This window comes from Type-D symbiont of Plautia stali, from assembly GCF_001485335.1.
In the GTDB taxonomy this organism is placed as follows: Bacteria; Pseudomonadota; Gammaproteobacteria; order Enterobacterales; family Enterobacteriaceae; genus Pantoea; species Pantoea vagans_C.
Map to the genome: position 1 here is coordinate 1 of NZ_BBOC01000017.1, position 57,671 is coordinate 57,671.

The 57,671-nt window shown below is 54.8% G+C and carries 47 protein-coding genes, 4 tRNA genes and 3 pseudogenes (1 of these 54 running past the window's edge); 38 read left to right on the forward strand and 16 right to left on the reverse strand.

The annotated features are described in order from the left end of the window. The first annotated feature begins 248 nt into the window (after nt 1-248). Nucleotides 249-1,763, forward strand: a complete 1,515-nt coding sequence (locus PSSD_RS07535; RefSeq protein WP_039329178.1) for a M16 family metallopeptidase — start codon at nt 249-251, stop codon at nt 1,761-1,763. A 173-nt stretch (nt 1,764-1,936) separates the two neighbouring features. Here the strand turns inward: PSSD_RS07535 and PSSD_RS07540 are convergent, their stop codons facing one another. Both PSSD_RS07540 and kdgK read right to left on the reverse strand, forming a co-directional pair. Beyond that, a complete protein-coding gene (locus PSSD_RS07540; RefSeq protein ID WP_039329180.1) occupies nt 1,937-2,806 on the reverse strand; it encodes an alpha/beta hydrolase in 870 nt (289 codons plus the stop codon). 475 nt (nt 2,807-3,281) lie between these two features. Further along, nucleotides 3,282-4,217 carry a 2-dehydro-3-deoxygluconokinase gene (gene kdgK, locus PSSD_RS07545; protein WP_058970331.1) on the reverse strand — a complete coding sequence of 312 codons (936 nt, stop codon included), beginning with the start codon at nt 4,215-4,217 and terminating at the stop codon, nt 3,282-3,284. 284 nt (nt 4,218-4,501) lie between these two features. Between kdgK and pdeH the strand changes: the two genes are divergently transcribed. Next, complete coding sequence (gene pdeH, locus PSSD_RS07550; RefSeq protein ID WP_058970334.1) at nt 4,502-5,275, forward strand: cyclic-guanylate-specific phosphodiesterase; 774 nt, start codon at nt 4,502-4,504, stop codon at nt 5,273-5,275. A 62-nt stretch (nt 5,276-5,337) separates the two neighbouring features. Further along, nucleotides 5,338-7,428 (forward strand): AsmA family protein, encoded by a 2,091-nt coding sequence (locus tag PSSD_RS07555; RefSeq protein ID WP_058970336.1) that lies wholly within the window; start codon nt 5,338-5,340, stop codon nt 7,426-7,428. Here PSSD_RS07555 and ppiC read toward each other — a convergent pair. Beyond that, entirely contained in the window at nt 7,398-7,679 is a 282-nt protein-coding gene (gene ppiC, locus PSSD_RS07560; protein ID WP_034827827.1) for a peptidylprolyl isomerase PpiC, read from the reverse strand. The two genes, PSSD_RS07555 and ppiC, sit on opposite strands and share 31 nt — an antisense overlap. 181 nt (nt 7,680-7,860) lie before the next feature. On the opposite strand from ppiC, the gene rep reads away from it, so the two are divergent. Beyond that, nucleotides 7,861-9,882, forward strand: a complete 2,022-nt coding sequence (gene rep / locus PSSD_RS07565; protein ID WP_058970338.1) for a DNA helicase Rep — start codon at nt 7,861-7,863, stop codon at nt 9,880-9,882. A gap of 157 nt (nt 9,883-10,039) precedes the next feature. Here the strand turns inward: rep and gppA are convergent, their stop codons facing one another. Together gppA and rhlB are read right to left on the reverse strand one after the other, a co-directional pair. Next, the gene (gene gppA, locus PSSD_RS07570; RefSeq protein WP_039329189.1) at nt 10,040-11,524 is read right to left on the reverse strand and encodes a guanosine-5'-triphosphate,3'-diphosphate diphosphatase; all 1,485 of its coding nucleotides are present in this window, start codon (nt 11,522-11,524) and stop codon (nt 10,040-10,042) included. 7 nt (nt 11,525-11,531) lie between these two features. Continuing rightward, nucleotides 11,532-12,827 carry an ATP-dependent RNA helicase RhlB gene (gene rhlB, locus PSSD_RS07575; RefSeq protein WP_039329190.1) on the reverse strand — a complete coding sequence of 432 codons (1,296 nt, stop codon included), beginning with the start codon at nt 12,825-12,827 and terminating at the stop codon, nt 11,532-11,534. A 116-nt stretch (nt 12,828-12,943) separates the two neighbouring features. Here rhlB and trxA point away from each other — a divergent pair, with 116 nt between their 5' ends. The 18 genes and pseudogenes from trxA (at nt 12,944) to PSSD_RS07670 (ending at nt 28,521) form a co-directional block, all read left to right on the forward strand. Then, on the forward strand, nt 12,944-13,276 hold the full coding sequence (gene trxA / locus PSSD_RS07580) for a thioredoxin TrxA (protein ID WP_039329191.1): 333 nt from the start codon (nt 12,944-12,946) through the stop codon (nt 13,274-13,276). Between the two features lie 344 nt (nt 13,277-13,620). Then, nucleotides 13,621-14,879: pseudogene (rho, locus tag PSSD_RS07590) on the forward strand (transcription termination factor Rho). Nucleotides 14,880-15,157: 278 nt separating this feature from the next. Continuing rightward, nucleotides 15,158-16,234 carry a UDP-N-acetylglucosamine--undecaprenyl-phosphate N-acetylglucosaminephosphotransferase gene (gene wecA / locus PSSD_RS07595; protein WP_039329289.1) on the forward strand — a complete coding sequence of 359 codons (1,077 nt, stop codon included), beginning with the start codon at nt 15,158-15,160 and terminating at the stop codon, nt 16,232-16,234. 35 nt (nt 16,235-16,269) lie between these two features. Further along, entirely contained in the window at nt 16,270-17,319 is a 1,050-nt protein-coding gene (gene wzzE, locus PSSD_RS07600; RefSeq protein WP_039329194.1) for an ECA polysaccharide chain length modulation protein, read from the forward strand. A 10-nt stretch (nt 17,320-17,329) separates the two neighbouring features. Then, entirely contained in the window at nt 17,330-18,454 is a 1,125-nt protein-coding gene (wecB, locus tag PSSD_RS07605) for a non-hydrolyzing UDP-N-acetylglucosamine 2-epimerase (RefSeq protein WP_039329195.1), read from the forward strand. 2 nt (nt 18,455-18,456) lie between these two features. Then, complete coding sequence (wecC, locus tag PSSD_RS07610) at nt 18,457-19,716, forward strand: UDP-N-acetyl-D-mannosamine dehydrogenase (RefSeq protein ID WP_058970340.1); 1,260 nt, start codon at nt 18,457-18,459, stop codon at nt 19,714-19,716. Continuing rightward, nucleotides 19,713-20,787 (forward strand): annotated as a pseudogene (gene rffG, locus PSSD_RS07615) (dTDP-glucose 4,6-dehydratase). The gene wecC and the pseudogene rffG overlap by 4 nt, the downstream one beginning before the upstream one ends. Before the next feature lie 23 nt (nt 20,788-20,810). Further along, nucleotides 20,811-21,692, forward strand: a complete 882-nt coding sequence (gene rfbA / locus PSSD_RS07620; protein ID WP_039329201.1) for a glucose-1-phosphate thymidylyltransferase RfbA — start codon at nt 20,811-20,813, stop codon at nt 21,690-21,692. After that, nucleotides 21,670-22,368 (forward strand): dTDP-4-amino-4,6-dideoxy-D-galactose acyltransferase, encoded by a 699-nt coding sequence (gene rffC, locus PSSD_RS07625; protein ID WP_058970342.1) that lies wholly within the window; start codon nt 21,670-21,672, stop codon nt 22,366-22,368. The genes rfbA and rffC overlap by 23 nt, the downstream gene beginning before the upstream one ends. Further along, nucleotides 22,365-23,495 (forward strand): dTDP-4-amino-4,6-dideoxygalactose transaminase, encoded by a 1,131-nt coding sequence (gene rffA / locus PSSD_RS07630; protein ID WP_058970344.1) that lies wholly within the window; start codon nt 22,365-22,367, stop codon nt 23,493-23,495. Before rffC ends, rffA begins: the two co-directional genes overlap by 4 nt. Continuing rightward, nucleotides 23,495-24,747: pseudogene (wzxE, locus tag PSSD_RS07635) on the forward strand (lipid III flippase WzxE). Before rffA ends, wzxE begins: the two are co-directional and overlap by 1 nt. Then, the gene (gene wecF / locus PSSD_RS07640) at nt 24,744-25,814 is read left to right on the forward strand and encodes a TDP-N-acetylfucosamine:lipid II N-acetylfucosaminyltransferase (protein ID WP_039329210.1); all 1,071 of its coding nucleotides are present in this window, start codon (nt 24,744-24,746) and stop codon (nt 25,812-25,814) included. The pseudogene wzxE and the gene wecF overlap by 4 nt, the downstream one beginning before the upstream one ends. After that, nucleotides 25,811-27,154 carry an ECA oligosaccharide polymerase gene (wzyE, locus tag PSSD_RS07645; protein WP_039329212.1) on the forward strand — a complete coding sequence of 448 codons (1,344 nt, stop codon included), beginning with the start codon at nt 25,811-25,813 and terminating at the stop codon, nt 27,152-27,154. Before wecF ends, wzyE begins: the two co-directional genes overlap by 4 nt. 18 nt (nt 27,155-27,172) lie before the next feature. Then, nucleotides 27,173-27,907, forward strand: coding sequence for a lipopolysaccharide N-acetylmannosaminouronosyltransferase (wecG, locus tag PSSD_RS07650; protein WP_039329215.1), 735 nt, complete (start codon nt 27,173-27,175; stop codon nt 27,905-27,907). A 158-nt stretch (nt 27,908-28,065) separates the two neighbouring features. Further along, nucleotides 28,066-28,142, forward strand: a tRNA-Arg gene (locus PSSD_RS07655). An 88-nt stretch (nt 28,143-28,230) separates the two neighbouring features. After that, a tRNA-His gene (locus PSSD_RS07660) sits at nt 28,231-28,306 on the forward strand. A gap of 15 nt (nt 28,307-28,321) precedes the next feature. After that, a tRNA-Leu gene (locus PSSD_RS07665) sits at nt 28,322-28,408 on the forward strand. Between the two features lie 36 nt (nt 28,409-28,444). Next, nucleotides 28,445-28,521, forward strand: a tRNA-Pro gene (locus PSSD_RS07670). 77 nt (nt 28,522-28,598) lie between these two features. Here PSSD_RS07670 and PSSD_RS28350 read toward each other — a convergent pair. The 5 genes from PSSD_RS28350 to hemC form a co-directional block, all read right to left on the reverse strand. Then, a complete protein-coding gene (locus PSSD_RS28350; protein WP_267886290.1) occupies nt 28,599-28,733 on the reverse strand; it encodes a hypothetical protein in 135 nt (44 codons plus the stop codon). A gap of 499 nt (nt 28,734-29,232) precedes the next feature. Next, nucleotides 29,233-30,429, reverse strand: coding sequence for a protoheme IX biogenesis protein HemY (gene hemY, locus PSSD_RS07675; protein ID WP_039329217.1), 1,197 nt, complete (start codon nt 30,427-30,429; stop codon nt 29,233-29,235). Between the two features lie 2 nt (nt 30,430-30,431). Next, entirely contained in the window at nt 30,432-31,562 is a 1,131-nt protein-coding gene (gene hemX, locus PSSD_RS07680) for a uroporphyrinogen-III C-methyltransferase (RefSeq protein ID WP_039329219.1), read from the reverse strand. Nucleotides 31,563-31,585: 23 nt separating this feature from the next. After that, nucleotides 31,586-32,326 (reverse strand): uroporphyrinogen-III synthase, encoded by a 741-nt coding sequence (gene hemD, locus PSSD_RS07685; RefSeq protein WP_058970346.1) that lies wholly within the window; start codon nt 32,324-32,326, stop codon nt 31,586-31,588. After that, the gene (gene hemC, locus PSSD_RS07690) at nt 32,323-33,264 is read right to left on the reverse strand and encodes a hydroxymethylbilane synthase (RefSeq protein WP_058970375.1); all 942 of its coding nucleotides are present in this window, start codon (nt 33,262-33,264) and stop codon (nt 32,323-32,325) included. The genes hemD and hemC overlap by 4 nt, the downstream gene beginning before the upstream one ends. A 312-nt stretch (nt 33,265-33,576) precedes the next feature. Here hemC and PSSD_RS07695 point away from each other — a divergent pair, with 312 nt between their 5' ends. The 9 genes from PSSD_RS07695 to PSSD_RS07735 all read left to right on the forward strand — a co-directional run bounded on the left by PSSD_RS07695 (nt 33,577) and on the right by PSSD_RS07735 (nt 44,405). Then, a complete protein-coding gene (locus PSSD_RS07695) occupies nt 33,577-36,138 on the forward strand; it encodes a class I adenylate cyclase (RefSeq protein WP_058970348.1) in 2,562 nt (853 codons plus the stop codon). A gap of 135 nt (nt 36,139-36,273) precedes the next feature. After that, a complete protein-coding gene (gene lptM / locus PSSD_RS07700) occupies nt 36,274-36,477 on the forward strand; it encodes an LPS translocon maturation chaperone LptM (RefSeq protein ID WP_039329226.1) in 204 nt (67 codons plus the stop codon). 29 nt (nt 36,478-36,506) lie between these two features. Then, the gene (dapF, locus tag PSSD_RS07705) at nt 36,507-37,331 is read left to right on the forward strand and encodes a diaminopimelate epimerase (protein WP_039329293.1); all 825 of its coding nucleotides are present in this window, start codon (nt 36,507-36,509) and stop codon (nt 37,329-37,331) included. After that, the gene (locus tag PSSD_RS07710) at nt 37,328-38,032 is read left to right on the forward strand and encodes a DUF484 domain-containing protein (protein WP_039329228.1); all 705 of its coding nucleotides are present in this window, start codon (nt 37,328-37,330) and stop codon (nt 38,030-38,032) included. The genes dapF and PSSD_RS07710 overlap by 4 nt, the downstream gene beginning before the upstream one ends. Then, the gene (gene xerC / locus PSSD_RS07715; protein ID WP_039329229.1) at nt 38,029-38,940 is read left to right on the forward strand and encodes a tyrosine recombinase XerC; all 912 of its coding nucleotides are present in this window, start codon (nt 38,029-38,031) and stop codon (nt 38,938-38,940) included. Before PSSD_RS07710 ends, xerC begins: the two co-directional genes overlap by 4 nt. Continuing rightward, the gene (gene yigB, locus PSSD_RS07720; RefSeq protein ID WP_039329231.1) at nt 38,937-39,653 is read left to right on the forward strand and encodes a 5-amino-6-(5-phospho-D-ribitylamino)uracil phosphatase YigB; all 717 of its coding nucleotides are present in this window, start codon (nt 38,937-38,939) and stop codon (nt 39,651-39,653) included. The genes xerC and yigB overlap by 4 nt, the downstream gene beginning before the upstream one ends. Nucleotides 39,654-39,821: 168 nt before the next feature. Then, entirely contained in the window at nt 39,822-41,984 is a 2,163-nt protein-coding gene (gene uvrD / locus PSSD_RS07725) for a DNA helicase II (RefSeq protein WP_039329233.1), read from the forward strand. 320 nt (nt 41,985-42,304) lie between these two features. Beyond that, nucleotides 42,305-43,258, forward strand: a complete 954-nt coding sequence (corA, locus tag PSSD_RS07730) for a magnesium/cobalt transporter CorA (protein WP_039329235.1) — start codon at nt 42,305-42,307, stop codon at nt 43,256-43,258. A 94-nt stretch (nt 43,259-43,352) separates the two neighbouring features. After that, nucleotides 43,353-44,405: an AbrB family transcriptional regulator gene (locus PSSD_RS07735; RefSeq protein WP_039329236.1), complete on the forward strand. Its 1,053-nt coding sequence runs from the start codon at nt 43,353-43,355 to the stop codon at nt 44,403-44,405. On the opposite strand, the gene rarD is transcribed toward PSSD_RS07735, so the two are convergent. Continuing rightward, nucleotides 44,376-45,275 (reverse strand): EamA family transporter RarD, encoded by a 900-nt coding sequence (gene rarD / locus PSSD_RS07740; protein WP_039329238.1) that lies wholly within the window; start codon nt 45,273-45,275, stop codon nt 44,376-44,378. The two genes, PSSD_RS07735 and rarD, sit on opposite strands and share 30 nt — an antisense overlap. A 21-nt stretch (nt 45,276-45,296) precedes the next feature. Continuing rightward, complete coding sequence (locus PSSD_RS07745) at nt 45,297-45,767, reverse strand: thioesterase family protein (protein ID WP_058970350.1); 471 nt, start codon at nt 45,765-45,767, stop codon at nt 45,297-45,299. A 166-nt stretch (nt 45,768-45,933) separates the two neighbouring features. Here PSSD_RS07745 and pldA point away from each other — a divergent pair, with 166 nt between their 5' ends. The 3 genes from pldA to rhtC are packed head-to-tail and all read left to right on the forward strand — an operon-like array spanning nt 45,934 to nt 49,294. After that, nucleotides 45,934-46,812 carry a phospholipase A gene (gene pldA, locus PSSD_RS07750; protein WP_039329242.1) on the forward strand — a complete coding sequence of 293 codons (879 nt, stop codon included), beginning with the start codon at nt 45,934-45,936 and terminating at the stop codon, nt 46,810-46,812. 22 nt (nt 46,813-46,834) lie between these two features. Then, nucleotides 46,835-48,658, forward strand: coding sequence for an ATP-dependent DNA helicase RecQ (gene recQ / locus PSSD_RS07755; RefSeq protein WP_039329244.1), 1,824 nt, complete (start codon nt 46,835-46,837; stop codon nt 48,656-48,658). A gap of 12 nt (nt 48,659-48,670) precedes the next feature. Next, nucleotides 48,671-49,294 (forward strand): threonine export protein RhtC, encoded by a 624-nt coding sequence (rhtC, locus tag PSSD_RS07760; RefSeq protein WP_039329245.1) that lies wholly within the window; start codon nt 48,671-48,673, stop codon nt 49,292-49,294. Between the two features lie 166 nt (nt 49,295-49,460). Here the strand turns inward: rhtC and rhtB are convergent, their stop codons facing one another. Continuing rightward, complete coding sequence (rhtB, locus tag PSSD_RS07765) at nt 49,461-50,084, reverse strand: homoserine/homoserine lactone efflux protein (RefSeq protein WP_039329247.1); 624 nt, start codon at nt 50,082-50,084, stop codon at nt 49,461-49,463. Between the two features lie 104 nt (nt 50,085-50,188). On the opposite strand from rhtB, the gene pldB reads away from it, so the two are divergent. Beyond that, on the forward strand, nt 50,189-51,181 hold the full coding sequence (gene pldB, locus PSSD_RS07770; RefSeq protein ID WP_058970352.1) for a lysophospholipase L2: 993 nt from the start codon (nt 50,189-50,191) through the stop codon (nt 51,179-51,181). 32 nt (nt 51,182-51,213) lie between these two features. After that, nucleotides 51,214-52,014, forward strand: coding sequence for a sugar/pyridoxal phosphate phosphatase YigL (gene yigL, locus PSSD_RS07775; protein ID WP_039329250.1), 801 nt, complete (start codon nt 51,214-51,216; stop codon nt 52,012-52,014). Between the two features lie 29 nt (nt 52,015-52,043). Here yigL and glpT read toward each other — a convergent pair whose 3' ends face one another. Next, nucleotides 52,044-53,384 carry a glycerol-3-phosphate transporter gene (glpT, locus tag PSSD_RS07780; protein ID WP_058970353.1) on the reverse strand — a complete coding sequence of 447 codons (1,341 nt, stop codon included), beginning with the start codon at nt 53,382-53,384 and terminating at the stop codon, nt 52,044-52,046. Between the two features lie 344 nt (nt 53,385-53,728). Between glpT and PSSD_RS07785 the strand changes: the two genes are divergently transcribed. Then, the gene (locus PSSD_RS07785) at nt 53,729-54,589 is read left to right on the forward strand and encodes a carboxylate/amino acid/amine transporter (protein WP_058970356.1); all 861 of its coding nucleotides are present in this window, start codon (nt 53,729-53,731) and stop codon (nt 54,587-54,589) included. A 70-nt stretch (nt 54,590-54,659) separates the two neighbouring features. On the opposite strand, the gene PSSD_RS07790 is transcribed toward PSSD_RS07785, so the two are convergent. Both PSSD_RS07790 and metR read right to left on the reverse strand, forming a co-directional pair. Next, nucleotides 54,660-55,142, reverse strand: a complete 483-nt coding sequence (locus PSSD_RS07790) for a YehS family protein (RefSeq protein ID WP_058970358.1) — start codon at nt 55,140-55,142, stop codon at nt 54,660-54,662. Nucleotides 55,143-55,234: 92 nt separating this feature from the next. Beyond that, nucleotides 55,235-56,167, reverse strand: coding sequence for an HTH-type transcriptional regulator MetR (gene metR / locus PSSD_RS07795; RefSeq protein WP_039329256.1), 933 nt, complete (start codon nt 56,165-56,167; stop codon nt 55,235-55,237). 205 nt (nt 56,168-56,372) lie between these two features. Here metR and metE point away from each other — a divergent pair, with 205 nt between their 5' ends. Further along, nucleotides 56,373-57,671, forward strand: the 5' portion of a protein-coding gene (gene metE / locus PSSD_RS07800; RefSeq protein ID WP_058970360.1) for a 5-methyltetrahydropteroyltriglutamate--homocysteine S-methyltransferase. The gene runs 972 nt beyond the window's last position; only the first 1,299 of its 2,271 coding nucleotides appear in the window; its start codon is at nt 56,373-56,375; its stop codon lies off the right edge, out of view.

Sequence of the window (57,671 nt, forward strand, 5' to 3'; positions counted from 1 at the left end):
AATTGAGGCTATTCATTGTAAGTGATTTTAAATAAATATATTTTAGGTGGGAATGATTCGCAGCAGAGATTAGCGTCAGATAACCATAATCAAATCAGAGTAAGTTCTTCATTCACTTCAATTCCCTGACTCGCTTTGCAGGGTAAAGTCTTACGGAAATCACATAGGAATGGAGCCGATTTCTTGCAAAATGTTGTAGCTTAAACAGATTACAACGTGAGCGTTGATCTGTTTGAGTAGGGGTTCACATGCAGGGCACCAGAATTCGGCTTTTGGTTGGCGGATTGATCCTTGCGGCATCCGGCTTTGGCGCACACGCTGAAACACTCCAGCCCGATCCCGCCTGGCAGGAAGGTAAACTGGACAATGGTTTTAGCTGGCAGCTTCTGACAACACCACAGCGTCCGAGCGATCGCATTGAGTTGCGCCTGATCGTTAACACCGGCTCGCTGGTGGAGAGCGCGCAGCAAACGGGCTTCAGCCACTTGATTCCACGTATGGCGATGGTACACAACGCCGCGTTGGACACCAACCAGCAACGCGCGCTGTGGCAGCAGGCGATGGACCCGCAGCGACCGCTGCCACCGGCGATATCGTCATACGATTACACCCAATACAACCTGAGTTTGCCGAATAACCGCCCTGAGCTGCTGAAAGAAGCGCTGAGCTGGCTGGCGGCGACCGCAGGCAAAATGACCATTAATGAGCAGGTGATCTCGACCGCGTTAACCGCGACCGACCCGATTGCCACCTGGCCACCTAACACCCAAGACGTGTGGTGGCGTTATCGTTTGAAAGGCTCAGCGATGCTGGCGCACGATCCTGGCGAACAGCCGCGTGCACCGGTGGATATCGCTCAACTTAATAGCTTCTATCAGCAGTGGTACACCCCGGATGGCATGACGCTATACGTGGTGGGCAACGTGGATAGTCGCAGTATGGCCGAGCAGATCAATAAAGCGTTCTCACCGCTGAAGGGCAAGCGCGTGGCTCCGGCTGCACTGCCGACGCTGTCACCGCTGCCGCATCAGGCGGTTAACCTGGTCAACGGCGGTATGAACCAGGATCGTCTGTCTTTGGTGTGGGATACGCCGTGGCAACCGATTCGCGACTCGCAAAATCTGCAACACTACTGGCAGAGCGATCTGGCGCGTGAAGCCCTGTTCTGGCATGTGCAGCGCTCGCTGGCGGACAGCAAAGCGCAGAACGTCCAGGTCGGTTTTGACTGCCGTGTGCTGTACCAGCGCGCACAGTGTTCCATTAATATGGACAGCCCTAATGCCTCGCTGGCGCAGAACATGAATCAGGTGGCGAAAGAGTTGGCGGTGGTGCGTGATAAAGGCTTACCGCAGGAAGAGTTTGATGCGCTGATGGCGCAAAAGCTGTTAGAGCTGAACAAGCTGTTCGCCACTTACGCACGTACTGATACCGATATTCTGATGGGGCAGCGTTTGCGTTCACAGCAGAATGCGGTGGTGGATATCGCACCGGAGCAGTACCAGAAGCTGCGTCAGGCGTTTCTCAGCGAATTGACACGTGAGCAGCTCAACCAGGAACTGCGCCAGCAGCTGACGCAGGAACTGACGATGGTGTTGATTCAGCCGCAGGGCGAACCGGAAACCAACGTGAAGATGCTGCAGGACAGTTGGGACAAGGTGATGAAGGTACCCGATGCGCCTGCCGCACCGGCTGCGCCAGATGATGCCAAACCGGAAAGTAATGGCAGCGCGAGCGCCACTGACCCGGCGCAACCGTCGTCATGACAAATAATTTATGATTCATGGCCCAAGTTTAATCATCTTGGCACATGTCATCCCCAAAATAATTTGAGCTGCAGCAAGGCGGCAAGGGTGTTCATCCCCAGGAGCTTACATCAGTAAGTGACTGGGGTGAACGCGCGCAGCCAACGCCGCTGCAGCTCAAAGTATGAAGGGGATCATTTGGCGCGAAGCCATTCGGTCACGAGCATCGGCCAGCTCGCTAGCGGTAAATCCGCCACGCCCCGGATGCCAAATCCGTGGCCGCCTTTCTGATAGAAGTGAATCTCCACCGGCACTTTGTGCTCCCGCAGCGCGCTGAAGAACACCATGCTGTTATTTACGGAAACCGACTCATCATCAGTGGCGTGAATCAGCAGCGTGGGTGGCGTTTGCGCATGCACACGCGTTTCCAGTGAATAGGCTTCAATCAGCTTTTGATCAGGCCACGCGCCGAGCAAGCGGGTGCGCGAGCTTTCGTGCGCCAGCCCGTCACGCATGCTGATTACCGGATAAAGTAGCACCATCGCATCCGGGCGCGGTGAGAAGCTGTCGGCCTGATCCTGAACCGGGTAGACCTTCTCGCCAAAGCGCGTGCCCAGGCTGGCGGCCACGTGTCCCCCGGCAGAGAAGCCCATCATCACAATATATTTGCCATTCATGCCGCGCTGCGCACGATCTCGCAGCACGCGAACCGCACGCTGCGCATCGGCCAGCGGTGCATCCGGGCCTTCGTGATGGCCATCGTAGGGCAGGCGATAGGTCATCACCGCCAGCGTATAGCCCATGGAAGTGAAGAAGGTGGCGAGCGCGCTGCCTTCACGGTCAATCAGTACCCGCTGATAGCCCCCGCCAGGCGCAACCAGCAGCGTAATCCCGTTGGAGGTTTCCGGATGCCAGATTGCCATCTCCGGGCAACGCACACCGGTGGCGGCGCGGTCATAGGGTTCATATTCTTTAGCAAGATCGACGATTTGCGGTTGAGCGCGCGAATCGCTCGCGCCTGGCGCATCACCGTGCGGCCAGATATTAATAATTTCTGTGTGCATACAATCAGTCCTGAGCGAGTCATGTTGTCGTTATTCTGTTCGCGGCCGGAGTCACAGCGTCCTGCTGTTATTGATTAAAACATGGTCTGTTTTCCTGCTGGCGTCCAGCCGAAAACCGCCGATTTCATCAGTTTCGGACTATGCCTGGCGGCCCGTTTTCTTGCCGTAATCGATTGAATTTAAATTGATCTTATTAGTAAGGCTGAAGTGGTTTTGAGGGGCGTCTGTCGGATGGGGATGACTGGCGATGATGATGAAAATTAGTAGTGAAAAATGTGTTGTTAATACAAATTTCCCTGTGACTTCGGTAAGTCGGGGTAATGATTTTTTCAGGGGCGCAGGTCAATTTGGTAGCGGCGCGATTTATCGCGCAATAAATTGCGCCGCGACGGATTTTGTAGGGTGCGGCCTTTAGGCCGCCCGTTGCCGCCATCGGGCGCGCCATGGCACGCCACTACCCACCGTAGCGGATTTATTAATGATTTGGCATGGCTTCCAACGGGATAATCGCGCCACGATGCTGAATCACCGTACTGGCGGTGAGATGACCACGCGCTGCGGCATCTTCCGCGCTTCCACCGGCTAAACGCACGGCCAGGTAACCGGCGCTAAACGAATCGCCTGCGGCAGTGGTATCGATCACTTTCTCTTTTGCCAGCTTAATCGCCGGCACTTCGCACAGGGCATCGTCGCCTATCGCCACTAAGCAGGAATCGGCACCGCGTTTAATGGCGATCTCCTGCACGCCAGCCTCACGCGTTCGCGCAATCACCGCTTCCAGCGGCTGTTCGCCCCACAGCAGATGTTCATCGTCAAGCGTCAGGAAGGCCATGTCGGTGTGTCGCAGCATCTCAGCGTACGCCTGCTGTGCGCTGGCTTGGTCAGCCCACAGGCGCGGACGGTAATTGTTATCGAAAATCACTTTTCCGCCGTTTTGACGACAGGCGCTGAGCAGGGTCATCAGCTTCTCGCGGCTGGCCGCAGGCAGGATCGCCAGACTAATTCCGCTGAGATAGAGGTAATCGTAATGGGCGAGTTGCTGGCAGATCGCCTCAGATTCCGGACTATCCAGCCAAAAACGTGCGGCCGCATCGTTACGCCAGTACCAGAAGGTGCGTTCACCATGTTCATCGGTTTCAATGAAGTACAGGCCCGGCATTTTGTTATCGAGGCGCTGAATCAGCTGAGTTTGCACCTGCTCTTGCCGCCAGGCGGCGATCATCTGATCGCTGAAGCTGTCGGTGCCGAGTGCGGTGACATAATCTACCCGTAATTGCTGGCTATCTGACTGACGCGCCAGATAGACCGCGGTATTCAGCGTGTCACCGCCAAAACCGCGTTTGATGTTCTCACCCTTTTCGGACAGCTCAATCATACATTCGCCAATGATGGCGATGGTCTTCTGCGTCATGATCTTTAACCTGTAGTGAATTATGCTGACGAGTCTCGCGCCTGGTATGGCAGCTGTCAATGGTTTTTAAAACGATGTTTTAATTTAGCTTAAGGTGATGGATGGCCCCGTCAACGGTGATTTAGCGGCCAAAGCGCCGTTTGTTTTGCCGATTAAGCCTGACACGCGCTGATACACTCAACTGCTCGTGTGGTTGCTGAGACACATAAAGTTATCCCGTTGATAGCCGATACTTGCCGCTGGGATGTTATTTGCAGGCACCCACCACCAACCAGGAAAAAACCATGGTGATGAATAATTTAAGTCATCGGCTGCCTATTTCAATTGAACTGGAGCAACAACAGGAAACGCGTCTCTTCTGGCAGCAGTGCCAACGATTCTATACTTTCCAGCCGATCTACCAGGTCTCCGGCCGTTTACTGGCCATTGAATTACTGACTGCGGTGACTCATCCCTCCGCACCAGAGAAAAGGTTGTCGCCCGAAACCTATTTTGATGCGCTGAATATCGCGCAGCGTCTCGACGTCGTCGAGGAACAGCTTGAGCTGTTATTACAGTGGTCACACTTTTTCACCCAGCGTCAGTTGGTGGCGTCCGTTAATATCGATGGCCCGACGTTGATGGCAATACAGCAACATGCTGGGATTCGTGAATTAATCTCTGAACTGCCGTGGATGCGCTTCGAACTGACCGAACACCATGCGCTGCCGCAGGAGGAGATGGTGGCGAAGATGCCCGAGCTTGGGCCGTTGTGGCTGGATGACTTTGGATCTGGCATGGCGAACTTCTCTGCGCTCACCGAACTGCGCTATGACTATATTAAGCTGTCTCGCGAGTTGTTTATGCTGCTGCGTTCAACCGATGAAGGCCGCTCACTGTTTTCGATGTTACTGGCGCTCATCAACCGTTATTGCAACGGTGTGATCGTGGAAGGCGTTGAAACAGAAGAGGAATGGCAGCAGGTGCAGAATTCGCCCGCCATGGCCGCGCAAGGCTATTTCTTCTCGCGCCCGGTTCCCTTCAGCGAACTGGAAAATATGGCACTTGAGCTTCCCTGACCCCGTTCCGTGACGTCTCGACTACAGTTAGTTGAGACGTGGAAGGGCAAGGAGGAAGCATAATGTCACGCACAGGAAAGATCCTGAGTTGGGTTTTCGGGATTTTATTATTATTGATTGTGGTGGTCGTGGTGATAATCGCCACCTTCGACTGGAACCGCCTCAAACCGACTATCAATCAAAAAGTCTCGGCTGAACTGAATCGACCTTTCGCCATTCGCGGCGACCTGGGCGTTGCCTGGGTGCGCAATCGCGAAGAGCCTGGCTGGCGCAGTTGGGTACCCTGGCCACAGGTGCATGCCGACGACATTATGCTCGGTAACCCTCCCAATATTCCTGATGTCACCATGGTGCACTTGCAGCGCGTTGAAGCCACGCTTGCGCCGCTGGCGCTGCTGCATCAAGAGGTTTATCTGCCGTGGATCAAGTTGCAGTTACCGGATGCGCGCTTGGTACAAACCGCCGATAAAAAGAATAACTGGACCTTCAACTTAGCCAGCAGCGCCAATAGCGATGCCAACGCACCGCCTTCAGCCTGGTCATTCCGTCTTGATAACATCCTGTTTGATAAGGGGGAAGTGCGCTATCGCGATGCCATCAATAAGGCTGATGTCACGGTCATTATCAACCCGTTAGGTAAACCGCTGCCTTATGCCCAAGTCGCTGGCGGTAACGATCAGCAAAAAGGCGCGGGTGATTTTGTTTTCGGCTGGCAGGCAAACGGCACCTATAACAACCAGAAGCTGGAGGGTGAGGGCAAAATTGGCGGCATGCTATCGCTGCGCAGCAAAACGACCCCTTTCCCGCTGCAGGTCGATGTGCGTAACGGCACGACGCGGGTGCGTGTTGATGGCACTTTGCAGGATCCGCTCAATCTCGGTGGCTTAGATGTGCGCCTGCGTTTTTCTGGCGACACCCTGGCGAACTTGTATGGTTTGACCGGCGTGCTGTTGCCGGATACGCCGCCTTATGAAACGGATGGTCACCTGATTGCGCGCTTTAATGAGGAAAAAGGGCCGCTGTTCCAGTATGAGAAGTTTAACGGTCATATTGGTGACAGTGATATTCATGGCTCGTTGACCTATCGTCAGGCAAAACCGCGCCCGAGCCTGACCGGTGAGCTGAGTTCAAATCAGCTGCGTATGGCGGATTTAGGGCCGCTGATCGGGGTTAACTCAGGCAAAGGCAGTGAGAAAACCCAGCAGGCCAAAGCACAGCGCGGCGACGCCTCTACGCAACCCGCGGACCGTGTGCTGCCACACGATAAGTTCGATACCAAAAGCTGGGATGTGATGGATGCCGATGTGAAGTTCAGCGGCAAACGCATCGAACACAGCAGCAAGCTGCCGCTCAGCGATCTTTACACCCATCTTCAATTGAAGAACGGCGATCTACTGTTAGATCCGCTGCGCTTTGGCATGGCGGGCGGCAGTATCAATTCCACCTTGCATCTGGAAGGGGATAAAAGTCCGATGCGCGGTCGAGCTGATTTGCACGCGCGTAAATTGCAATTGCGTCAGCTGTTCCCGAATGTCACCGCGATGCAGCGTAGCCTGGGGCAGTTGAATGGTGATGCGACCCTGAGCGGTACCGGGAATTCAGTGGCGGATTTGCTGGGTAGCAGTAACGGTGAGCTGAAGTTGTTGATGAACGATGGCTTGATCAGCCGCAGTCTGATGGAGATTGCCGGATTAAACGTCGGCAATTATGTGGTCGGTAAGCTGTTTGGTGACGATGAAGTGCGCATCAACTGCGCGGCCACCGATCTGAATATCCGTCAGGGGCTGGCCACACCGAAGGTGTTTGTGCTGGATACCGAGAATGCGGTGATCAACGTCACTGGCAACGTCAACTTCGCCAATGAGCGGATGGATTTGTCGATTAATCCGGAGAGCAAAGGCATTCGTATTATCACTTTGCGTTCGCCGCTCTATGTGCGCGGCACCTTTAAAAATCCTGATGCGGGTGTGAAAGCGGGGCCGTTGATTGCGCGCGGTGCGGCAGCCGTTGCGCTGGGTGCTGTGGTGGCACCGGCTGCGGCGCTGCTGGCACTGATTTCGCCCAGCGATACGGATGCGAATCAGTGCAGTAACGTGTTGCAGCAGATGAAAAGTAAAAGTGATCAGTTACGCCACAGCACTTTGATGATGTGATAGCCGAAAGCGGTTTTCACCGGTCCGTAAGGTTGCAGCAGCGGGCAGGAGAAGACCGCTTTATCAAAGGCGGGGACCATCTGGCCTTTACGAAATTCCCCTAAATCGCCGCCGTTGCGGCCCGAAGGGCAAGTGGAGTGTTTTTTGGCCAGCTGCTGAAAGTTGGCGCCTTTCTCCAGCTGTGCCAGTAAGGATTTGGCCTGCGCTTCATCCTTGACGAGGATGTGTAAAGCCGCCGCGGTTTTCGCCATGATGGAGTCTCTGTATGTATGTATAATGTCCGGCGCATTATAGCCTAATGCGGCTGCTATCTGCTGTAGGGTCGCCATTTTTGGCGACCTGGTAGTGAGGTGCGCATGAATGCGCACCCTCCAGGATAGCGGCAGGCTTTTTGTTCCCCATTCTTATGATTCAACTGAGTGAAAATCCGTTATGCGTTTAAACCCCGGCCAACAACGTGCTGTCGAATTCGTCACCGGTCCTTGCCTGGTGCTGGCCGGTGCGGGCTCAGGTAAAACCCGTGTTATCACCAATAAAATCGCCCACCTGATCCGCGAATGCGGCTATCAGGCTCGGCACATCGCGGCGGTGACCTTTACCAATAAAGCCTCGCGTGAGATGAAAGAGCGTGTGGCACAAACGCTGGGGCGCAAAGAGGCGCGCGGCCTGATGATTTCGACATTCCATACACTTGGATTGGAGATCATCAAACGCGAATACAAAGCGCTGGGGATGAAAGCCAGTTTCTCACTGTTCGACGACCAGGATCAGCTGGCACTGTTGAAAGACCTCACCCAGCAGTGGCTGGAAGAGGACAAAACCCTGTTACAGCAGCTGATCTCTACCATCTCCAACTGGAAGAATGATCTGGTGGATCCGCAGGGTGCGGCAGGGCTGGCGAAATCGCAGCGTGACCAGATTTTCGCCCATTGCTACCAGCTGTACGATCAGCACCTGAAATCCTGCAACGTACTGGATTTCGATGATTTAATCGCGCTACCTACGCTGTTGCTGCAACGCAACCAGGAAGTGCGCGAACGCTGGCAGCAGCGCATTCGCTACTTGCTGGTGGATGAATATCAGGACACCAACACCAGTCAATATGAGCTGGTCAAGCTGCTGGTCGGCAGCCGTGCGCGCTTTACCGTGGTGGGTGATGATGACCAATCGATCTACTCATGGCGCGGTGCGCGTCCGCAAAATCTGGTGTTATTAAAAGAGGATTTCCCGGCGCTGGAAGTGGTGAAGCTGGAGCAAAACTACCGCTCGACGCAGCGCATTCTGAAGTCTGCCAATATCCTGATTGCCAACAACCCGCACGTGTTTGAGAAGCGATTGTTTTCCGAACTGGGACAAGGCAGCGAGTTAAAAGTGCTGAGTGCCAACAATGAGGACCATGAGGCGGAGCGGGTCGCAGGGGAGCTGATTGCCCACCACTTCATTAATAAGACCGCCTACAAAGATTACGCGATCCTCTATCGTGGCAACCATCAGTCGCGCGTGTTTGAAAAGCAGCTGATGCAGAACCGTATTCCCTATCGTATCTCTGGCGGCACCTCGTTCTTCTCGCGCCCGGAAATTAAAGATTTGCTCGCTTATCTGCGAGTACTGACGAATCAGGAAGATGACAGCGCCTTCTTGCGTATCGTCAACACGCCGCGCCGTGAAATTGGCCCCGCCACGCTGCAAAAGCTGGGTGAGTGGGCCAATCTGCGCAGTAAGAGTTTGTTCAATGCCAGTTTCGATATGGGACTGGAGCAGACGCTGAGTGGACGCGGTCTTGAGCACTTGCAGCGGTTTACGCACTGGCTGAATGACATTATTCAGCTGACCGAGCGTGAACCGGTGAATGCCGTGCGCGACCTGATTCGCGGTGTCGATTACGAAAGCTGGTTGTTTGAAACCTCGCCAAGCCCCAAAGCGGCTGAAATGCGCATGAAGAACGTCAACACGCTGTTCCAGTGGATGACGGAAATGCTGGAAGGTGACGAACTGAATGAGCCGATGACGCTGGCGCAGGTTGTCACCCGTTTTACGCTGCGTGACATGATGGAACGCGGTGAAAGTGACGAAGAGAGCGATCAGGTGCAGCTAATGACGCTGCACGCATCGAAAGGGCTGGAGTTCCCGTATGTGTATCTGGTCGGTATGGAAGAAGGGCTATTGCCACATCAAAGCAGCATCGACGAGAACAACATCGAAGAAGAGCGCCGTTTGGCATACGTGGGCATTACCCGTGCGCAGAAAGAGCTGACGTTTACCCTGTGCCGCGAGCGCCGCCAGTACGGTGAGCTGGTGCGCCCGGAGCCGAGTCGTTTCCTGCTGGAGCTACCGCAGGATGATGTGGTGTGGGAGCACGAGAAAAAAGTGGTGAGCGCGGAAGAGCGCATGAAGACCGGCCAATCGCGAGTCGCTGGATTACGCGCGATGCTGGATAAGGCGAAAAAGGGTTAATGGTTGGCGGTCGCCATGAATGGCGACCCTACGCAAAAAACCTGTAGGGTGCGCATTCATGCGCACCTGGAAATCACGAGATCTTCTGTCGCCAGGCCGTAAATGCGCATTTGACGGGAGCTTTTCAACCCAGCATCAGCAAGCGCAGTCGGTTCGATCAAGAAATAGTAAGTAGCCAGTGTACGTAGGACTGATAGTGACTTTCCTGTTCTAACAGCTCAGCTCGCAGCGGATGCGCATCCAGCCAGCCAGCAGGCAGTGTCAAATGCAGTGCATCATCATCGGCCTGCAAACGTACCGCGGGCAGCGTGTCATCACGACGGCGGCTGGAGAAGATAATCGCCAGACGTAACAAGCGGCTTAACCGTTCTGCCATGCGCGGAGGTACGGCGTTCTGTTGCGTCAGCAAGCCCAGATCAATACTGCCACTCTGGTTCTGCAGCATACAGGCCAACATTTTTTTCTGGGCGGGAGTAAAGCCAGGGAGGTCGAGATGACGAATCAGATAAGCGGCGTGTTGTGGCGCCTGACGAAAATCGACGCTCAGGCCAATTTCGTGGATAGAACAGGCACTTAATAGCAGGTCACGACATCGGTTATCCAGCTTCCAACTGCTGCTCACCTGGCGGAAAAAGCTCTCTGCCAACTGACGCACGCGGCCTGCTTGTTCCACATCAATGGAGAAGCGGCGCTGGACGTTCTGCAATGTCCGACTGCGGATATCGCGATCGATCGGCAGATGCAGCATGCCGTACACCAAACCTTCGCGAAGCGCACCGCCGGCCAACGTCATGCTGTCGATATTGAGTTCGTGGAAGATGGCGATGAGAATGGAAAGGCCACTTGGGAACACCAGAGCACGCTCCAGCGTCAATCCTTCAATTTCCAGTTCTTCCAGCTTCCCGCACTGAATGGCGCGCTGTTTTAACTGCTGCAGCTTACTCAGGGTGATGCGTTCATCCATCCCCTGCGCCACCATGATTTCCTGCAGTGCCTGCACGGTGCCGGAGGCGCCCACGCAGATCTGCCAGCCTTTTTCACGCAGGGCGGCAGCGACAGGGCGAATAATCTCGCGCGCAGCCCGTTCGGCCTGCTCGAAATTCTCTTTCGCCAGATGGCGATCGCCAAAGTAACGTTCCAGCCAGGTGACGCAGCCCATCGACAAGCTAAACAGCGTGGTCGCGTGCGAACCTTCACCGGTGACCAGTTCGGTACTGCCCCCGCCGATATCCACCACCAAGCGCTGATCGGAACCGCCGGTAGTATGGGCAACGCCTTGATAAATCAGACGCGCTTCTTCCTCGCCGCTGATGACATTCACCGGGCAGCCCAGAATCTCTTCAGCAGTGGTCAGGAAATCTTGTGCATTTTCGGCAATACGCAGCGTCGCGGTTGCCACCACGCGGATTTGCTCAGGCGGGATGTCCTGCAATTGTTCGGAGAAAAGCTTTAAACATTGCCATCCGCGCTGCATCGCTTCGATGGAGAGCTGATTGGCTTTGTCCAGCCCGGCAGCCAGACGCACTTTGCGTTTAATCCGCGCAACGGTCTGAATACTGCCGGATACCTCGCGCACCACCAACATATGAAAGCTGTTAGAACCTAAATCAATCGCAGCATAAAGTGACGATGCGCTCAGCATGGTGTGCTTAACTCGAACGTTTACGGTTGTTATTACGCGGTGCACCGCTCCGACGGTTACTGTTGTTTCCGCCACGGCGTGGGCCGTTTCCTGAACGGCTGCGCTGCAGGCGTTTTGGCGGAGGCAGTTCACTCATCAGTGCTTCGCTGTTGTACTTGCTCACCGGGATGCCATGGCCGATATACTCTTCAATCGCAGGCAGGTTCAGGGCGTACTCTTCACAAGCCAGGCTGATCGAGTGTCCGCTGGCACCGGCACGACCGGTACGACCAATACGGTGAACGTAGTCTTCGCGGTCGTCAGGCAGATCGTAGTTAAACACGTGAGTCACGGCAGGAATGTGCAGACCGCGTGCGGCAACATCCGTTGCGACCAGGATATCGACATCACCTTTGGTGAAATCATCCAGAATGCGCAGACGTTTCTTCTGAGCCACATCCCCTGTCAGCAAGCCCACGCGGTGACCATCAGCGGCCAGGTGGCCCCAGATATCTTCACAGCGGTGTTTGGTGTTGGCGAAAATAATGGCGCGATCTGGCCATTCTTCTTCCAGCAAGGTTTGCAGCAGGCGCATCTTTTCTTCATTAGAAGGATAGAAAAGTTCTTCTTTGATGCGGTGGCCGGTTTTCTGCTCAGGCTCAACTTCAACGTACTCGGCGTTGTTCATGTGTTCAAACGCCAGTTCACGTACGCGGTAAGAAAGGGTCGCGGAGAACAGCATGCTCAGACGCTGGGTGGCCGGCGGCATGCGGCGGAACAGCCAGCGGATGTCTTTAATAAAGCCGAGGTCGAACATGCGGTCGGCTTCATCCAGTACCATGACCTGAATCGCACCGAGATTGACATGATTCTGTTTAGCATAATCGATAAGGCGACCCGTGGTGCCCACCAGAATATCGACGCCTTCCGCTAACACTTTCAGCTGTTTGTCGTAGCCGTCGCCACCGTAGGCAAGGCCCAACTTCAGACCTGTCACCTGCGACAGTTGCTCAGCATCGGCGTGAATCTGCACCGCAAGTTCACGCGTAGGGGCCAGGATCAGCGCGCGCGGCTGGTTGATCTGGCGGCCTTCGGCGGCTGGATGAGAAAGAAGATGATGAAACGTTGACGTCAGGAACGCCATCGTTTTGCCCGTACCGGTTTGCGCCTGACCCGCAACATCACGCCCTGAAAGCGCAAAAGGCAATGCGAGCGCCTGGATAGGCGTGCAGTTATGAAAGCCTTTTTTATCAAGGGCTTCCACTACCTGTGGGTGCAGGGCGAAGTCGGAAAACTTCTGTTCAGTTAAGTGTGTTTTGCTCATAGTGTGGTAGAATATCAGCTTACTAGCGCTTTACGAAAGCGTATCCGATGAAATAAAGTCATCCTACGTTGGTATATTTTACGCCAATTCGCCAGGCACAATCTTTGGAGTTAAACATGAGCAGCGATAAAATCGTTCACTTGACCGATGACAGTTTCGACACCGACGTGTTGAAAGCAGAAGGTGTCACTCTGGTAGATTTCTGGGCTGAATGGTGTGGTCCTTGCAAAATGATCGCCCCCATTCTCGACGAAGTCGCAGAAGAGTACGAAGGTAAGCTTACCATCGCCAAGTTGAACATTGATGACAACCCGGGCACTGCGCCTAAGTACGGCATTCGTGGTATCCCGACACTGCTGCTGTTCAAGAACGGCGAAGTGGCTGCGACCAAAGTCGGCGCCCTGTCTAAAGGTCAGCTGAAAGAGTTCCTGAACGCTAACCTGGCTTAAGTCCAGCGCGGTGTTGTTCCGCAGTGGTGAATTTTTTCGCCACTGCTGGACGTCCTCTTTCAGGCGTGTTAAGTTGACCTTACTGCATTACGCACTTACCTTGTAGTTTGCATCTAAAGTTTTCCCTTGTCAGACCCTGCTCGCATTGAACGTTATCGTGGTTTGGCAATCTGATGACTAGCACATTCGGCATCACCTTTCGACCGTCTCTTCGTTTCCTATCGCCACACCTGACGATAATCGTCGAGTAGAGTTGAAAAAGAGCCATTAACAGGCATGGAATTTTTGCCATACCACTCACGACAATCATTTCGAGAATTACCCCGAGTTTAAGAACCCTCACTATGAATCTTACCGAATTAAAGAATACGCCGGTTTCTGAGCTGATTACCCTCGGCGAAAATATGGGTCTGGAAAACCAGGCACGTATGCGCAAGCAGGATATTATTTTCTCTATCCTGAAGCAGCATGCCAAAAGTGGCGAAGACATCTTTGGTGATGGTGTGCTGGAGATATTGCAGGACGGATTTGGTTTCCTCCGTTCTGGAGACAGCTCCTACCTCGCCGGTCCCGATGATATCTACGTTTCTCCCAGCCAAATCCGCCGCTTCAACCTCCGCACTGGTGACACCATTTCTGGCAAAATTCGCCCACCAAAAGAGGGTGAACGTTATTTTGCACTGTTGAAAGTTAACGAAGTTAACTACGACAAGCCGGAAAACGCGCGTAATAAGATTCTGTTCGAAAACCTCACGCCACTGCACGCAAACAATCGTCTGCGTATGGAGCGCGGTAATGGCTCAACCGAAGATTTGACCGCACGTGTACTCGACCTGGCTTCGCCAATTGGCCGTGGCCAACGTGGTCTGATCGTGGCACCACCGAAAGCCGGTAAAACCATGCTGCTGCAGAACATTGCGCAGAGCATTGCCTACAACTACCCGGATTGCGTGTTGATGGTACTGCTGATTGACGAGCGTCCGGAAGAAGTGACCGAGATGCAGCGTCTGGTAAAAGGTGAAGTGATTGCTTCTACCTTTGACGAACCAGCATCACGCCACGTTCAGGTTGCTGAGATGGTGATCGAGAAGGCTAAGCGCCTGGTTGAGCATAAAAAGACGTTATCATCCTGCTTGACTCCATCACTCGTCTGGCCCGTGCTTATAACACCGTTGTTCCAGCTTCCGGTAAAGTCTTAACCGGTGGTGTGGATGCTAACGCCCTGCACCGTCCAAAGCGTTTCTTCGGTGCGGCACGTAACGTGGAAGAGGGCGGCAGCCTGACCATCATCGCGACCGCGCTGGTTGATACCGGTTCGAAGATGGATGAAGTGATTTACGAAGAATTTAAAGGTACAGGTAACATGGAACTGCACCTGTCGCGTAAAATTGCGGAAAAACGTGTGTTCCCGGCTATCGATTACAATCGCTCCGGTACCCGTAAAGAAGAGCTGCTGACTTCTCAGGAAGAACTGCAGAAGATGTGGATCCTGCGCAAAATTATCCATCCAATGGGTGAAATTGACGCGATGGAGTTCCTCATCAATAAACTGGCGATGACCAAAACCAATGATGAATTCTTCGATATGATGAAGCGTTCATAAGTTGGCGAACGTGAATCGCTAAGCGAAGCGATTCGGTCGCACACTTTGCCAGGATTTATTGCTAACGCCACGTCTTAACGTGGCGTTTTTCATTTATGGGCATTAGGATTAGCCCAGTCAGGAAGCATTATGATGATTGTGCCAGAAAGGTGCTGCTTTTTTCAGCAATCAGACTTTTCGCAGGCAGAATTCGGACAAAGGATATACGGCAATGGCAAGGATCTTGCTTATTGTTGTCGATGATTTTAGCTGAGAGCGTTAACGTGAATTTACTCACTATGAGTACTGAGCTGGGTTTAGTTTTTCTTTTTACCTTAGTGTTCCTATTTTTTGCTCGCAAAGCAGCTAAAAAAATTGGGCTGGTGGACACGCCTAATTCAAGAAAACGACACCATGGCGCCATTCCCTTAGTGGGCGGGATTTCCGTTTATGCGGGGATCTGCTTTGCTTTCGCTATTTCAGATTATTATTTGCCCCATGCCTCACTCTATCTTGCGTGCGCAGGTGTGCTGGTGCTGGTCGGTGCGCTGGACGATCGCTTCGACATCAGCGTTAAAATTCGCGCGTTAGTGCAGGCAGCCGTCGCCATTGTGATGATGGTCGGTGCCAAGCTTTATCTATTGAGCCTCGGCTTTATCATCGGCCCTGTGGAGTTGGTTGTCGGGCCTTTTGGCTATGTGCTCACGCTGTTTGCCGTCTGGGCAGCGATCAACGCCTTCAATATGGTTGATGGGATTGACGGCCTGCTGGGAGGCCTTGCCAGCGTCACCTTTGCGGCGATGGGCATCATCCTCTATTTCGACGGCCAGACCAGCCTCGCGATGTGGTGCTTCGCCATGATCGCGGCCACTATTCCTTATATCTTATTGAACCTTGGTCTGATTGGTCGCCGCTATAAGGTGTTTATGGGCGATGCCGGCAGCACTATGATCGGGTTCACCATCATCTGGATTCTGCTGGAAACCACCCAGGGCTTGAGTCACCCGATTACCCCCGTCACAGCATTGTGGCTGATTGCCATTCCTTTGATGGACATGGTGGCCATTATGTATCGCCGCTTACGCAAAGGCATGAGCCCGTTTTCGGCTGACCGCCAGCACATTCACCATTTAATCATGCGCGCCGGTTTTACTTCACGTCAGGCGTTTGTCCTGATCACTGTAGCCGCAGCGATTCTGGCGGGCATTGGCGTATTAGGTGAATACCTTGCCTTCATCCCCGAGTGGGTGATGCTGGTGTTATTCCTGATGGCATTCTTCCTTTATGGCTATTGCCTGAAACACGCCTGGCGTGTGGCACGCAAAATCCGTCGCATAAAACGTCGCTGGCAAAGTAGCAGCGAAGATAAAAAATAAGTTACCCGATCAGTACCCGGATAAGGACTTTTGTTATGACCTCTGTCGTTGTGGAGAACGAACTGGATGTGCGCGGCCTGGGCTGCACGCTATGGCGCGGCAAGCGCTGGATTATCGGCTGCGCGCTGCTGTTTGCCCTGCTGGCGTGGCTTGCATCGATGTTGATGAGACAAGCGTGGAGCACCACGGCGGTGACCGATCGCCCAACGGTGAATATGCTGGGCGATTTCTTCGTGCAGCAGCAGTTTCTCAATAATCTTGATGTGCGCACCAATACGCTCAATCTTAATACGCCTGCCCCTACGGTGATGGATGAGGTGTATCAGGAGTTCACCATGCAGCTGGCCTCCTGGGATACGCGTCGTGACTTCTGGCAGCAAACCGAGTATTACAAAAGCCGCAAAAGTGGCAACGCCCACAATGATGCAGCACTGCTCGACGACATGATCACCAATATCCAGTTCACGCCGGCGGATGCGGCGCACAACACGCTGGATAACATCAAACTGATTGCCGAAACCGCCAGCGACGCCAACAATCTGCTGCGTCAATACATCGCCTATGCCAGCGAGCGTGCGGCGCGTCATCTCAATGCCGAGTTGAAAGGTGCATGGCAGGCGCGCACCGTACAACTGCTGGCGCAGGTGAATCGTCAACAGGAAGTGGCCCAGTCGGTGTTTGACCGCCAGCGTCAACGTATTGAACAAGCATTGAAAGTGGCCAGCCAGCAGGGCATCAAAGAGAATCGCGCACCTGCCACCGGTGAAGCGCTGCCCGATAGCGACCGCTTCCTGTTGGGTCAGCAAATGCTACAAGCGCAGTTGGATACGCTACAGGCGAGCGGTCCCGCTTACGATTTAAGCTATGATCAAAACAGGGCGATGCTGGGTACGCTGCAGGCGGGCGCGCGTTTGGACAAACCGTTCCAGACTTATCGCTACCTGCGCACCCCGGAAGAACCGGTATCGCGCGATAGTCCGCGCCGGGTGTTTATGATGATCATGTGGGGCGTGATCGGTGCGCTGGTGGGTTCAGGTGTCGCGCTGGTGCGCCGTCCTCGTTCAACGTTACCAACCAGCCATTAAGAGAAGCCACGTGAAAGTTCTGACCGTATTTGGCACACGTCCTGAGGCGATCAAAATGGCTCCGCTGGTGCAGGCACTGGCGGACGATCCTGCGTTTGACGCACGCTTGTGCGTGACGGCGCAGCATCGTGAAATGCTCGATCAGGTGCTGCGGCTGTTCAAGCTGCAACCTGATTACGATCTCAATATCATGCGCCCCGAGCAGGGGCTGACAGAGATTACCAGCCGTATCTTGCAAGGTATGAAAACGGTATTGGCCGATTTTCAGCCCGATTTAGTGTTGGTGCACGGTGATACCACCACCACTTTCGCTGCCAGCCTGGCCGCGTTTTACCATCAGATTCCGGTCGGGCATGTGGAAGCGGGTTTACGCACCGGCAACCTGATGTCGCCCTGGCCGGAAGAAGCCAACCGCACCTTGACCGGGCATTTAGCCAGCTACCACTTTACGCCAACGGAAAATTCACGACAGAACCTGCTGCGCGAAAATCTCCCCGATGCACGTATTTTTGTCACCGGTAATACGGTGATTGATGCGTTGCTGTGGGTGCGCGATCGCGTGCTGGATGATGTCGATCTCAATGCGCGTTTAGCGGCACGCTATCCGTTCCTGGATGCGGATAAGAAACTGATTCTGGTCACTGGCCATCGCCGTGAAAGTTTCGGTGGAGGCTTTGAACGCATTTGCAGCGCACTGGCGCAGATTGCGCGTCAGCATCCACAGGCGCAGATTGTCTATCCTGTCCATCTCAATCCTAACGTCAGTGAGCCGGTAAACCGCATTCTCAGCGGTATCGACAATATCATCCTGATTGAGCCGCAAGAGTATTTGCCGTTTGTCTGGCTGATGAACCGCTCCTGGCTGATTCTGACCGATTCCGGCGGCATCCAGGAAGAGGCCCCTTCGCTGGGCAAACCGGTGCTGGTGATGCGTGACACCACTGAGCGTCCGGAAGCGGTGGATGCCGGTACGGTGAAGCTGGTTGGCACTGACGTCAATCGTATCGTCGCAGAAGTCAGCGTGTTGCTACAGGATGATGAAGCCTGGCAGGTCATGAGTCGTGCACATAATCCGTACGGCGATGGTCAGGCCTGCGCGCGCATCTTGCAGGCACTCAAACAATACAGAGCATAATGATGAGTTTTAATACCATTTCCGTTATCGGACTGGGCTACATTGGGCTGCCAACGGCAGCTGTTTTTGCCTCAAAGGGAAAGCGCGTGATCGGCGTGGACATCAATACCCGCGCGGTCGACACCATTAACCGCGGTGACATCCACATTGTTGAACCCGAGTTGGGTGATGTGGTGCGTGACGCTGTGCTGGCCGGTCATCTGCGTGCGACAACTCAGGCTGAAGCCGCCGATGCCTTCCTGATCGCCGTGCCCACGCCTTTTATCGGCGATCATCAGCCCGATCTCAGTTATGTGCAGGCGGCGGCGCTGTCGATTGCACCGGTACTGAAAGCGGATGATCTCGTCATTCTGGAATCCACCTCTCCGGTGGGAACCACGGAACAAATGGCAGCATGGCTGGCTGAGTCACGTCCCGATCTGCGTTTTCCCCAGCACGGTGATGACTGCAACGTGTTTATCGCTTACTGCCCCGAGCGCGTGCTGCCCGGCAAAGTGATGGTTGAACTGCTGGAGAACGATCGGGTGATCGGCGGCATGACGCCTGCCTGTTCGGCACGTGCCAGTGAGCTGTATCGAATCTTCTTGCACGGTGAATGTGTTGAAACCAACGCCCGCACCGCCGAGATGTGCAAACTCACCGAAAACAGCTTCCGCGATGTGAACATCGCTTTCGCCAACGAGCTGTCGCTGATTTGTGCAGAACAGGCGATTAATGTGTGGGAGCTGATTGCGCTGGCGAACCGCCATCCTCGCGTCAATATTTTGCAACCCGGCCCCGGCGTTGGCGGCCACTGCATCGCGGTCGATCCTTGGTTTATCGTGGCGCAGAACCCGGATTTGGCGCGCTTAATCCGCACGGCGCGTGAAGTGAATGATGCGAAGCCGACCTGGGTGCTGGATCAAGTCAAACAGCAGCTTGCCGAATGCCTGACCGCCAGCGGCAAGCGCGCGAGCGAAGTGACGATTGCCTGCTTTGGTCTGGCATTCAAACCCAACATTGACGATTTGCGCGAAAGCCCAGCCATGACGGTGGCGCATCTGATTGCGGAATGGCACAGCGGCCCGATGCTGGTGGTGGAGCCGCATATCGAAGAGATCCCCGCACGCCTGGCGCAAGAGGCCACGCTGGTTTCCACCGAAGATGCGCTGCAACAGGCGGATATTCTGGTGATGTTGGTCGATCACGCTCAGTTCCGCGCGATTGACACGAGTCGCATCGCGCAGCCGTGGGTCGTCGATACTAAAGGTGTCTGGCGATGAAACAGTTCCTGGTCACCGGAGGCGCCGGATTTATCGGTTCTGCGCTGGTGCGTTTCCTGATTGAGCAGACTAACCATCGTGTCGTGGTGGTGGATAAACTCAGTTATGCCGGGAATTTAGCCTCTCTGGCACCTGTGCAGCAGAGTGCGCGTTTTGCTTTTGAACAGGTTGATATCTGCGATCGTGCTGAACTGGATCGCGTCATGGCACAGCATCAGCCTGATTGCATTATGCATCTGGCGGCTGAAAGTCACGTCGACCGTTCGATTGATGGGCCAATTGCCTTCGTCGAAACCAATATTGTCGGCACCTATCAGTTGCTGGAAGCGGCACGCCATTACTGGAATCAAATGGACGATGAGCGCAAAAAAGGCTTCATTTTCCACCATATTTCCACCGACGAAGTGTTTGGCGATTTGCACGGTAGTGATGATTTCTTTTCTGAAACGACACCGTACGCACCGAGCAGCCCTTATTCCGCCACCAAAGCCAGTAGCGATCATTTAGTTCGGGCCTGGCTACGCACTTATGGCTTGCCGATTATCGTCACCAACTGTTCCAACAATTATGGTCCTTACCATTTTCCAGAAAAGCTGATTCCGCTCACCATCATCAATGCGCTGGCGGGCAAACCACTGCCGGTGTATGGCAATGGTAGTCAGATTCGTGACTGGTTGTACGTTGAAGACCACGCGCGCGCTCTATAGCGTGGTGAGCAACGGCAAAGTCGGGGAAACCTACAATATTGGCGGGCACAACGAACGCCGTAATATTGAGGTGGTTGAAACGCTGTGCGATTTGCTAGACGAACTGGCACCGCAGCAGCGAGCGGCGCATCTGACGTGCTATCGCGATCTGATTACTTTTGTCACTGACAGGCCGGGTCACGATCAACGTTACGCTATTGATGCCAGCAAAATTGCGCGTGAGTTGGGATGGACGCCACAGGAAACCTTTGAAAGTGGCATTCGTAAAACCGTGCAGTGGTATCTGGCCAATCCGTCATGGTGGCAGGCGATTCTCAACGGCAGCTATCGTGGTGAGCGGTTGGGTTTAGCCATTCCGCGCTAAAGCGTCATTCAGGAGAAGCATCGATGAAAGGTATCATTCTGGCAGGGGGATCGGGCACGCGTTTACATCCCATCACGCGTGCAATCTCGAAGCAATTGCTGCCGGTATACGACAAACCGATGATTTACTATCCGCTGTCGGTGCTGATGTTGGCGGGTATCCGCGAGATCCTGATCATCACGACCCCGGAAGATCGAGCGCATTTTGAGCGCCTGCTGGGGGATGGCAGTGAATTCGGGCTGCAACTGCAGTTTGCGGAACAGCCCAGCCCGGATGGATTAGCGCAGGCATTTATTATCGGTGAAGCTTTCATTGGCGATGATAGCTGCTGTCTGGTGCTGGGCGATAACCTCTATTTTGGTCAAGGCTTCAGCCCAAAACTGAAGAAAGTGGCTGCGCGTAGCACGGGCGCCACGGTCTTTGCTTATCAGGTCATGGATCCTGAACGTTTTGGTGTCGTTGAGTTTGATGATGACTTTAACGCGCTTTCGATTGAGGAAAAGCCAAAGCAACCCAAATCTCGCTGGGCAGTGACAGGTCTCTATTTCTACGACAACCGCGTGGTGGAGTTTGCCAAACAGGTGCAGCCCTCTGAACGGGGAGAACTGGAAATTACCGCCATCAACCAAATGTACCTTGAGCAGGGTGAATTGTCGGTTGAGTTACTCGGGCGCGGTTTCGCCTGGCTGGATACCGGTACGCATGACAGCTTGATTGAAGCGAGTATGTTTGTGCAGACGGTAGAAAAACGGCAGGGCTTTAAGATTGCCTGCCTGGAAGAGATTGCGTGGCGCAATGGCTGGCTCAGTGACGATCAACTGCTTGCGGCTGCCCAGGCGCTGACTAAAACCGGCTACGGCCAATATCTGCTGGATGTTCTCCATGCCCGTCCGCGTCAGTATTAATCCCCTTGCGTGGGAGAGCGATTTTTTTGGCGTAAACAGCGCCCGCGTGATGCTGGATGGCGAACTCTCCCTTGAGGAAGCGCTGCAGCAGCCTGCTACGCTGTGGCAGGCCAAAGTGCCTGCCGAGCGCATTGAGGTGATTGATGCTCTGAGCCAGCAGGGGTTCCAGCTGGTTGAGGGGGAAGCTGACCTCGCGCTCAATATCAAACGCACCGAACGGCAAATGGGGGTGCGTATTGCGCGTGAAGCGCAAATCCCGGCATTACGTGAGGCGGCCTCGCAGGCATTTCGGCTGAGTCGTTTTCGTGCACCCTGGTTCGATCCCGAGGACAGCGGACGCTTCTACGCGCAATGGATTGAGAATGCTGTGCGCGGCACCTTTGATCATCAATGCCTGGTGGCCAGCGATGAGAGTGGCGCATTGCAGGGATTTGTCTCAATGCGAGAAGTAGAAGGCGATGCGCGCATTGGCTTGCTGGCCGTATTACCGCATGCCCAGGGCCAGGGAATCGGACAACGTTTGTTACTGGCTGCCGCAGACTGGGGCCGTGTGCGCCAACTTGAGCGCCTGCGAGTGGCCACGCAACTCAGTAATCTCACGGCGATACGCCTCTATTTACGCAGCGGTGCCCGGCTTGAAAGCACCGCTTACTGGTTTTACAGGAATGCCTCATGATCCCATTTAATGCGCCTCCGGTTGTAGGCAGCGAAGTTGAATATATGCAGTCGGCGATGGCCAGCGGCAAACTCTGTGGTGATGGTGGCTTTACCCGACGCTGTCAGCAGTGGATGGAGCAACATTTTGGCAGTAAAAAAGTCCTGCTGACGCCGTCATGCACGGCCTCACTGGAAATGGCCGCGATACTGATCGATATCCAGCCCGGTGATGAAGTGATCATGCCGAGCTATACCTTTGTTTCAACCGCCAACGCCTTCGTGCTGCGCGGTGCGACCATTGTGTTTGTGGATGTGCGCCCTGATACCCTTAATATCGACGAAACCCTGATCGAAGCGGCGATTACTGCCAAGACCCGCGCAATTGTCCCGGTGCATTACGCGGGCGTGGCTTGCGAGATGGACAGCATCATGGCGCTGGCGGCGAAGCATCAGCTGTTTGTGATTGAAGATGCGGCACAAGGCGTGATGTCCCAATACAAAGGGCGTGCGCTGGGCACCATTGGGCATATTGGCTGCTTTAGCTTCCATGAAACCAAAAACTACACTGCCGGGGGTGAAGGGGGCGCAACGCTGATCAACGATGCGAAGTTAGTCGAACGTGCCGAGATTATCCGTGAAAAGGGCACCAACCGTAGCCAGTTCTTCCGTGGACAGGTGGATAAATACACCTGGCGCGATATTGGTTCGAGCTATCTGATGGCGGATCTGCAAGCCGCCTACTTGTGGGCACAGCTCGAAGCGGCTGAGCGCATCAACCAGCAGCGCCTGCGACTGTGGCAGCGCTATTACGATGCGCTGCAACCGCTGGCAGCGGCAGGGCGTATCGAATTACCGGTGGTGCCGAAGCACTGCCGCCACAACGCCCACATGTTCTATATCAAACTGCGCGATAGCGACGATCGTCAGGCTCTGATTAATTGGATGAAAGAGGCCGAGATCCTCACGGTGTTCCACTATATTCCGCTGCACTCTTCACCTGCTGGCGAGCGGTTTGGCCGCTTCCAGGGCGATGATGTCTTCACCACTTCAGAGAGCGAGCGCCTGCTGCGCCTGCCGCTGTTCTATAACCTATCGGACAACAATCAGCGTACGGTGATCAGTTCGTTGCTGAGCTTCTTTGCCTGATGTCGTTAGCAAAAGCCTCGGTCTGGACCGCCTCCTCTACGCTGGTCAAAATTGTCGCCGGTTTGCTGGTGGTGAAACTGCTGGCGGTGAGCTTTGGGCCGGAGGGAATAGGGCAGGCGGGTAACTTCCGTCAGTTGGTCACCGTGCTGGGCGTATTAGCCGGGGCAGGCATTTTTAATGGCGTGACCACCTATGTCGCGCAGTTTCAGCAGCAGCCCGCGCAACTGCGGGCCGTGACGGGCACCGCATCAGCCATGGTGTTGGGCTTTTCCACTCTGGTGGCGCTGGTGTTTTTGCTGGCAGCAGGGCCGATAAGCCATGCGCTGTTTGGCCATGAGCAATACGCGAATGTGGTGCGCATTGTGGCGTTTCTGCAGTTCGGTATTGCCTGGGCCAATCTGACACTGGCGTTGCTGAAAGGTTTTCGCGATGCGCGCGGCAATGCGCTGGCGCTGATTGCGGGAAGCCTGGTGGGTGTGCTGGGCTATGTGCTGTGCTGGTGGCTTGGCGGTTATCCCGGTGCGCTGGTGGGGTTGGCCCTGGTTCCGGCACTGCTGGTGTTCCCGGCACTGCTGATGCTGCGGCGTCATCAACAGGTGCTGCCACTGCGGTGGCTCAAACCGACGTGGCAGCCTGAGCTGGCGCGGAATCTGGCGAAGTTTACCCTGATGGCGCTGATCACCTCGGTCACCTTACCGGTGGCATGGGTAATGATGCGTAATTTGCTGGCGCAACAGCAGGGATGGGCGCAAGTGGGGTTGTGGCAGGGCGTCACCAGTATTTCTGACGCCTATTTGCAGTTCATCACCGCTACTTTCAGCGTCTGGTTACTGCCTACGCTGGCACGGCTGGAGAGCAAACCACAGATTGCACGTGAGATGGGGCGCGCACTGCGCTTTGTTTTACCTGCGGTGGCGGCGGCCAGTTTTTGTGTCTGGTTGCTGCGCGATGTCGCTATCTGGCTGCTGTTTTCGCCGCAATTTGCCGCAATGCGCGACCTTTTGTCTGGCAGTTGTGTGGCGACGTCTTTAAAGTCGGCGCCTATGTTTTCGGATACCTGGTGATCGCCAAAGCGTCGCTGCGTTTCTATATATTGACGGAAATCAGCCAGTTTGTGCTGCTGACCGCGTTTTCTCATTGGCTGATCCCACTACATGGCACAGCCGGAGCTGCACAAGCCTATATGGCGACCTACGTGCTCTATTTCGCCCTTTGTTGTGGCGTATTTATGATTTATTGCCGGAAAAAATGACTTTATTTCACGTGCTGGGATCGGATATCCCGCATCACAACCATACCGTGCTGCGCTTCTTTAATGAGGTGATGAGCCGCGAGCTGCCAACTGATGTGCCGCGTCAGTTTATGGTGGTGACTACAACGCCAGAGGCCTTGCAAGTCTACACTGCGCTGCACATTGAAACCTTCACCAGCAAGCGCGCGCTGGCGCAGGCAGTGATTCAGCGCGCGGCTGACCGCGCAACGCGCTTTTTCTTTCACGGCCAGTTTAATCCGCAAATCTGGCTGGCGTTGCTGAGTGGCAAACTGCGGCGTCAACAGGCGTTCTGGCATATCTGGGGCGCTGATCTGTACGAAGAAGGACGCGGCATCAAGTATCAGCTGTTTTATCTGCTGCGCCGTCTGGCCCAGCGCCGTCTGGCACATGTGTTCGCCACGCGCGGCGATTTGCACGCTTTCCAGCAACGTCACCCCCGCGTGCCAACATCATTGCTCTATTTTCCGACACGTATGCCAGAAGCTGCAGTCCCCGCTGGAACGCATAGCGATGATTTTACGGTGCTTTTAGGCAACTCTGGCGATCGCAGTAATCGCCATATTGAGGGTTTACAGGCGATTCATGCTCAGTTTGGCGATAAGGTGAAAGTGCTGGTGCCGCTCGGTTACCCGGATAACAATCACGCGTATATCGCAGAGATTGCTACCGCCGCGCAGCGCCTGTTCCCACAAGGTCAGGTGAGCTTATTACGCGATAAGATAGATTTTGACACCTATCTGCAATTGCTCAGTGGCTGTCAGCTCGGCTATTTTATGTTCGAGCGCCAGCAGGGGATTGGCACGCTCTGTTTGCTGATCCAGGCCAATATTCCGTTTGTGCTGAACCGCAAGAACCCGTTCTGGCGCGATCTCAGTGAGCAGGGCTTGCCGGTGTTGTTCAGTGAGGATGTGCTGGATGCAGCCCGCGTTGCGGAAGCGCAGCGACAGCTGACGCACTGCGATAAATCCTTGATTGCCTTTTTCGCCCCTGGCTATCTGGCAGGCTGGCGCCACGCGCTGACCCTGAGTGAAAGGGAGAGAACATGAGCCTGATGCAGTTTAGTGGTCTGCTGGTGGTTTACCTGTTTTCGTTGGGTTTTATCTTGACCTTAACCTGGCGGGAATTTAAACGGGTGCGCTTTAACTTCCACCTGTTTTTTACCATCCTGTTTTTGCTGACGTTTTACTTCGGTTTTCCGCTCACCTGCGTGTTGGTTTTCCGCTTCAATGTGGAAGTGGTGCCGCCGGAATTCTTGCTGCAGGCCCTGCTGGCCGCCACCAGTTTTTACGCCATCTATTACGTCAGCTACAAAGTGCGATTACGTCCGGTCACTGCGCCGCCGCGTAAACCCTGGCTACAGATGAATCGGGTTGAAACCCATCTCACCTGTTTGCTATTGGCTCTGGTGGCGATCGGCACCGTGACGGTGTTCTTTATGCACAATGGCCTGCTACTGTTCAGGCTTTCAGCCTACAACCAGATTTTCTCCAGTGAAGTGTCGGGCGTGGCGTTGAAGCGCTTCTTCTACTTCTTCATTCCGGCGATGCTGATTCGCTATTTCCTCAATCCGACGCAGCGTCAGTGGCTGTGGTTTTTGCTGGTGTCGGTGGCGTTTGGGCTGCTGACCTACGCGCTGGTGGGGGGCACTCGCGCGAATATCATTATCGCTTTTGCTCTGTTCCTGTTTATTGGCATTACGCGCGGTTGGATTACGCTGTGGATGCTGGTGGGGGCGGGCGTGATGGCGATTGCGGGCATGTTCTGGCTGGCGCTGCGCCGTTACAACCTCGACGTGGTGGGGGATGAAGCCTTCTATACCTTCCTGTATCTGACGCGCGATACCTTCTCACCCTGGGAGAATCTGGCGCTGTTGTTGCAGAACTACGACAAGATTGATTTCCAGGGGCTGGCACCGATCTGGCGTGACTTCTATGTCTTTATCCCCAGCTGGCTGTGGCCTGGTCGCCCATCGATTGTGCTAAACAGTGCCAACTACTTTACCTGGGAAGTACTGAATAACCACTCGGGCCTGGCGATTTCCCCCACGCTGATCGGTTCGTTGCTGGTGATGGGCGGCGTATGGTTTATTCCGCTGGGCGCGGTTGCCGTGGGCTGGCTGATGAAGGGGTTCGATAGCCTCTATCTGCAAGGTCGCGATACGCCAAACCGTTACAGTGGCGCAATCCTGCAGAGCTTCTGCTTCGGTGCAGTCTTTAACATGATCGTGCTGGCTCGCGAAGGGTTGGATGCATTTGGCTCTCGCGTGGTGTTCTTTTGTGTGATTTTTGCTGCCTGTATGGCAGTGGCGAAAATGCTGTACTGGCTGTTAGCGCGTGCGGGACTGATTCGTGCGCGCAGCGAGCCGGTGTTTCACAGCCTTTCTTAACCTTTGGGAAGATGATTCATGAAAACCGATAAGCCGCGCTATAACCTGCGCGGCGTCGATCTTCACGCGTTTAATGATATGGAAAGCTTCCTGCATTTCCTGCTGCCTGAGGGGCAGCCGCGCAGCGGCACGCTGGTGGCGATGAATGCGGAGAAGATGCTGACTCTGGAAGAGGACGCGCAGTTACGCGCGCTGATTGCTGAGGCAGAATTTAAATACCCTGACGGCATCAGCATTGTGCGTTCATTACGTAAGAAGTACCCAGACTTACAGGTGAATCGCATAGCCGGTGCTGATCTGTGGGAAGCGTTAATGGAGCGCGCAGGGCGGACGGGCATTCCGGTGTTTCTGATTGGTGGCCGACAGGCGGTACTGGATGAAACCTGCGACAAGCTGCGTCGCCAGTGGAATGTGAATATCGTTGGCCGCCAGGATGGCTATTTTGCACCCGCTGAGCGTGAGGCACTGTTTGCACGTATCGCCGCCAGTGGGGCGAAGATAGTCACGGTCGCGCAGGGATCACCGCGCCAGGAGCTGCTGATGCGTGATTGCCGTGAGCGCTGGCCACATGCCCTTTATATGGGCGTGGGTGGCACCTACGACGTCTTTACCGGTCACGTCGCGCGTGCGCCACGTATTTGGCAGAATCTGGGGCTGGAGTGGCTCTATCGTCTGATTCGTCAGCCTTCGCGCTGGCGCAGGCAGTTAAAGCTGCTGAAATATTTACGCTACCACTGGCGTGGCGATCTTTGATATTGCTGATTTTTGCAGCAATTACATCCTGTTCAGTAGCAAAACTGCGCTATTTATCGACGGAATGCACAAAGCGTAAGCAAACGCGTTTTTTTTATAAAAAAGCTCTGGACAGTGTGAGGCCAAATCCGTAGTATGCCCATCCGCAACGGCGCTACGCGCCCGTAGCTCAGCTGGATAGAGCGCTGCCCTCCGGAGGCAGAGGTCTCAGGTTCGAATCCTGTCGGGCGCGCCATTTAGTTTGTGCGCAAGAGCTTCGGTGGTTGGTTTGACCGCGTTATGCAGTGATGAGTAAGCAGAGATGCTTACGCACCAGAATTATGGTGGCTATAGCTCAGTTGGTAGAGCCCTGGATTGTGATTCCAGTTGTCGTGGGTTCGAGTCCCATTAGCCACCCCAGATTTTGCTGGACATGCGATGGTGGCGGAATTGGTAGACGCGCTAGCTTCAGGTGTTAGTGTTCTTACGGACGTGAGGGTTCAAGTCCCTCCCTTCGCACCAGGCAAAATTACGCGGTAGCGTGAAGAAGTAAAAAATCGGCGAGTAGCGCAGCTTGGTAGCGCAACTGGTTTGGGACCAGTGGGTCGGAGGTTCGAATCCTCTCTCGCCGACCATATTTAAGAAACCTGCTTGAAAAAGCAGGTTTTTTTTCGTCTGTATTTCCCGTCTCATACGTCATTCTGTATAGGGCTCACCTTGCCGCCATCGGGCGCGCCCCGACAAAATAACCGTAGCGGCGCGATTTATCGCGCTTGTATAGAGCGGAGCCGCTGCTGACCGGACGCGCAATGAATTGCGCCGCTACAATACGGTAGAACGTATTCATTTGAATATCGATTTGTCGCTATTCTGAGACGCCTATCTTATTGATATTAAACGGCCTTACGTTACCTTGCACAGCGTGTCGTTCATCAGCGACAACCGCGGACGTGATTGTTGTGAAATCACGACACTGCTGGCACCTCGCGCCGTTAATCCCATTCTATCTTGCTGATTTAAAATAACTTACCTCGGCGTCTGCAATTCTGGCACGCGTTATGCAATAATTATTCTGTAGATGCTCATTCCACCTCTTATGTTTGCTGATGCTACATAAACCTGGGAATGATGCAGAGCCCCTTACGGTATCCGTTGTCCAGCCTGGCAGTATTTGCGCACGCTTTACTGCAGTAAGAAGGACATTACGTTGAGTCGGATACCATCAGTTGTCTGAACGACCTGACTTTACACCTGCTTTTGGCAGGTGTTTTTTTTGCGATTCTCCCAGCAACAGGCAAAAAAAAGCCGAGACAAGCCCGGCGTGCACAAAAGTAACAATCGTTAAATCAGGGTGCAGGATTGGTCTTCAGCGTGAGCAACAACCCTTCACGGCGCATTTTAGCGGCGTCTTCCGGGCGATGCAGACGGTCATAGACATCGGCTAACCAGGCGTAATCAAAGGCATCCGGGCGCTGCGCCAACGCCTGCTGGAAGGCTTCTGCTGCTTGCTGCCACTCACCGTGGCGCATCAACATCTGGCCCAGCGTGCTATGCAGCAGCGGTGTGGCGCCATGCTGTTTAATTTGCTGACGCAGCGCTTTTTCCAGCGATTGCGGATCGCCACTTTTAATGCGCGGCATCAGCAGCACCAGACGATCGTCATACTGGCGTTTCAGCCCTTCCAATACGATGCTTTGTGCCGTATCAGGATCGTCGCACTCAATCAGATGTTCAGCCATTGCCACCTGCAGCGCCGTTTCCTGACGCGTTTTACGGCTCTGGTTTTGCCACCATTTTTTCAGGCCTTCGCTGCCTTGATCGGCCATCGCTTGATTCATCAGCCCCAGCCAGGCTTGTTGCTGTAAGGCTTCACGCTGGATTTCGTCATTCACCTGCGATTTTTGCATTGATGGCAGAATATCAAGCAATGAACCCCATGCGCCGGTGCGAATATAAGCCTGTTCAGCCAGGCGCAAAACTTCAGGATGGCGTGGAGCCACTTCCAGCAAACGGTCAATACCGTGGCGTGCGGCATGATCTTCGTTACGCGCCAGTTGCAGACGAACGCGAGTGATCTCAACCGGAATGGTGTCGTTTTCAGACAGCTCAGACGCGCGCTCCAGATGCTGATTGGCTCGCACTTCGTCACCGCGCTGTTGAGCCGCTTCGGCGGCCAGCAGGTAGTTAGCGACGGGCTGATCCGCATGGTCAGCATTCTTCGACAGCAGTTTTTCTGCCTGTTTGTAGTCACCTTCCGCCAGTTTCATCAGCGCACTTTGCGTGTGACGCTGCGCACTGCGGCGTTTGCGGCCGGTAAACCAACCACGCGTACGTGCGCCGGTACGGAACAGACGGCGAAGAACCCACTCAATGAACAGAATCACTAACAGACTGAGGATCAAGATGATCACCAGGCCCGTCACACTGGTTTCAACATTCCAGTTATCGGTCTGAATCAGCACGTAGCCTTGGTGGCCGGCGATCATCGGCCCCAACACCACACCTGCAATCAACAGCAGGAAAAGCACCAATACTTTCAGCATGCTTAGCCTCCCTGTTGATCAGCCGGAACCGACGGCTGCGCCAGCAGATTTCTGACGCGTGTTTGCATCAGTTTTTCCAGCAGCGCCTGGCTTTCTAGTGTATCAGGCACATCCATGGCGATGCTCTGCTGGCTGAGTTCATCTAACTGGGCAAGAAACGCTTTGGTGGCAGCATCGTTGGTGTCATACCAGGCACGCACCCACGTTGAAACGGCATCAATCGACTGTTTGTAGATCTCATCCTGATGGCGCGGTACGGCTTGTGCCGCAATCAGCAGACGCGAGCGAATGTTTTCACGCAGATACACGTCTTGATTCGGCGCCAGTAACGGCTGTGCGGTGTTGTCACGGCGACGGATGGTAATGAAATCATCCATAAAGTTGTGCCAGCTCTTCACCAGATTTTGACGCCATTCGTGCAGAGAGCTGGACAGCTCGCCTCCGTCAGCATCCATTGGTGCGTCATCGCTGTCATTGTCGGCCAGACGCAGGTTATCTACGCCGTTCGACAACTGATTAAGCTTGAGGATGATGCCGTCATAATCGACCTGGCTCACGGTAGACAAGGAGCTGATGTCCTGGGTCAGTGCGCGGCGGACGTTCATGACGCTAGGGTCGTTCATGTCCGCGAGGCTGGTGTCGGCACTTTTTAACAGCGCTGCCGCCGTGGTGACATCCTGATCGCTCCACAGCTTACGGCCCGCTAACTTGACGAGATAGTCCGCTTGCGCCAACAGCCAGGTGCGCGTGTCGTTGCCGGAGATGGTCGCCACTTTATCCCGCAGCGTTTCCAGCTCTTTTGCGCTGTTATCTTGCTGGGTACGCGCTTCATTTAAGGCGGTATTGGCTGCATCCAGCTGTTGGGTTAACTGCTGTTTGTCACTGCCCAGTTGCTGCTGCAACGCGCTCAGCTGCTCGCTCAGGTTTTGGTTAGTCTGAGCCTGTAAATCGGCCTGGTGTTTCCCATTGAGGTAAAGTCCTGCGCCAATCGCCAGCGCAATCACAATCGCCACTGCACTCAGCACTTTGCCATCGCTTTTTTTATCGCGAGGCTTTTTACCGGCTGGCGTAGGGGAAGTGTCCGCTGGGGTGGTTTCTTCAACCATGGCGGAGGAGGCTTTTTGTTCCGTCATTATGGCTCATCCCGTTGTTAAGTTCAGCGTAACGCACGCAGCAGCGCATCGTTATCGGCACCATCGGCTACATCAATGTCCTGCCAGCCTAATTCGGCGGCTTGTGTAGCCAAACGTTCACTGACGACCACAAGCCGACAGTGCAATAACCATTCCCGACGATCGATTGGCGGAAACAGTGCAAACAGTTGTTGTAACATCTCACCGCTGGTCACCACCAGAGTGGTAATGCCGCGATCGCGCCAGCGGCGACCCTCTATGGCGCCATCGTATTGCTTTTCACAGCGCTGATAGCACTCGCAATACTCGACTTCGGCTCCGCGTGCGATCAGGGTTTCTGCCAGCAATTCGCGGCCAGGACTGCCGCGCAGAATCAGTGCGCGTTTACCTTTCACCTGCTGCAGACGGTTCAGGCGCACCAACTCTTCACTGGTTTCCCGCGCATGAGGATAGTCTACTTTCAGATGACTGACGGTGTGCAGTGCCAAAGAAGTGCTGCGGCCAATGGCATAATAGTCGAGCGCTTTAGGCCAGCTGATGCCCTGGCGCTCAAGGGCAGGATGAGCAAAAAGCACCACCTGCTGTGACAGCAGAAAGACCAAATCGCCCTGCTGTAATGCTGCGAGCTTCTGCGGCAGATGTTCAAGGTCGCGACCCGGTGTGAATTCAATTAGCGGTAACGTCCACGCCAGTTTGCCGAGGGTTCGCAAACGCGAAGCCAATTCACTGGCGGCGGGTTCCGGGCGGGTCACGAGGATGGTCATACCGGCGGTTGTCCTTGATAGACGTCACGCAGAATGTCACGCGCACCGCCATCCAGCAGCTCTTCCGCCAGTGAGATGCCCATTTGTAAGGCCTGATCGCGTGGACCGCGACGTTCACCCGTCACCATCTGCAGACCATCTGGCGAACCGACTAAACCACGCAACCACAGTTGATCGCCTTCCAGCACCGCAAAGCTACCAATCGGTACCTGGCATCCGCCTTCGAGGCGCGTATTCATGGCGCGTTCAGCACGTACGCAAACCGCAGTATCGCTGTGATTGAGCGCTTCCAACAGGGTAATCAGGGTGTGGTCATCCAGGCGACACTCAATACCCACCGCGCCTTGGCCAACGGCGGGTAGAGAGATCTCGGCTGGCATGGCTTGGCGAATACGATCTTCAAGCCCTAAACGCTTGAGGCCTGCCGCCGCGAGGATGATCGCGTCATACTCCCCGGCATCAAGCTTGCCCAGACGCGTCCCGACGTTGCCGCGCAATGAGCGAATAATCAGATCGGGTCGACGCGCACTGAGCTGACACTGACGACGCAGGCTGGATGTGCCCACTACCGCACCCTGTGGCAGTTCATCAATAGCGTTGTAACGGTTAGAGACAAAGGCATCACGCGGATCTTCGCGCTCGCAGATGGTCACCAGCCCCAAACCTTCGGGGAAATCCACCGGCACATCTTTCATGGAGTGCACCGCGAGGTCGGCGCGATTTTCCAGCATCGCCAGTTCGAGTTCTTTAACAAACAGGCCTTTACCCCCCACCTTCGCCAGTGGCGTGTCGAGGATGATGTCGCCTTTGGTCACCATCGGAACCAGCTCAACTTGCAGGCCTGGATGTGCCGCCATCAGACGCTGTTGGACATATTGTGCCTGCCATAAAGCAAGAGGACTTTGTCTGGTAGCAATTCTGAAAATTTTGTTTAACATGCTGTTAACCATTTTGATCGTTCATCGATTATCCTATCATTGATAGGGGAATGCTGTCAGTTTCAACGGATTGAAAAGGCCTCGATGTCAGAATGTGTCAGCGATTGCGACTTATTCTGAGGTCGAAGTCCGAAAAAGCAGGGCTGCCAACGGAACGTGCTAAACTGTTAGGTAGCGCAACTTTCTTTACGGTCAATCCTCCAGGTGTTAGATTGATCACGTTTCCAGCAAGAATTTGCCCGACATCTTTATTATTAAGCGGCAGGTTGTGGAAACAGGGTGCTTAACACTGGGACAATCAGGCGAAACGTCTTGTACCTCTACATTGAGACACTGAAACAGAGACTGGATGCAATTAACCAGCTGCGCGTTGATCGTGCGCTGGCTGCCATGGGGCCTGCTTTCCAGCAAGTCTACAGTCTGCTGCCAACATTACTGCACTATCATCATCCACTGATGCCGGGCTACCTTGAGGGTAGCGTTCCACATGGCGTCAGCTTTTTCACGCCTGATGAAAATCAACAGCAGCTCCTGCAACATCTTGCAGGTGACCAGTCTCTGGATCTCAGCACTGCCGTGAAAGGCGAGCGCCCCATCACCGGTATTTACTCGATGGGCAGCACCTCATCCGTGGGTCAGAACAGTGTGTCTGATCTCGACATCTGGGTGTGCCACCAGTCCTGGCTGGATAATGAAGAGCGCCTCAATCTGCAACGTAAGTGTACGCTGTTGCAGAAATGGTGTGTGTCGATGGGTGTGGAAGTGAGTTTCTTCCTGATCGATGAGAACCGTTTCCGCCATAATGAGAGCGGCAGCCTCGGCGGTGAAGACTGCGGTTCAACCCAACATATTTTACTGCTGGATGAGTTTTACCGTACCGCTGTGCGTATGGCGGGCAAACGCATCCTGTGGAACATGGTGCCCGGCGAAGAGGAGCACCATTACGACGAATACGTCATGTCACTCTACTCACAAGGTGTATTGACGCCGAATGAGTGGCTTGATCTTGGCGGCCTCGGCACGCTATCGGCAGAAGAGTATTTTGGTGCCAGCCTGTGGCAGTTATATAAAAGTATCGATTCGCCCTACAAAGCGGTGCTGAAAACCCTGCTGCTGGAAGCCTACAGCTGGGAATACCCCAACACGCAACTGTTGGCGATGGATATCAAACAGCGCTTGCACGATGGCGAAATTGTCTGCTTTGGTCTCGATCCTTACTGCATGATGCTGGAACGTGTGACGCGTTATCTGACCAGCGTCGATGACATGGCGCGCCTCGATTTGGTGCGTCGATGTTTCTACTTAAAAGTGTGTGAGAAGCTTTCTAGCGAAGATCACCACCATCAACGCTCAGGCTGGCGTCGCGAAATTCTGTCGCAGTTGGTCAAAGAGTGGGGCTGGGATGATGAGAAGCTCGCGGTATTAGATAACCGCGCGCAGTGGAAAATCGAGCGCGTGCGTGAAGCGCACAATGAACTGCTGGATGCGATGATGCAGAGTTATCGCAACCTGATCCGTTTTGCCCGTCGTAACAATTTAAGCGTCAGTGCCAGCCCGCAGGATATCGGCGTGCTGACGCGTAAACTGTATGCCGCGTTTGAAGCGCTGCCGGGTAAAGTGACGCTGGTGAACCCACAGATTTCGCCCGACCTCTCGGAAGATAATCTGACCTTTATTCATGTGCCGGAAGGTCGTGCCAATCGTGCGGGTTGGTATCTGTACAACCAGTCGCCGGACATGAGTTCCATCATCAGCCATCAGCCGCTGGAATATAACCGCTACCTGAACAAGTTAGTGGCGTGGGCGTGGTTCAACGGGTTGCTGACCAGCAAAACCCGTCTGCACATGAAAGGTAATGAACTCTGCGATCTGCCGCGTTTGCAGGAGCTGGTGAACGACGTGTCGAGCCACTTCCCGCTGCGTGTGCCTGCGCCAACGCCCAAGGCGTTGTACAGTCCGTGTGAAATTCGTCACCTGGCGATTATCGTCAATCTTGAGCACGATCCGACCTCGGCCTTCCGCAATCAGGTAGTGCATTTCGATTTCCGCAAGCTGGATGTGTTCAGCTTTGGTCAGCAGCAGCAATGCCTGATTGGCAGCATCGATCTGCTGTACCGTAATTCGTGGAATGAGGTGCGTACGCTGCACTTCAGTGGCGAACAGGCGATGATTGAAGGCCTGAAAACCATTCTCGGCAAGATGCATCAGGATGCCGCACCGCCCGATACGGTCGAAGTGTTCTGCTACAGCCAGCACCTGCGTGGTTTGATCCGCACTCGCGTGCAGCAACTGGTTTCCGAATGCATTGAGCTGCGTTTGTCGAGCACGCGCCAGGAGCCAGGCCGCTTTAAAGCGCTGCGTATGGCAGGGCAAACCTGGGGCCTGTTCTTTGAGCGTATGAGCGTCTCGGTGCAGAAACTGGAAAACGCAGTGGAGTTCTACGGTGCGATTTCCAATAACAAACTGCACGGGCTATCGATCAAAGTCGAATCCAACCAGACGCCGCTGCCGCCGGTGGTGAATGGTTATGCCAGCGAAGGCATTATTCAGTTCTTCTTTGAAGATACCAATGACGATCGCGGCTTCAACATCTATATCCTCGACGAGAGCAACCGCGTTGAGGTTTATCATCACTGCGAAGGCAGCAAAGAAGAGCTGGTGCGCGATGTCAGTCGGTTCTACTCGTCATCGCATGACCGTTTCACCTACGGTTCCAGCTTTATCAACTTCAACTTGCCGCAGTTCTATCAGATTGTGAACACCGGCGATCGCTTCCAGGTGATTCCGTTCCGCAGCCAGACGCTGACACAGTTCTGTGCCACGCAGCCCGATAACGATAACGGCGACTTCCAGCCACGCTACCAAATGCACTGATCCCGCCTGCGTTCGCGCGGTGGGATTGGCTTTTCCTCTGACTCGCTCCCGGATTTGCGGGTATTTCCTGTTGCTTTTACAACGTCAACTGCGATGATAAGCAGCAATGGCTTAAGGACAGAAAGAGCAGAAAGAATGAGACGAATGATAAGTCAGCTAGGCATGGGGCTGGCACTGGTCAGCCTGGTAGGTTGTGGACTGAAAGGACCGCTGTATTTCCCGCCGAAAGATCAGCCGACCAAAAGCAATCAGCAAGTGACCGAGCAGCAGCAAAAAGCCGCTCAGAATGCTGATGTGAATGGTTTAGTGACCAGCAAACCTGGTGTACAGGCGAACTAATCTCTATGAGTCATCCGGCGGAGCAGAAAATGCAGTTCTCGAAAATGCACGGTCTCGGCAACGATTTCATGGTTGTCGATGCCGTGACGCAAAACGTCTTTTTTTCGCCGGAGCTGATTCGCCGTCTGGCGGACAGGCATCTGGGGATCGGTTTTGATCAATTACTGATCGTCGAACCGCCTTACGATCCGGATCTCGATTTTCATTACCGAATTTTCAACGCTGATGGTAGTGAAGTGGCGCAGTGCGGTAATGGCGCGCGCTGCTTCGCCCGCTTTGTGCGTCTGAAAGGGTTGACCAACAAAAGTGATATTCGCGTCAGCACGCAAACCGGCCGCATGGTGCTGAGCGTGACGAACGATGAGCTGGTGTGCGTCAACATGGGCGAGCCCAATTTCGATCCACAACAGGTGCCGTTGCGTGCCAACAAAGCCGAAAACCTTTACCTGCAACGTGTTGCCGAGCAAACCGTGATGTTTGGTGCGGTATCGATGGGCAATCCTCACTGCGTGATTCAGGTTGAGAGCGTGAAAACTGCACCGGTGGAAACGCTCGGCCCACTGCTCGAAAGCCACGAGCGCTTCCCGGAGCGCGTCAACGTTGGCTTTATGGAAGTGGTCAATCCTGAACATATCCGTCTGCGCGTGTATGAACGCGGCGCAGGCGAAACCCAGGCCTGTGGCAGCGGCGCCTGTGCGGCAGTGGCTTGTGGTATTCAGCAGGGCATTTTAGCCGCAAAAGTGCGCGTTGATCTGCCCGGCGGAACGCTGCATATTGCCTGGAAAGGGGCGGGTCAGCCGCTGCTGATGACCGGTCCAGCCACACACGTCTACGATGGGTTTATTCATCTATGAAAAATATCGAAGAGCAAACCGACAGCGCGGTTTTGCTGGACGATCAGTCGGTTAGCGCATTCCTGCGCCAGAACCCCGATTTCTTTATTCGCAATGCGCGCCAGGTCGAACAGATGATGGTGCCGCACCCGGTGCGCGGCAGCGTTTCCCTGGTGGAGTGGCATATGGCGCGTCAGCGCAACCATATCCAACAGTTGGAAGAGGAGATCACCCTGTTGATGGAGCAGGCGACGGCCAACCATCAACTGTTTGATCGCCTGCTGTCGTTGCAGGGACATCTCGCTTCAGCAGACAGCCTGCAAGAGATGCTCACACGCCTGCATCGCTGGGCGCGCGATCTTGGCCTTGCAGGTGCCAACGTGCGTGTCTTCAACGACAAATGGCATATCGGTGCGCCTTCTGATTTCACGCAACTGGGCTTATCGCGCCAGGCATTTGAGCCGTTGCGTATCCAGCGCTTTGGCAACGAACATCATTATCTGGGGAGCCTGAACGGCCCGGAATTGTTGCTGCTGTTACCGCAGGCCAAAGCGATTGGTTCTGTCGCTATGTCACTGATGGGTGAACGCGGAGAACTGGGCGTGCTGATGTTTAGCAGCCGCGATAACCAGCACTATCAGGCGGGCATGGGCACCTTATTGTTACAGCACCTGGCGCAAATGTTGCCGGATCTGCTGTCACGCTGGATTGAACGTGCATGAGCGACGTCAGCCCGCTGTGGCCCACCGTTGAGGGCTTTCTGCGTTATCTGAAAGTCGAACGCCAGCTTAGCCCGCTTACGCAAAAAAATTACACCCGTCAGCTGCAGGCGATGGTCGCCATGGCTGATGAGATGAAGATTGTTGCCTGGACGCAGCTGGAACCCGCCCAAGTCCGCCAGCTTGCCGCGCGCAGTCGTCGTGGAGGGTTAGGGGCCAGCAGTCTGGCGCTACGTATGTCAGCCTTGCGCAGTTTTCTCGACTGGCAGGTCAGCCAGGGCATGTTGAGTGCCAACCCGGCAAAAGGGATATCCACACCGCGCAATGCGCGCCATCTGCCCAAAAATATGGACGTTGATGAAGTCAACCAACTGCTGGAGATTGACATGAACGATCCGCTGGCGGTGCGCGATCGCGCGATGCTCGAAACCATGTACGGCGGCGGATTACGTCTGTCCGAGCTGGTGGGCATGGATTGTCGTCATGTTGATTTAGATGCCGGTGAAGTGTGGGTGTTGGGTAAAGGCAGCAAAGAGCGGCGCGTGCCGATTGGTGGCACCGCCGTGACCTGGCTGCAACACTGGCTTCCGCTGCGTGCCAGCTTTGCGCCACAGGATGATGCGGTGTTTGTCTCTAGCCGGGGCAGCCGTATTTCGGCGCGAAATGTGCAAAAACGCTTTGCCGAGTGGGGTATTAAGCAGGGCGTGGCCAGCCATATTCATCCCCATAAACTGCGTCACTCGTTTGCCACCCATTTGCTGGAGTCCAGCGGCGATCTGCGCGCGGTGCAGGAGTTGCTGGGTCACGCCAATCTGTCGACCACGCAAATCTATACCCATCTCGATTTCCAGCATCTGGCAACGGTCTATGACGCAGCACATCCACGTGCTAAACGAGGAAAGCCTGAATGAAGTTTTACCGCCCGCTGGGCCCGATCAAAGCGATCACCTTTGATCTCGACGATACGCTGTATGACAACCATCCCGTGATCCGCAAAACCACCGCAGAATCTCATGCCGCGTTGCAGGCCTTCCATCCTGCGCTGCGTGAATTTACCCCTGCGGACTATCAGGCGCTGCGTGACGAATTGCTGGCGCGTGAGCCGGAGATTTATCACGACGTGTCTGAGTGGCGTCGCCGCTCGGTTGAGCTGGCGATGATCAATGTGGGGTTGTCAGCCGCTGAAGCCACCGCCGGGGCCAGTGAAGTGATGAGTGTGTTCCACCAGTGGCGCAGCGAAGTTGAGATGCCCGAAGAGACACACCAAACGCTGACGTGGCTGGGCGAGCGCGTGCCGTTAGTGGCGATCACCAATGGCAACGCCTGCCCAGAGAAACTGGGCATTGACCACTATTTCCAGTTTGCCCTGCGCGCCGGTCCTCATGGCCGTGCAAAGCCTTGGCAGGATATGTATCAGTTGGCCTCCGATCGTTTAGGTATCGCACCTGAGCACATTTTGCACGTCGGCGACGATCTGACCACCGATGTGGTGGGTTCACTGCGTGCGGGCATGCAAGCCTGCTGGATAAACCTGCGTGACGGTAACCTGATGAAGATTGACGATGCGCGCCTGGTGCCGCATGTGGAAATTCATCAGTTGGCATCGCTAACCTCGCTGCTATAATGCTGTATGTTCATCCAGCTAATCACTGGGTGATTACAGTCATTTCCTGACGCACAAATCGTAGCGGCGCAATGTATTGCGCGATAAATCGCGCCGCTACAAATGGTGCGTTGATGGAGTGCCGGAGAACGGCATTCTGGAACCTCTCTTATTTTTCAAACGGTGCTTATGGACGTTTCTGATCTGCTTAACGGCTTGAATGACAAACAGCGCGAGGCGGTCGCCGCACCGCGCAGCAACCTGCTGGTGCTGGCCGGAGCAGGCAGTGGTAAAACCCGCGTGCTGGTGCATCGTATTGCCTGGCTGCTGTCGGTAGAAAATTGCTCGCCTTACTCGATTATGGCGGTGACCTTTACCAACAAAGCCGCGGCGGAAATGCGTCATCGTATCGATCAACTGATCGGCACCAGCCAGGGCGGCATGTGGATCGGAACGTTCCACGGTCTGGCGCACCGTTTACTGCGCGCGCATCACCTTGATGCCGGCTTGCCGCAGGACTTCCAGATTCTCGATAGCGATGACCAACTGCGTCTGCTGAAGCGTCTGATCAAAGCCATGAACCTTGATGAGAAACAGTGGCCTGCGCGTCAGGGCATGTGGTACATCAACGGCAAAAAAGATGAGGGCTTACGTCCCAAGCATATTGAAAGTTACGGCAATCCCGTTGAGCAAACCTGGCTGCGTATTTATCAGGCGTATCAGGAAGCCTGCGATCGCGCGGGCTTAGTGGATTTCGCTGAACTGCTGCTGCGTGCCCATGAGCTGTGGCTCAACAAGCCGCACATCCTGAATCATTATCGCGAGCGCTTCAGCAATGTGCTGGTGGATGAATTCCAGGACACCAACAACATTCAGTACGCCTGGATCCGCATGCTGGCGGGTGATACCGGTCGGGTGATTATCGTGGGCGATGACGATCAGTCGATCTACGGCTGGCGTGGTGCGCAGGTCGAGAACATCCAGCGCTTTCTGCAGGATTTCCCCGGCGCGGAAACCATTCGTCTGGAGCAGAACTACCGCTCGACCAACAATATCCTTAAAGCCGCTAACACACTGATCGCCAATAACAATGGGCGCCTCGGTAAAGAGCTGTGGACCGATGGCAGCGATGGCGAAAAGATTTCGATCTACTGCGCCTTTAACGAATTAGACGAAGCGCGCTTTGTGGTTAATCGCATCAAAACCTGGCATGAGAACGGCAATGCGCTGCAGGATTGCGCCATTCTCTATCGCAGCAACGCCCAGTCTCGTGTGCTGGAAGAGGCGCTGATTCAGGGCAGCATGCCGTATCGCATTTATGGCGGTATGCGCTTCTTCGAACGCCAGGAGATCAAAGATGCGTTGGCCTATCTGCGTCTGATGGCTAACCGCAATGATGATGCGGCGTTTGAACGCGTGGTGAACACGCCGGTACGGGGCGTGGGCGATCGCACGTTGGATGTGGTGCGTCAGACGGCGCGCGATCAGCAATTAACCTTGTGGCAAGCCACGCGGGAACTGCTGCAAAACAAAGCCCTGGCGGGACGTGCCGCTTCTGCGCTGCAACGCTTCTGCGAGCTGGTGGATTCACTGGCCACGGAAACCGCTGAAATGCCGCTGCACGTGCAAACCGATCGGGTGATTAAAGACTCGGGCCTGTGGATCATGTATGAGCAGGAGAAGGGTGAAAAAGGCCAGGCGCGCATCGAAAACTTGGAAGAACTGGTGACGGCAACGCGCCAGTTCAGTTATCAGGACGAAGATGAAGACCTGATGCCATTGCAGGCGTTTCTTTCACATGCTGCGTTGGAAGCGGGTGAGGGGCAAGCCGATAAGTGGCAGGATGCAGTGCAATTGATGACTCTGCACTCCGCCAAAGGGTTGGAGTTCAGCCAGGTCTTTATCGTCGGTATGGAAGAGGGCATGTTCCCGAGCCAGATGTCGCTGGATGAGGGCGGTCGTTTGGAGGAGGAGCGTCGCCTGGCGTATGTCGGCGTCACGCGTGCGATGGAAAAACTCACGCTGACCTACGCCGAAACCCGCCGCCTTTATGGTAAGGAAGTGTATCACCGTCCTTCGCGCTTCATTGGTGAGTTACCGGAAGAGTGTGTGGAAGAGGTGCGTCTGCGCGCCAGCGTCAGCCGCCCGGTGAGCCATCAACGTATGGGCACGCCCATCGCGCAAAATGACAGTGGCTTTGCGCTCGGACAGCGCGTGCGCCATGCCAAATTTGGTGAAGGCACCATCATCAACCTTGAAGGCAGTGGCGAGCATAGCCGCTTGCAAGTGGCGTTTCAGGGCCAGGGAATCAAGTGGCTGGTGGCGGCTTACGCCCGTCTGGAAACGGTGTAGCGCGGTTGCGCTACCTTGACGACTTTTTCGTCTCAGCGTAACATGCGCGCACTATTATCATGAGAGGACAATGCCTTGGACGCGCCCAGTCGATGCTGGCTCAACCGCCTGTTTAACAGGAACAACTCCTAAGGTCACCTCTCATTGCGGGTAGCCTTAGCGGTTATCAGCGACCTCCCTTTACACTCTCGTCGCACGAGTCAGCACTGATTTACCCTTGAAGCGAAAGTTTCCGCGTTCAGGCTTTGCCGTGCCCGTTTTGCCTCTGGCATCACGGAGTGCCGCCTTGTCCCATTCCGTCTGCAATGGGGAGTATTGCTATGCTGAGCGCTTTTAAACTCGAACGCGATCGCCTGACGCGCATCGAGCTGGAAGAAAATAACGACAAACTGAATACGTCGGTTTGGGTCGATTTGATCGAGCCTGACGACAGCGAACGTGATCGTGTGCAGTCTGAGCTGGGCCAAAGCCTGGCAACCCGTCCGGAGCTGGAGGACATCGAAGCCTCAGCGCGATTCTTCGAAGACGAAGATGGCTTGCACATTCACTCCTTCTTCTTCTTTGAAGATGCGGAAGACCACGCCGGTAACTCCACCGTGGCGTTTACCATTCGTGAAGATCGCCTCTATACGCTGCGTGAACGTGAGCTGCCTGCTTTCCGTCTCTATCGCATGCGCGCGCGTAACCAAACGCTGACGGATGGCAATGCTTACGAGCTGCTGCTGGATCTGTTTGAGACCAAAATCGAACAGCTGGCGGATGAGATCGAGAACATCTACAGCGCGCTGGAAAAACTGAGCCGAGTCATTATGGAAGGCCAGCAGGGTGAAGAGTACGATCAGGCGCTGTCGCGTCTGGCAGAGCTGGAAGATATCGGCTGGAAAGTGCGTCTGTGTTTGATGGATACGCAGCGTGCCCTGAATTTCCTGGTGCGCAAAGCACGCTTGCCGGGCAACCAGCTGGAGCAGGCGCGTGAAATCCTGCGCGATATCGAATCCCTGTTGCCGCATAACGAATCCTTGTTCCAGAAAGTTAACTTCCTGATGCAGGCGGCGATGGGCTTTATCAACATCGAGCAGAACCGCATTATCAAGATCTTCTCGGTGGTATCAGTGGTGTTCCTGCCGCCAACGCTGGTGGCTTCAAGCTATGGTATGAACTTCGAGTTTATGCCTGAGCTGAAGTGGAGCTTTGGTTATCCGGGGGCGATCACCTTGATGATCCTTGCCGGGCTGGCACCTTATCTCTACTTCAAACGTAAAAACTGGTTGTAACGATTTCGGGGCCGCATTTGCGGCCCTTTAAACTGGCGCCGCATCACAATTCTGCGTAGGCTGTTGTCACTTCTCACTTTCTGATTTCCACCTTATGGCGCGTCTCTCTTTGCGACAGCAGTGGACCATTCTGCTGATTGCTTCGTTAGTACTGGGGATTATCCTCCAGCTGTTTCACCTTCCCGCTGCACTGCTGTTAGGACCGATGATCGTCGGCACCATCATGGGCCTGTCAGGCGCCACTGTGCGCATCGACAAGCGTTTTTTCGTGCTGGCACAAGCCGTGCTGGGCTGCATGATTGGGCAAACGCTTTCCCCTGCGATTCTCTCGCCACTGTTGCAGGATTGGCCGGTGGTGCTGGCCGTGTTGGTGCTGACGCTGGCGGCCAGTGGTTTGTCAGGATTTTTGCTGGTGCGCTTTAGCAACTTGCCCGGACCGACGGGTGCGTGGGGATCTTCACCCGGCGGTGCTTCCGCGATGGTGGCGATGGCCGGTGATTTTGGTGCTGACGTTCGCCTGGTGGCCTTTATGCAGTATCTGCGCGTGCTGTTTGTGGCTACCGCGGCGGCCGTGGTGGCGCGCATTGGATTGGGGACCAGTGGCGGCGCGGTGGAGCTGGAGTGGTTTCCGGCATTACAAAGCAGTTTCCTGCTGACCATCGTAGTGATGTTAGCCGGTGCCTGGCTGGGACAGAAATTGCGCATTCCTTCCGGTGCACTGCTGTTGCCTGCGCTGATTGGCGCAACGTTGCACGGTACGGATGTCGCCACGTTGCAGGTGCCAGAATGGTTGCTGGCGCTGGCTTATGCACTGATTGGCTGGAGCGTAGGATTACGTTTTACCCGTCCGATTTTCCTGCTGGCACTGCGCACGCTGCCACAAATGCTGGTCTCGATTTTTGGTTTGATGCTGCTGTGCGGAGGATTAGCCTGGATGCTGACGCGCGTGCTGCATGTGGATCTGATGACCGCTTACCTGGCAACCAGCCCCGGCGGGCTGGATACCGTGGCAATTATTGCTGCTGGCAGCCGGGTCGATATCGCTTTTGTGATGGCGTTGCAGACGCTACGCCTGTTCACTATCTTGCTCACCGGCCCGGCGATAGCACGCTTTATTTCACGCTATGCGCACGCGAGTGCGAGCTGAGAACGCAACAGCATCAACAATAAAGATGGCGAGCGCCAGCCAGATGAAGCCAAAGGTGACCATTTTGTCCGGCGTCAGGCTCTCGCCATAGAACAGCACGGCCAGCAGGAACATCAATGTGGGGCCGAGATACTGGAAGAACCCCACGGTTGAAAGACGCAAACGCGCACAAGCCGCAGCAAACAGCATCAACGGAATGGTGGTGATGATGCCCGCGGCAACCAGTTTCAGGTTAAGGCTCAGCGGATTGGCGCTCAGATGACTGGTGGCGCTGTCGGCAAAGCCAAACAGATAGATGGCAGCCAGCGGAAATAACCAGGCAGTTTCGATCAGCATGCCGCTTTGCGCATCCACCTGAATCTTCTTTCTTATCAGACCATAGAGCGCAAAACTCAACGCCAGGCCGAGGCCGATAATCGGCAACGAACCAAATTGCCACAGCTGCACCAATACCCCAGTCGTGGCCAGTATCACAGCCAGCCACTGCAAACGCCGGAAGCGCTCACGCAGGAACAGCATGCCAAATACCACGTTGATCAGCGGGTTGATAAAGTAGCCGAGGCTGGCTTCCAGCATATGCTGATTGTTCACCGCCCAGATAAACAGCAGCCAGTTGCCGCCGATGGTGACGGCGGTCAGTGCCAGTAGCAGCACTTTTTTCGGTTGGGCGAGCACCGTGCGTACCTGTTTCCAGCTGCGACTCAGCGTAATCAGAATCAGCATAAACAGCGCTGACCAAATCACACGATGCGTCATGATCTCCGTGGGCGGCACTTCCTTCACCAACTTGAAGTAAGCCGGTGCAATGCCCCAAATAAAGTAAGCGCCAAGCGCATAACCAATGCCCTGACGCGTGTGTTGCGATTCCATTATTTCATCCAAAAAAGCTTGTTAACCAATCAGATAGGTGGCGGTAGCGGTGGCGATGTAATCGCCCTGTTGGTTGTGCAACTCAACTCGTGCTACAGCGACCTTGTTGCCACCGCGCAGTAGGCTACTGGTGGCGATAAAGCGTTCGCCGCGTCCGGGACGCAAGTAATCGACGCGCATATCAATGGTGCCCATGCGTGACAGGCGCTGACGCAGTTCTTCCTCGCTAATACTCTCTTGACGCGACAGCGCATGGCTGACACACACCAACCCGGCGGCGACATCCAGCACCGAGGCAATGACGCCGCCGTGCAAAATCTGCTGCGCAGCATTGCCCACCAACATGGTTTTGTTGGCAAAGCCCAACTCGGCGTAATCCGCCTCCAGTCGATGCAGCTCGAGGCCCAGGGCTTGATTAAAGGGCATGTGATAAACAAAGATTTCGCCAATCAGGCGGCGAGCTTCCTGCTGTGTCAGCAACGGGGATGACATAGTTCCTGCCTTAAGATGTTAAAGAATTGTGTATATTATGCCGCGTTCGCGCTGCTTTCCAGTTTCAGAAATCGGCACTGATCAACCACTGGCTTTGCGTGTAGAATGGCCTGCTTTTTGAACCGTCGCCCTGACGATTACGACACGCAGTTCTCTGGAGAATTTTATGCGTAAGCATTACGCCTTGCTGGCCGCGGCATTGACGCTTCCTGTGCTGGCTCAAGCTGATGAAGCCACGATAAAAGAGGTGCATGACGCCCCGGCAGTAAAGGGCAGTATTATCGCTAACCTGCTGGAAAAACACGATAACCCGTTCGTGCTGTATCCTTATGAGAACAACTACCTGCTTTACACCTACACCAGTGACATGAATAAAGAGGCCATCTCCTCTTATAACTGGGCAGATAAAGCAAAAAATGACGAAGTGAAATTCCAGCTGAGCCTGGCGTTTCCGCTGTGGCGTGGCATCCTGGGCGACAATTCGGTGTTGGCCGCCTCCTATACTCAACGTTCCTGGTGGCAGCTTTCCAACCGTGGCGCATCGTCACCGTTCCGTGAAACTAACTACGAACCGCAGATTTTCCTCGGTTGGGCAACGGATTACACCTTTGCGGGCTGGACACTGCGCGACATCGAAACCGGTCTGAATCACGAGTCGAACGGACGTAGCGATCCGACTTCACGCAGCTGGAACCGCGTTTATGCGCGACTGATGGCGCAGAACGGTAACTTCCTTGCGGAAATCAAACCCTGGTATCGCATTCCAGAAAACGAAAATAACGATGATAACCCCGACATCACCAAGTACATGGGCTACTATCGCGCCAAGCTCGGTTATGAAGTGGGCGAGAGTATTTTCAGCGTGGAAGGTAACTACAACTGGAACAGCGGTTACGGCGGGGCCACTTTCGCCTGGAGCTACCCCATCACCGAACACGTACGCTTTTACACCCAGCTGTTCAGCGGGTATGGTGAATCGCTTATCGACTATAACCACCGTCAAACCCGCTTTGGCGTGGGCGTAACACTTAACGATCTGTTCTAACAAGTCAAAAAACAGGATTACCGTGGCAACATCGGCAGTGCTTAATCAGGAAATGCTGGCGCAGCAGGTTTTACAAGACACCTTCGGCTACCAGCAATTTCGTCCCGGTCAGCAAACCATCATTGAAACCGCGCTAGCAGGGCGCGATTGTCTGGTGGTGATGCCAACCGGCGGCGGCAAATCGCTGTGCTATCAAATCCCGGCGCTGGTGCGTGAAGGGCTGACGCTGGTGGTCTCGCCGCTGATTTCACTGATGAAAGATCAGGTTGATCAGTTGCTGGCCAACGGCGTGGCGGCGGCGTGCCTGAATTCCACCCAGACGCGCGAGCAACAGCAGCAGGTGTTTGCGGATTGCCGTACCGGCAAGCTGAAGCTGCTGTACATCGCCCCTGAACGTCTGATGATGGACAACTTCCTCGACAGCCTGCACCAGTGGAATCCGGTGATGCTGGCGGTGGATGAGGCGCACTGTATCTCACAATGGGGCCACGATTTCCGTCCGGAATATGGCTCGATTGGTCAGTTGCGTCAGCGCTTCCCGGAACTGCCGGTGATGGCGTTAACCGCGACGGCCGATGAAACCACGCGTAATGACATCGCGCATCTGCTGCAGATGGACGATCCGCTGATTCAAATCAGCAGCTTTGACCGCCCCAACATCCGCTACACGCTAGTGGAAAAATTTAAACCCACCGATCAGCTGCTGCGCTACGTGCAGGAGCAACGGGGCAAAAGCGGCATTATTTACTGTAACAGCCGCGCGAAAGTGGAAGACACCGCCGCGCGTTTGCAAAGCCGCGGGCTAAGTGTGGGCGCGTATCACGCCGGTATCGATAGCGCGCAACGTGCGCACGTGCAGGAAGCCTTCCAGCGTGACGATCTGCAAATCGTGGTCGCCACCGTGGCGTTTGGTATGGGCATCAACAAACCCAACGTGCGCTTTGTGGTGCATTTCGACATCCCGCGCAATATCGAATCCTATTATCAGGAGACCGGGCGCGCCGGACGCGACGGGCTGCCCGCAGAAGCGATGATGCTGTACGATCCAGCGGATATGGCCTGGTTGCGTAAGTGTCTGGAAGAGAAAGCACCCGGTCCACTGCAGGATATTGAACGCCATAAGCTGAATGCCATGGGAGCATTTGCCGAAGCGCAGACCTGCCGTCGTTTAGTGCTGCTCAACTACTTTGGCGAAGGGCGTCAGCAGCAGTGTGGTAACTGCGATATCTGCCTTGATCCGCCGCGCCGTTATGATGGTCTGGTAGAAGCGCAAAAGGCGCTCTCCAGCATCTATCGTACCGGTCAGCGCTTTGGTATGGGCTATATTGTTGACGTGTTGCGTGGCTCGACCAATCACCGTGTCCGCGATAATGGGCACGACAAACTGCCGGTGTACGGCATTGGTCGTGAACAGAGCCAGGAGCACTGGGTTAGCGTGCTGCGTCAGCTTATCCATTTGGGTATGGTGACGCAAAATATTGCCATGCATTCGGCGCTGCAACTGACCGAAGCCGCGCGTCCTGTGCTGCGTGCGGAAGTGCCTTTGATGCTTGCCGTGCCGCGTATCGTTACTGTCAAAAGCCGCAGCAGTTCGCCCAAAGTTCACAGTGGAAATTACGATCGCACCCTGTTTGGCAAACTGCGCAAATTGCGTAAGGCGATTGCTGATGAAGAGAACATTCCGCCCTACGTGGTGTTTAACGATGCCACGCTGATTGAAATGGCGGAACAAATGCCGATTACCGCGTCAGAAATGCTGAGCGTGAACGGTGTCGGTCATCGCAAACTCGAACGGTTTGGTAAACCCTTCCTGGTGATGATCAAAGAACATGTCGATGAAGAGTAAAGGAAAGAAACCATGTTGATGTTATTTGCCACCGTCGCGCTGGTGCATCTTGTTGCGCTGATGAGCCCAGGACCGGACTTCTTCTTCGTCTCGCAAACTGCCGCAAGCCGTTCGCGTAAAGAGGCGATGATGGGCGTTTTCGGCATTACGCTGGGGATTGTTATCTGGGCGGGCGTGGCGCTGATGGGCCTGCATCTGATTCTCGAAAAAATGGCCTGGCTGCATGAAATCATCATGGTGGGTGGTGGTTTATATCTGCTGTGGATGGGCTGGCAGCTGCTGCGTTCGGCGCGTCAACGCCACAAGTCACCGCAGGTGGATGTACCGGTGGTTGAACTGCCTAAGAGCGGCATGAGCTTCCTGAAAGGGTTCCTGACCAATCTGTCTAACCCAAAAGCCATTATCTATTTCGGTAGCGTGTTCTCGCTGTTTGTGGGTAATGACGTGGGTGCGATGGAGCGTTGGGGTCTGTTCCTGCTGATTATCGGTGAGACGTTTGCCTGGTTTACGCTGGTGGCAGCCATCTTCGCGCTGCCGTGGATGCGTGATAAGTATCAGCGTATGGCGAAATGGGTCGATGGTATGGCGGGGGTGTTATTCGCCGGATTCGGCATTCACCTCATTATCTCGCGTTAAAGCCTGGTTTACAGGCCATTTCGGCACCGGGCAGTGCTCGCCCTCCTCACGTACAGCCTGGTCGCCATTAATGGCGTCATTGCGAAAGTGCGGTCATCGGCTGGTCGCCATTAATGGCGACCCTACATGAATGTAGGGTGCGCATTTATGCGCACCTGGTTGAAAATTAAGCGATTCTGCGCGCGCTGGCTAACAACGCACCGACCGCCATAAACAATCCGCCAAAGGTACGGTTCAGCAACTTCATCTGCTGCGGGCCTTTAATCCAGCCTGCGATACGCGTGGCCAGGGTGGCGTAACCAATCATCACGATAATATCGACCACAATGGTGGTGACGCCGAGCACCAGATACTGTGCCAGCTGTGGCTGATGTGGCTGGATAAACTGCGGGAACAGCGCGGCAAGAAACACGATGCTTTTCGGGTTGGTGAGGTTCACCAGAATGGCGCGCTTAAACAAACGACGACGTGGCATCGCTTTCGCCACCGCATTCAGGTCAATGCCACCGGCGGAACGCCACTGCTGAATACCCAGCCACACCAGATAAGCCGCACCTGCCCACTTCAGCACTTCAAACGCCATAATAGATTGCGAAAACAGCGCGCCCAGGCCGGCACCGACCAGCACGATATGAATCGCGAGGCCAAGCTGTAAACCGGTAATGGAAGCCGCAGCGCCACGATAGCCGTGACTGATGCCGGTGCTCATGGTGTTAATCGCGCCGGAACCGGGTGAAAGGCTGAGGATAGTTGTGGTCAGCAGATAGGTTAACCACCATTCAATGGTCATGTGTGACATTCCCTGAAGTTAGCGAAGTGTGACACAATACGCCAGAACATCGCGGCACGCTACGGAGCGCAAGCGCGCGATGAGGCTTTTTTTATGGGGGACGGATGCAGCAACATAAACAGAGTTGGCTCGGGCGTGAGCGTGGCTTTTCTGCGTTTGCCACTGGCCCGCTGCTCGACTTCTGGCGTCGTCGTGAAGAGTGCGAATTCACCGGCGTCGGCAATCTGACTATTCGCTATGTTCGTTTCACCTCACCGCAACATCGCCGTGTCATCTTGATTGTGCCGGGCCGCATCGAAAGCTATATCAAGTACCCGGAATTGGCTTACGATCTGTTCCACTGTGGTTATGACGTGGTGATCATTGATCATCGTGGCCAGGGCCGTTCCGACCGCCTGCTGGCCGATTCACACCGCGGCCATGTGGTGGAGTTCAGCCACTATGTTGACGATCTGGAAACGCTCTATGAGAAAGAGATCGCTAACAGCAACTATCAACAGCGATATGTGTTGGCGCACTCGATGGGCGGCGCGATCTTAGCGCTGTTTCTGGCGCGTCAGCCTCGGGCATTCCACGCTGCGGTATTTTCAGCACCGATGTTTGGCATTGTGCTACCGCTGCCCGATTGGATGGCGCACCCGATTCTGGACTGGGCGGAGAAACTGCCCGCGCTGCGCGAACGTTATGCGCTGGGAACGGGCCGCTGGCGTGCCAGTCCGTTTGGCATCAATCGTCTGACGCACAGTCGAGAGCGTTATCGTCGTAACCTGCGTTTTTATGCCGACGATCCCGCGCTGCGCGTGGGTGGCCCCACTTACCATTGGGTCCGTGAAGGTGTGCAGGCGGGGCGCAGCATCATTAGCCAGGTGGTGAAAATCACCACTCCCACCTTGGTGCTGCAGGCCAGTGAAGACGATGTGGTGGATAACCGCTCGCAAGGGGCTTTTTGCTCGGCGATGGCCGAGGCAGGCCATCCCTGCGAAGGCACCGTGCCGTATGTGATCCAAGGCGCGCGTCATGAGATTTTGTTTGAAACAGACGCCATGCGCGCTGAAGCGCTCAACCTGGTGGTCGATTTCTTCGAGCGCCACGTTTAATTTATTATCCGATATCAATACCAGAGGTTTACATGTACCACATCGTCGCATCCGACCTGGATGGCACGCTGCTTTCGCCGGAACATCGCCTGACGCCTTTCTCTCGTACCACATTGCAGGAGCTGGTGGCACGTGATGTGCATTTTGTCTTCGCCACCGGACGTCATTACATCGACGTGGGCCAGATGCGCGATAGCCTTGGCATCCCGGCCTATATGATCACCTCGAATGGTGCGCGCGTGCACAACGCTGACGGCGAATTGGTGTTCAGCCACAACCTTGATGGCGACATCGCCAGCGAGCTGTACGGCTTGCAGTACCATGATGAGCATATCCTCACGCACGTCTATCGTGACGACGAGTGGTTTATGAGCCGCCATCGCCCAGACGAGCAGGATTATTTCCGTGAGTCCGTATTTAACTATCAGGTTTACCAACCGGGTATGTTGCCGACAGATGGGATCAGTAAAGTCTTCTTCACCTGTGATGAACCCGAACGCCTGGCTCCGCTGGAACTGGCGATCGAAGCGCGTTGGGGCGATCGCGTCAACGTCAGTTTCTCACTGCCAACCTGCCTGGAAGTGATGGCCGGTGGCGTATCGAAAGGTCACGCGCTGGAAGCAGTCGCCAAACAACTCGGATACTCGCTGAAAGAGTGCATCGCTTTTGGCGACGGCATGAATGATGTCGAAATGCTGAGTATGGCGGGTAAAGGCTGCATCATGCGTAATGCGCATCAGCGCCTGAAAGATACCTTGCCAGCATTGGAAGTGATTGGCAGCAATGCCGAGGATGCGGTGCCGCACACGTTGCGTAAGCTGTTCCTGGCTTAAAAAGTGGGCCGGTTAACCGGCCCATTTTATTATGCGATTTGTTTCTTGTGCTTATGCTCATTGATCATGGTGAGCAGCAGTAGTAGTACCGCCAGCACCGACCCCGCGATCATCACCATAAAGCCGCCATCCCAGCCGAAGTAATCCACGGTGTAACCGACAATCGCACTGGCCGCAACGGAACCGCCGAGGTAACCGAACAGGCCGGTAAAGCCCGCCGCCGTGCCAGCTGCTTTCTTCGGTGCCAGCTCCAGCGCATGCAGACCAATCAGCATCACCGGACCATAAATCAGGAAACCGATAACGATCATGCACAGCATATCGATGCCTGGATTGCCCGGTGGGTTGAGCCAGTAAATCACGGTGGCGATGGTGACCAGTGTCATAAAGAACACGCCGGTTGCGCCACGGTTGCCGCGGAAGACCTTGTCTGACATCCAGCCGCACAGCAAGGTGCCGGGAATGCCCGCATATTCATAGAAGAAGTATGCCCAGGAGGATTTATCCAGCGTAAAGTGTTTCACTTCTTTCAGGTAAGTGGGTGACCAGTCGAGAATGCCGTAACGCAGCAGATAGACGAAGACGTTAGCCAACGCGATATACCACAGCAACTTATTCGGCAGGATGTACTGCATGAAAATCTGCTTTGCCGACAGCTCCTGCTCATGATTCTCGTTGTAATCTGGCGGGTAATCATTCTTATAGGCTTCAATCGGCGGCAGGCCGCAAGACTGCGGTGTGTCGCGCATCAAGGCGAAGGCAATGATGGCGATGATGATCGCCCCGAACGCGGGCATGTAGAGTGCCGCTTTCCAGTCGTTAAACCATGCCATCCCCAGCAAGAACAGCAGCGGTGGAATGCCGCCACCCACGTTATGCGCGCAGTTCCACACGGAGACAATCCCGCCGCGCTCCTTCTGCGACCACCAGTGCACCATCGTTCGCCCACAAGGCGGCCAGCCCATGCCCTGGAACCAACCACACAGGAACAGCAGCACAAACATCACCATGATGCTTGAGGTCGCCCAAGGCACAAATCCCATGATTAACATCACGGCCGCAGCGAGAATTAACCCTGCGGGTAAAAACACACGCGGGTTAGAGCGGTCAGAAACGGAGCCCATGATGAACTTGGAGAAGCCGTACGCGATGGAGATCCCGGACAGCGCAAAGCCTAGATCGCCGCGTGAGAAGCCCTGTTCGACCAGATAAGGCATCGCCAGCGCGAAGTTTTTACGCACCAGATAGTAGGCCGCGTATCCAAAGAAAATACCGATAAAGATTTGCCAGCGCAGCCGACGGTAGAGCGGATCAACACGATCATCAGCGACTTGCGGCTGATGCGGTGCCGGTTTGAAGATACTCAACATGAGTGTGGCCCTCCAGGGCGCGATATTGTTATGTGTTCCCAGCAGGTTGGGTCAAGCGCCGTGTGGCGTTAAAACAGCACCAAAAGGTTCCATTTCGCGCACAGGATAGTGATGGTTTCGGCACGTTACTGTGATGCGTGACACATTTGTTACAGTTTGATGACATTAAAGAGCGAAATAAACCAAGAAATGTTGGTATTCGCGCATGATGTCTGGCGAGACAGGCCACTTATTCTTGCCTTACATTGTTTGTCTGTATTTTGGTCTGTTGTAAACCAAATAATTCAAACCCATGACGACAGTTTGTTTACACTAGCGCCACTGTTCATTTTGGGATCAATACCGTGCTGTTACTGATCGTTACCACCATTTTGTGGGCTTTTTCCTTTAGTTTGATCGGGGAATACCTCGCCGGCCAGGTTGATTCCTGGTTCTCGGTGCTGATGCGCCTGGCACTTGCGGCCATCATTTTCCTGCCTTTCCTGCGTTGGAAAGGCTATCGCGCCTCCACCATCCTGCTGTATATGCTGGTAGGGATGCTGCAGCTGGGCGTCATGTATCTGCTGAGTTTTGAGGCTTACACCTATCTCAGCGTGTCAGAGTTCCTGCTGTTCACGGTGATGACGCCGCTGTATGTGACGTTGATTTACGACTTGCTCAGCAAGCGTCCACTGCGAATTGGCTATGCATTCAGTGCGCTGCTGGCAGTCGGTGGGGCAGCCATCATCCGTTACGACAAAGTCAGCGACCATTTCTGGTTTGGCCTGCTGCTGGTTCAAGCCGCCAACATCTGCTTTGCCATTGGCATGGTCGGCTACAAGCGCCTGCAGGAAACCCGTCCGATGCCGCAGCACACCGCATTCTCATGGTTCTATCTTGGCGCGGTGATCATCGCCATCATTGCCTGGAGCCTGTGGGGTAACCCGAACAAACTGCCCACCACCTCACTGCAGTGGGGCATTCTGGTGTGGCTGGGCGTGGCGGCATCGGGACTGGGATACTTCATGTGGAACTACGGTGCGACCCAAGTGGATGCGGGTACGCTGGGTATCATGAACAATATGCACGTGCCGGCGGGTTTACTGGTCAATCTGGCCATCTGGCAGGAAAAACCACACTGGCCAAGCTTTATTGCCGGAGCCATCGTGATTTTTGCTTCACTCTACGTTCATAAGCGTTGGGTGCTAGGAAAAAGCAGCGCTTAAGCCAGAGGGATGTGAGATTCCTTCATGATCGGAGCGGCCTATATCCGACCCTGCTCCGATCTCCAAGCGACTACGCCTTTTTCGCTGGCGCCGCAGGACGATGAATCATCGTCAGCCCCTTCAAAAAGTTACGCAGAATCTGGTCACCGCACTCGCGGTAATTCTTATGATCCGGATTGCGGAAAATCGCGCCCACTTCTGCCTGAGACACCTTGAAGTTCGCTTTCAGCAACACTTCCGTGATATCCGTTGTCTTCAAAGCAAAGGCAATACGCAACTTCTTGATAAAAATATTATTATTCATACGGCGCTCCACCGACGGTGCAGGCGCATCTTCACTCTTGCCACGGCGATAGAAAATCAACCCGTTAAGGAAATAGCCCATCAGCACGTCAGGCAATTTACGAAACGCAGCATCATCATCCTTCTTCATCCACGCCTGCACATCTTCCAATGGCACTTCGCTGCCCGCTAAGGCAAAAATCTCCACCACTTTGCTATCGCTCAAATCAAGCATATAGCGCACGCTGCGCAGAACATCGTTACTCGTCATGGTGAAACTCTCTTGGTCGCGGATTGAGGCGGCGCATTATAGAGCAGGCAGGGCAGGGATAACAGCACGGGCGACACACGCCGCCCGCGGGATCATAAAGAAACGGACTGAAGTGAACCCGGACGCGCGGCATCGCGCACAAAGGGCAAATGGTCACAGGCGTGCTGACGGGCAAATCGTACAAACGCCTCTAACACCGGCTGACGTTGCTCGCCATCGCGAACCGCAGCATATAAGCGGCTCCACAAACCGTCACCCAGCGTCTTGGTCACCACCAGGCCCTGCTTCTCAAAACTCTCCACCACCCAATGTGGTAACGCGGCAATGCCCATCTGCGCCGACACCATCTGAATCAACAACAGCGTATTATCCACATTCTTCAAGGCGGGGGTCACGCCAGCGGGTTGCAGAAAATGACGCCAGATATCCAGACGTTGACGCTGAACGGGATAAATCATCAACACTTCATCAGCCAAATCTTCCGGCGAAATATGTTCACGCTGCGCCAGCGGATGATCCGGTGCCAACACCAAACGCACCTCGAAATCAAACATCGGCGTATAGAACAACCCGCTGCGCGGCAAAATATCGGAGGTCAACACCACATCCAGCTCGCCTTGCTGCAATGCTGGCTGGGGATCAAAGGTCACGCCAGATTTAAAATCCATCACCACTTGCGGCCAGCTCTTACGGAAATTACTCAAGGCGGGTGTCAGCCACTGAATACAACTGTGGCACTCAATGGCAATGCGCAGCGTGGTTTGATGCGGCTCGTGGCAATCCTGCAACGCCTGCTGAATCTGCGGCAAAATCTGCTCGGCCAACTGCAGCAAAATCTCCCCCTGCGGCGTAAACCGCAACGGCTGGCTCTTGCGCACAAACAGGCGAAAGCCCAGCCGCTGTTCCAGGTCGCTGAACTGATGAGATAACGCCGATTGTGTCTGATGAAGCTGGGCGGCGGCGGCGGCTAAAGAGCCGGTATTCCGTAACGCCTGCAGCGTTCTCAGGTGTTTGAGTTCGATCATGAGAGTCCTTCACATCGAGATTGAACAGATTGCGCTTGAGGAACATACAGTACCCGCAGAAGATAGCGGTGTAAACATCTGGACGGCTAAACATCTCAAGCAAGCGATACGGCCACTCTCTTTTTGTCCAGTATAAGCCTTCAGCGGACCGCCATCATGCTTGCTGGATGAAGACAATGGGTTCGCATCGTTTGGAGTACACCCAATGAGCATTCTGAACCACACACTCGGTTTCCCTCGCGTTGGTCTGCGTCGTGAACTCAAAAAAGCACTGGAAAGTTACTGGGCAGGCCTCAGCTCGCAACAAGAGCTACTGGCCGTAGGGCGTGAACTGCGGGCCCGACACTGGCAACAGCAAAAAGAGGCGGGCGTAGATTTATTGCCGGTCGGCGATTTCGCCTGGTACGATCACGTACTGAGCACTAGCCTGCTGCTCGGCAATGTGCCCGCACGCCACCAAAACCAAGACGGTTCTATCGATATCGACACCCTGTTCCGCATTGGTCGTGGTCGTGCGCCCAGCGGTGAGCCCGCGGCAGCGGCTGAAATGACCAAATGGTTCAACACCAACTATCACTACATGGTGCCTGAGTTCACCCAAGGCCAGCAGTTCACGCTCAGCTGGACCCAACTGCTGGACGAAGTGGACGAAGCGCTGGCGCTGGGCCACAAGATTAAGCCTGTATTGTTGGGGCCGGTCACCTATCTGTGGCTGGGAAAAGTCAAAGGTGAATCGTTTGATCGCCTGACGCTGCTAAAAGAGATCCTGCCGGTTTACCAGCAGGTCCTGGCAGAACTGAAAAAACGCCGTATCGAATGGGTGCAAATCGACGAACCTGCCCTGGCGCTGGAACTGCCGTTAGCGTGGCGTGATGCCTTCAAACCGGCCTACGCAGCGCTGCAAGGCAACGTCAAACTGCTGCTCACCACCTATTTCGACAGCATTGGTCAGAACCTTGATGTCATCAAAACCCTGCCCGTACAGGGCCTGCATGTTGACCTTGTGCAGGGTAAAGATGACATCCAACACATTCACCAACAGCTGCCCGCTGAATGGCTACTCTCCGTCGGCGTAATTAACGGTCGTAACGTCTGGCGTGCTGACCTGAGTCGCTGGTTTGAATGCCTGAAGCCGCTGGTGGGACTGCGCCAGCAGCTGTGGGTGGGTTCATCGTGCTCACTGCTACATAGCCCGATCGATTTGAGTGTGGAAACCCGGCTGGATGAGGAAATGAAAAGCTGGTTTGCCTTTGCGCTGCAAAAGTGTGCTGAGCTGTCACTGCTGAGCAACGCGCTGAATAATGGAGATGCCGCTTCACTGGCGGCGTGGAGTGCACCGATTCGTGCCCGTGCTCACTCAACGCGTGTTCACAATGCCGCCGTCGAGGCGCGTCTGGCAAAAATTCAGGCTAAAGACGTGGAACGTCCGGGCCACTATCGTGAACGTGCCCAGGCACAGCGTCAGCGCTTCAACCTGCCAGCCTGGCCAACCACCACTATCGGC

Bases quoted from the DNA above. Each gene is read 5' to 3' on its own strand.
- PSSD_RS07535 (WP_039329178.1), top strand. From the start codon at position 249: ATGCAGGGCACCAGAATTCGGCTTTTGGTTGGCGGATTGATCCTTGCG.
- PSSD_RS07540 (WP_039329180.1), bottom strand. From the start codon at position 2,806: ATGCACACAGAAATTATTAATATCTGGCCGCACGGTGATGCGCCAGGC.
- kdgK (WP_058970331.1), bottom strand. From the start codon at position 4,217: ATGACGCAGAAGACCATCGCCATCATTGGCGAATGTATGATTGAGCTG.
- pdeH (WP_058970334.1), top strand. From the start codon at position 4,502: ATGGTGATGAATAATTTAAGTCATCGGCTGCCTATTTCAATTGAACTG.
- PSSD_RS07555 (WP_058970336.1), top strand. From the start codon at position 5,338: ATGTCACGCACAGGAAAGATCCTGAGTTGGGTTTTCGGGATTTTATTA.
- ppiC (WP_034827827.1), bottom strand. From the start codon at position 7,679: ATGGCGAAAACCGCGGCGGCTTTACACATCCTCGTCAAGGATGAAGCG.
- rep (WP_058970338.1), top strand. From the start codon at position 7,861: ATGCGTTTAAACCCCGGCCAACAACGTGCTGTCGAATTCGTCACCGGT.
- gppA (WP_039329189.1), bottom strand. From the start codon at position 11,524: ATGCTGAGCGCATCGTCACTTTATGCTGCGATTGATTTAGGTTCTAAC.
- rhlB (WP_039329190.1), bottom strand. From the start codon at position 12,827: ATGAGCAAAACACACTTAACTGAACAGAAGTTTTCCGACTTCGCCCTG.
- trxA (WP_039329191.1), top strand. From the start codon at position 12,944: ATGAGCAGCGATAAAATCGTTCACTTGACCGATGACAGTTTCGACACC.
- wecA (WP_039329289.1), top strand. From the start codon at position 15,158: ATGAGTACTGAGCTGGGTTTAGTTTTTCTTTTTACCTTAGTGTTCCTA.
- wzzE (WP_039329194.1), top strand. From the start codon at position 16,270: ATGACCTCTGTCGTTGTGGAGAACGAACTGGATGTGCGCGGCCTGGGC.
- wecC (WP_058970340.1), top strand. From the start codon at position 18,457: ATGAGTTTTAATACCATTTCCGTTATCGGACTGGGCTACATTGGGCTG.
- rfbA (WP_039329201.1), top strand. From the start codon at position 20,811: ATGAAAGGTATCATTCTGGCAGGGGGATCGGGCACGCGTTTACATCCC.
- rffC (WP_058970342.1), top strand. From the start codon at position 21,670: ATGCCCGTCCGCGTCAGTATTAATCCCCTTGCGTGGGAGAGCGATTTT.
- rffA (WP_058970344.1), top strand. From the start codon at position 22,365: ATGATCCCATTTAATGCGCCTCCGGTTGTAGGCAGCGAAGTTGAATAT.
- wecF (WP_039329210.1), top strand. From the start codon at position 24,744: ATGACTTTATTTCACGTGCTGGGATCGGATATCCCGCATCACAACCAT.
- wzyE (WP_039329212.1), top strand. From the start codon at position 25,811: ATGAGCCTGATGCAGTTTAGTGGTCTGCTGGTGGTTTACCTGTTTTCG.
- wecG (WP_039329215.1), top strand. From the start codon at position 27,173: ATGAAAACCGATAAGCCGCGCTATAACCTGCGCGGCGTCGATCTTCAC.
- PSSD_RS28350 (WP_267886290.1), bottom strand. From the start codon at position 28,733: ATGAATACGTTCTACCGTATTGTAGCGGCGCAATTCATTGCGCGTCCG.
- hemY (WP_039329217.1), bottom strand. From the start codon at position 30,429: ATGCTGAAAGTATTGGTGCTTTTCCTGCTGTTGATTGCAGGTGTGGTG.
- hemX (WP_039329219.1), bottom strand. From the start codon at position 31,562: ATGACGGAACAAAAAGCCTCCTCCGCCATGGTTGAAGAAACCACCCCA.
- hemD (WP_058970346.1), bottom strand. From the start codon at position 32,326: ATGACCATCCTCGTGACCCGCCCGGAACCCGCCGCCAGTGAATTGGCT.
- hemC (WP_058970375.1), bottom strand. From the start codon at position 33,264: ATGTTAAACAAAATTTTCAGAATTGCTACCAGACAAAGTCCTCTTGCT.
- lptM (WP_039329226.1), top strand. From the start codon at position 36,274: ATGAGACGAATGATAAGTCAGCTAGGCATGGGGCTGGCACTGGTCAGC.
- dapF (WP_039329293.1), top strand. From the start codon at position 36,507: ATGCAGTTCTCGAAAATGCACGGTCTCGGCAACGATTTCATGGTTGTC.
- PSSD_RS07710 (WP_039329228.1), top strand. From the start codon at position 37,328: ATGAAAAATATCGAAGAGCAAACCGACAGCGCGGTTTTGCTGGACGAT.
- xerC (WP_039329229.1), top strand. From the start codon at position 38,029: ATGAGCGACGTCAGCCCGCTGTGGCCCACCGTTGAGGGCTTTCTGCGT.
- yigB (WP_039329231.1), top strand. From the start codon at position 38,937: ATGAAGTTTTACCGCCCGCTGGGCCCGATCAAAGCGATCACCTTTGAT.
- uvrD (WP_039329233.1), top strand. From the start codon at position 39,822: ATGGACGTTTCTGATCTGCTTAACGGCTTGAATGACAAACAGCGCGAG.
- corA (WP_039329235.1), top strand. From the start codon at position 42,305: ATGCTGAGCGCTTTTAAACTCGAACGCGATCGCCTGACGCGCATCGAG.
- PSSD_RS07735 (WP_039329236.1), top strand. From the start codon at position 43,353: ATGGCGCGTCTCTCTTTGCGACAGCAGTGGACCATTCTGCTGATTGCT.
- rarD (WP_039329238.1), bottom strand. From the start codon at position 45,275: ATGGAATCGCAACACACGCGTCAGGGCATTGGTTATGCGCTTGGCGCT.
- PSSD_RS07745 (WP_058970350.1), bottom strand. From the start codon at position 45,767: ATGTCATCCCCGTTGCTGACACAGCAGGAAGCTCGCCGCCTGATTGGC.
- pldA (WP_039329242.1), top strand. From the start codon at position 45,934: ATGCGTAAGCATTACGCCTTGCTGGCCGCGGCATTGACGCTTCCTGTG.
- rhtC (WP_039329245.1), top strand. From the start codon at position 48,671: ATGTTGATGTTATTTGCCACCGTCGCGCTGGTGCATCTTGTTGCGCTG.
- rhtB (WP_039329247.1), bottom strand. From the start codon at position 50,084: ATGACCATTGAATGGTGGTTAACCTATCTGCTGACCACAACTATCCTC.
- pldB (WP_058970352.1), top strand. From the start codon at position 50,189: ATGCAGCAACATAAACAGAGTTGGCTCGGGCGTGAGCGTGGCTTTTCT.
- yigL (WP_039329250.1), top strand. From the start codon at position 51,214: ATGTACCACATCGTCGCATCCGACCTGGATGGCACGCTGCTTTCGCCG.
- glpT (WP_058970353.1), bottom strand. From the start codon at position 53,384: ATGTTGAGTATCTTCAAACCGGCACCGCATCAGCCGCAAGTCGCTGAT.
- PSSD_RS07790 (WP_058970358.1), bottom strand. From the start codon at position 55,142: ATGACGAGTAACGATGTTCTGCGCAGCGTGCGCTATATGCTTGATTTG.
- metR (WP_039329256.1), bottom strand. From the start codon at position 56,167: ATGATCGAACTCAAACACCTGAGAACGCTGCAGGCGTTACGGAATACC.